Here is a 54,287-nt window from a genome sequence, read left to right as displayed (position 1 = left end):
GCCGCCGCAGCCGATGTACACGATCGACTTTGTTGCTGACACCGCGCGCTCAATGCTTTGGATACCCTCGGCAGATTTTTGCCGTGTGTAGTCAGCTTCAGAGAGCACCACCGAGTCGGGTTCGGTATAGACCCCGTGAATATGTCCAATCTCGCCAGATGCGTTGAGAACTCGCTGGAATCCATGTGGAGATCGCCAGTCAACTGCTCCTGCGGCGAAGCGTTCTAACACCGTGTCGTAATTAGTAGTGAAGATTGGCGCGCCTAATTCCGCGATCGACTGAGGCCACGAAGGATCGGCAACTTCGATGTCAGCAAATACAGAATTGAGCCAGTTTGCGAACGCTTGTTCGCCCATACCGCGCAACTTTGAGGACAACTGCCCCGCGACCTGTAGGAGCTGGTCACCGTCGTTATCCTCGATGGCAAGTTCAAGCTGGGTGTCGACGTTTGTCCGCCACCTGGCCACTTTCGAATCGTGATCTACAACGAAATCCAGGCCGTTCCGGATTAGCCCAACCCACGTCGAGGATGGCGCAGCCATGGTCGCGGCGACGGTAGACCCGGCTCCTACGATTGCCACCACGCGACCACTCGCGAGAGCCTCGGAAAGTTGTTCTGCAGACATGTAATTACCCCCAGGCGAGAGCATATTGCGTCTCGTGTGTACTGAGGAGCTTGTTCTTTGCTTCGCGCTAGCCTCGTCCACCCTCCGTAGAGGTGAGCAGCCCCAGAGGTGAGTGCGTCATCGTGACCGACAAGCTCAGGTTGCGCACGTGAGAGGACGACGGCAAGCCCCGACTCGCTCGATTCACTGATCTACGTCTACGGGCTCTTCGCCCTGACGTTCGTGGTTCGCCCGCTCGGCTCCTGGCTCTTCGGCCGACTTGCCGACACGCGAGGCAGGCAACGGGCACTCGTTGCGGCGGTGACGATGATGTCGGCCGGATCCGTCGCTCTCGCGCTTGCCCCGACCGAGCGCGCGGTCGGGGCGTGGGCGGCCGTGATCCTCGTGGTCGTGAGCCTGCTGCAGGGCATCGCCACCGGGGGTGAAAACGCGGCCGCCACGGTGTTGTTGTCGGAGTCGGGCACGCGGGGCCACCGCGGATTCTTCGCCTCGTTCCAGGCCACCACGATAGTCGCTGGTCTCGTGCTCGCTCAGGCCTGCCTCCTGGCGCTCCTGCTGATAAGCGATCGTGCGGGCATTTCGGAGTGGGGGTGGAGGGTTGCGTTCGTGGCCGGCGGGGTGGCCGGACTTGTGTCACTGTTGTGGGCGCGCACATTGGAGCGTGGCGCATCCGGCTCCGCCGCCCCCCCATGCGCAGCAGCGCCTCGGAGGCGGCTTGCGCGTGCCGGCTACCGCGGTGCCGGGCTCAGCGGCGGAAGTAGGCGTTCGACTTCGCGGTGTAGAGCAGCACGAGGCCGACCAAGGCGACGATCGCGGCGAGGATCGGCGCGACGAAGTTCGTGGGGTGCGCGATCACCTGCACGATGGCGGTGATGAGGGACAGCGTGAAGGAGATCGTGACGAGGATTCGGGCGATGTTGCTGCCGCCGAACAAGGCGAACGCGACGAGGAACGAGATGACTCCTACGACGATCGCGATCCATGCAGTCTCGGTCGAGATGCCTTCAGGATTCAGCACACCGGTGAGTACCAAGACTCCGGAGATGATCTGCAAGGCCGCGCCGATCCAGGCGAGCACTGCGATGAGAACGACGCCGCCAGGACGCTGACCAGCCATGATTTCTTCCCCTACGTTTCGTTGGTGTATTCAGGTGAGGTTGCACCAATCGTGCCCCAAACGGGGGTGGTGCGTGGCTTCACCATAACCTGATTCGGGACAGATCAGAACATCTGGAAATCGCCGTTCTCGATGGAGCGGTTGACAGAGAGCGACTCGTTGGACATCGTCATCACCGCTTTGCGGGTCTGTTCGGATTTGTCCCGAATCGGGGTAGCGTGATCTCACGATCACGAGATCTGTCGCTCGGCAGGGGCGACGGGAGAACGAAGGGGATTGAAGGATGTCGAGAGAAGAGCACGCACGCGAGGGCGCACAGGCCGTCATCCCCGACGACGAGATCCTCGACGTCGCTGTCGTCATGCCGCGCGGATCGACCATCTCCGGAGTGCTCGGCGCCGCAGCCGGCGTCGGCCTGGGCGGCAACAACCAGACCGCCTGGGGTGTTGCCGGGGGGATGCTGGCGCAGCGTGCCATGAGCGCCTCGAAGGGCAGCTACCCCTCGATCGTGCTCGCGGTCTCCGCGACGAAGCTGTACGTGCTCGGACGCACCTCCACCGGGCTCGTGGGCGGGTGGAAGCATCTGCATCCGGTGGCGCACATCGACCGCGCCAATCTCGAAGTCGGCCGCCGACACAGCGGAACCGTGCGCGTCATCGAGCTCACCGACATCACGACCGGCACGAAGCTCGAGTTCGAGGCGCAGAACATCGGCGGACTCGGCCTCAAAGATCTCCTCGCCGAACTGGGCGACTGAGACCCACCAGGATGACCGAAACAACACCGAGCGCGATCGACCGTGACGCTCGCGGCTGGCGCGGGTTCTGGAACCGCGGCGGATGGTGGAAGGCCGTACTGATCGCGGTCGTCTACATCGCCCTCTACAACGGAGCCGGACTCCTCCTCCGCCCGATCGTCGGCGGCATGGTCGCCGAGGACTTCCTGGGCGACCCTCTGTCGGCGTTCCTCTCGGTCGGCCTGCAGCCCCTCGTCGGGTCGGTGGTGCTGATCGTCCTTGCCGTGAGCTTCGGATGGCTGCCCCGCCCGCTGTTCGGCCGACAGCCCGTTCCCCGCAAGTGGTGGTTCTGGATCGCGCCGATCCTCATCCTGGTGCCGATCGTGTTCCACTTCGTCGGCATCGACTACGCCCGATACGGGCTCCCGGTGGTTCTGTCGATCCTGTTCGCCAGCGTCTTCGTCGGCTTCTCCGAAGACTTCCTCACCCGAGGACTCGTCGTGGTGATGCTCCGCCGGCACGGCTACCGCGAGTGGGCGGTGATGGCGCTCTCGTCGCTCATCTTCGCCTCACTGCACCTCTCGAACTTGTTCGCCGGACAGTCCTTCTCAATCGTCGGCCCCACACTCGTCTACACGTTCGCATTCGGGATCTGCATGTATGCGACCTTGCGTGCCGGCGGGAATTTGATCTGGCCGATCCTCCTGCACGCTCTCACCGACCCCACGACGATCCTGGCGTCCGGCGGCATCGACGACGGCACCCACTCCACCGTGAACACGGCAAACCTCATCGCGACCGGCGGAACCTTCGCCTACGTCGCCTGGGCGATCGTGCTCCTGATCATCACCCGTGGCGACGCGCAGGGACGAGCGGATGCCGCGGAGGCACCGCACCTGCGCGTGAAGGCCGGAGCCTGACGACGATCGAGGTCTCCACGATGCCGAACCGCCGATTCATCCCACCTGGTCTACGGCCGGTCGAGAGCGACCGGTCTTGACCGGCGGCTGGTGCCAGGCCGCGACCTCGGCGAACAGGTGTCCGAGGAGCTCTTGCTGGTGCTCGATCCCGTCCATCACCGCCCGCACGGCTTGAATGCCCTCAGCCGTCGCCTCCAGGACGACGGCGCGCCGATCCTCGTCGACTGCCCCGTGCCGGCGAGAAATGAACCCTTTCGCGCAGAGCTGGTCGACGATATACGCCGCGCCGGCACGTGAAACCCCTAGTGAGGGTGAGAGATCGGCCGGGCGAACCCCATGCTGCGTCGTGATCTGCACCAGCGCTGCCCGCTGTCGAGCAGCCAACTGCCCTTGGGTCGCGGCATCAGGCATGAAGGCGACGAGCGAAGCGCCTGCTTCACACACCCGCCGAAGCAGATCGATCGGGTCTAGGAGCGTCTGTGTCATCCGGGTGTCGACAGGCCCCGTACCCGAGCTGAGTTCGAGTGCGAGATCTCTGCTCCGACGGAAGAAGTCAGCGATCGCCGTGCGGAATTGGGCTGCCTGTCTCTCACCGTGATCGGTGAGGACGACTTCGATGACCCGCCCGTCAGCGTCTGAATGCCGCGTGCTGACCAGGCCCTCCGACCGCAAGCGGGCGACCAGCCGGGATATGGCCCGCCGGTTCAGCCCACTGAGCTCCGCGAGTCTCCGGGTCGTGACGACGTGATCGGCAACGAGCGCGATGAGCGCGAGGATCTCCTCGATCTCGGCCCACTCGGAGCCGAAGGCGTCATCGACGATGCTCGTCAACTGGTCATTGAAACGCCCCAGCAGCTCCATGGCTCGGTCTTGCGCCACTGTATCCATCTGTCCGCTCGCTCCTTCGCCCCCATCTAAGCAGTGAGCTGATGTGTGGAAGACCACCCTGCCGCTCGGCGGAGCGCGGAGCGGCCGGATCGGAACGCGTGGGTCACTCCACCTCGGCGACCGCGGTGCGGGGCAGCAGCGGCACGACCAGCAGGCACGCGACGAGGAGCGCGAGCAGCACCACGAGTGTCACGGAGACCGCGCCCACGTCGCCGGCGGGGAGCAGCGTGAGGAAGATGCTCGTGACCAGTGCCGAGCCGATGCCGTTGGCGACCTGCTGAACGGCGCTCAGTGATCCGCTTGCCGAACCCGCCTCGTGGGCGTCGACGTCGCCGAGCGCGGTGTTGAAGATGGAACTGAAGCAGATGCCCGCACCGAGCCCCATGAAGAGGGTGGCGATGGCGAGCTGCCACCAGGTGAGGTCGGATCCCGCGACCGTGACGAACACGAGCATCAGCCCGACACCGGCGAGCATCGCGACGAGGCCGAGCACGACCAGGCGGCGCGCGAGCTTCACGATCAGGGCAGCGGCTATGCCCGAGCCGCCCATGATGCCGAGGGTGAGCGGGATGAGGCTCAGCGACGTCTGGGTGGGGGAGTAGTCGAGTCCGAGCTGCAGGAACAGGGAGATGACATACATCAGGCCGCTGAAGCCGGCGAACACCAGGAGTCCGACGATGAGGCCCGCCGTGAAGCCGCGGTTCGCGAGCAGGGTGCGTGGCAGCAGCGGGTCCGGCGTGCGGGCCTGTCGCCAGACGAACCCGGCGAACACGATCGCGCCGACGGCGAGGGACACGATCGCGAGGGCCCCCCATCCGTCGCTCGAACCCTCGATGAGCCCGAACAGCACCCCGAAGAGCGCCACGACGAGCAGCACACTCCCGAATACGTCGATGCGCGTCGCCGGCCGCGGCGGGACGTGCGGCAGGAACTTCACCGCCATCACCAGGGCGAACCCGCCGAGCACGAGGTTGATGAGGAACACCGGGCGCCACTCGAGGCCGAACAGGTTCGCGTCGATCAGGAGGCCACCGAGCAGGGGGCCGGCGACCGCGAACACGCCGAGCATCGGGGCGAACACGCCGAACGCCTTCTGCAGGGCGGGCTTCGGGAAGGTGGCGGTCATGATCGCCATGCCCTGAGGGATGAGGAAGGCCCCGAAGACGCCCTGCGCGACCCGTGCTCCGATCAGCATCTCGGGCGACAGGGCGGCGCCGGCCGCCGCCGAGGCGGCGACGAAGCCCGCCATCCCGATGAGGAACGTGCCGCGCTGCCCGAACTTGTCGCCGATGCGGCCGCCCAGCACGAGGAGCGAGCCGAGCGCGAGAGCGTACGCGGCACCGAGCCACTTGATGACGCTCTCATCCGCTCCGAGGTCGGCGACGATCGAGGGCGCCGCGACGTTGGTGATCGTCGAATCGATCAGGTCCATCGCATCGGCGAGGAGCACCACGATCAGCGTCAGCCACACGCCCTTGGTGGACAGCGACGAGGTGGCGGCTGTCGTTTCTGTGCTGGTCATGGAGGTCCTTTCCCACGGAGATGATTACGAACAGCATCGTAACGAACATGTTCGTTACGATGCAAGCCGAGTACGCTGTGGACATGGCACGACGTGAACCGATTAGTCGCCGGGATCGGCCCGCGAAGCCCCCGCTGTCGAGAGCGGCGATCCTCGACGCGGCCGTCGAAGTCGTGCATCGCGACGGCGCCGCCGCCTTGACCATGCGTCGACTCGCCTCCGAGCTCGACACCGGGCCGGCATCGCTCTACGTGTACGTGCGCAACACGACGGAGCTGAACGCGCTGCTCATCGACCGGTACCTGTCGGAGCTCGATCTCTCCTGGGACGGGCGAGAGGCGTGGCGGGAACGGCTGCAGCGGGTGGTCGACGACTACGCCGGCCTGCTCGCGAGCCAGCCCGGACTCGCCTCAGCGGCGCTCACAACCTGGCCCGACGGCCCCCACTACCTCGACCTCCTCGAGCTGCTGATGCGGCTGCTCGACGCGGCCGGGGTCGACATCGAGACCGCGGCGCGGGGGGTCGACCTCCTGCTCCAGCACGCAACCGCTTCCGCAGCCGAATGGGCCGCCCACGCGACCCCGACGGGGCAAGACCTCGCCGACCTCACCGAGACGCTGGATGCGGCGACCGCCGAGCGGCATCCGTCGCTCCACCGGGCGGGGTCGGCGGTCTTCACGTCAGGCACGCCGGACGAGCGGAGCCGATGGGCGACCACCGCGATCGTCAACGGGATCCTCGCAAGCGGGGGCGAGCATCCACGCCGCTGAGTCGATGACGAGCAGGTGGATGCCAGCGGCTCTCCATCTGGTCGGACTGCGGTAGCATCGGGGTATGACCACGAAGTTGAGCGTCAGTCTCTCCGAGAGCGATCTCGAGTACATCGACGAGCTCGCCCGCGCCAGGTCCGGCAACCGTTCGGCTGCCATCCACGATCTCGTCCGGATTGCGCGGGAGCGGGCATCCGTCAGTGACTACGCGATGGCGAACGACGAATGGATCGAATCCGGTGAGTCTCGTGTGTGGGAGGCGGCCGAGACTGACGGCCTCGGAGCATGAGGCGAGGCGACGTGGTGGCCGTGCGCCCCGATCCGGCTGAACCCGGCGAGGCATCGAAGACCCGGCCGTGCCTCGTGGTGAGCAACGACGGTGCCAATGAGGCAGCGACCACGATGGGCCGGGGAACGATCACCATCGTGCCCGTGACCACGAACGTGGCGAACGCGCGTGGAGAGTTCCAGGTGCTCGTGTCGGACGGTGAAGCGCTGGAGGCCATGGGGCTGACCAGCACGTCGAAAGTGCAGGCGGAGCAGGTGCGCACGGTGTCGGTGGAGCGGCTTGCCGGCATCCGGGGTGCCGCGCCTGGCTGGGTGATGCAGCAGGTCGACCATGCGCTGCGCTTTCACCTGTCGCTCTAGGCGGTCAGTCGCCCGTGGTGCCGTCGGCCAGTTCGCGGAGGATGTCGAGGTGGCCGTTGTGGCGGGCATTCTCCTCGATGAGGTGGAGGATCACCCAGCGGAGCGTCGGATGGTCGCCCGAGCGGAACGCGGTCTGTGAGCGGTCGTCGAGCTGGAGGCCGGCGATGATCGCATCGGTCGTGGTTGCCTGCTCGCGGTAGCCGTCGATCACGGTCTGCAGGGGGAGGGTTGAGCCGTCGATGAACTCCTGGTCGGGGGATTCATCGGTCCACGGCCCTAGGTCGGGGCCGCCGACGAAGCGGTTTTCGATCCAGGAGTGCTCGACCCAGCGCAGGTGGTTGAGTACGCCGCCGACGCTCATCAGCGGCGAGGTGACGATCGGGGCGGCTGCGGCCTGCGCATCCGTCAGGCCCGTCGACTTCTCGATGGCCGTGTCGCGGGTGTACTGCAGCATCGTGAGCAGGGTCGATCGTTCGTCCCAGGCGTGAGGGTGATCAGTGCGTTCCATGCATCGAGTATCCCGGGGCAGGCCCGCGAGCGCACCCGTCCGGGGCTCGATCCGGAGGCAGTGGTACGCTCACCGGTCTTTGGTGTCGGCCTCGTGCACGATGTCGCGAGCCCATCTGATCAGATCGGCCGCATCGCTCGCGCTGATCGCATCTGCGCCGTACTGCACCGGCGTTTTCTGCGTGAGGAGTCGTTTCGGGCTTGTCGCGGCCTTGGTCGACGGGTGGATGGCCTTCTTCAGGAGGTTGATTGCCTGCGTATGGTCGTCGCCGGCGCTGCGCTCACCGAGGACGAGTCCGCAGATCGCTTCAGCCTGCCTTGTCCAGGCTCACTGTGCTGCTTTTAGGCATGGGCAACCTTCTCTGAGTGGAGCTCACGGAGGAGTTGCTCGAACTCAGGGCCGATCAGCGTCGCTGCATCGTGGCGGATGGACACCATGACGGGGTCGGCAACCACAGTTGCGGGAAGGAAACTCGGGTTGCAGGTTCGCCATCACGGCGCGTGACCCCTACGCTCCGGGGCTAGGCGCCCAGCGCTACGCGGCGCTCTAGGTGGAGTCAGGGTGCGTTGAGGGAGTGGTCTTTGCGGCCCGGGGTTCGACTCGTGTCGATCGGGCCGGCCCGCTGGCGCCACTAGGCTCATGCACAACCGCGCAAGCGTGACGGAGGGGTCCGTCTCGTGCGGCGGGCCGGGGGAGGTACAGGCGTGTCGAAATCGTCGAGGCGGCGTGGCAGGTTCAGTGCGGTTGCGTTCATCGCGATCCTCGGGATCGTGGTGAGCGGGTCGGTCGTAGGGGCTTCGGCCATGGCGTCCGCTGCCGATACCGCCGGATGCGCGCCCTTCCGTCAGCCCTACGCCGGCGATGCGGCCTACGCGAAGGGCGACAAGATCACGTTCAACGGCAAAGGGTACGTGTCGACGTACGCGCCGAACTGGTGGTCACCGACGGCGGCACCGCGGTACTGGAGCGAGACGACCTGCGGCACGGGAACATCCGTGCCGACTGAAACGCCTACGGTGACTCCGACTCCGACGGTGACTCCGACTCCGACGGTGACTCCGACGGTGACTCCGACTCCGACGGCGACTCCGACACCCACGGCGACTGCAACGCCCACCCCGGTTGCCTGCAAGCCGTTCGTTCAGCCGTACTCCGGCGATCCGGCCTACGCGAAGGGCGACAAGGTCACGTTCAACGGCAAAGCCTACGTGTCGACCTACGCGCCGAACTGGTGGTCCCCCACGGCGGCACCGCAGTACTGGAGCGCGACGAGCTGCGACACGGGGACTCCCACGGCCACTCCGACGCCCACGCCGACGGCGACCGCGACTCCGATTGCCACCCCAACTCCGACGCCGACCGCGACTCCGACGCCCACCGCCACCCCCGGTCCCACTCCGACGCCGACCGCCACCCCCGGCGACGGCACGCCTCCCACGACAGGTACCCCGAGCGGTCTGGTCTTCAGCCCCTACAAAGACATCGCGCAAGCCATGTTCTGGGGCACCGGCTTCACGATGGGAACCACCGCGGTCAACGGCACCCAGACACCCCTCGTCGGCACCGGCACCACGCTGCAGTCGACGCTTCCCCAGCTCACTGCCATCACGCTCGCGTTCGCGACGGGGGAGTGCGGTGAGGAGAACTGGGCCGGAGTTTCAGGCCCGGACTTCGCCAGCTCCAACATCCCAGGGCTCGACGCGGCCGGCTACGACTACATCCTCGGTACCGGGGGAGCGGCAGGCAGCTTCACCTGCGCATCCGCGGCCGGCATGGAGACCTTCATCGATCGCTACGCCAGTGACAACCTCATCGGCATCGACTTCGACATCGAGCGCGGCCAGTCGGCAGCCGACATCCGCAACCAGGTCGATGCCGCCGTCGCCGTTCAAGACCGCTATCCGAACCTCCGCTTCTCCTTCACGGTCGCGACCCTCGGCGCGTCCGACGGCAGCTTCGGGGGAGTGAACCAGACCGGCGACACCGTGATCGCCACCGTGCTCGCGTCGGGGCTTCGCAACTACACGATCAACCTCATGGTGATGGACTACGGGTCCGCGTCGTCATCCGTCTGCGTGATGGATGGCGCCATCTGCGACATGGGCGCCTCCGCCATCCAGGCGGTCTCGAATCTGCGCCACAGCTACCCCGCCGTGCCGCTGGCGAAGATCGAGCTCACCCCGATGATCGCCGTGAACGACGTCGCCGACGAGGTCTTCACGCTGCAGGACATCGACGAGATAACGGCGTACGCCCTGCGCAACGACTTGGCGGGCCTGCACTACTGGTCGCTCGACCGCGATGTGCCCTGCGGATCGACAGCCCTCTCCAACATCTGCAACTCGACACCCTCGATCCCGGCCCTCGGCTACACGAAGCGCTTCCTCACGGCCCTCGGCCGCCTCTGACGCCGCTCGCCGCCTGGCCCGGAACGATCGCGGCACGCGACGCTGGAGCGCTGACCAGCGCCCGGCGCATCGAGCCGTCCGGATCACCGATCACGACGGCGGCGACGAGCTGTGCACCGTCTGCGGTGAGGCGCACCGTCACGGCGCCCACGCGCACATCGTCGATCAATTCCGCGACTCGGCGAACCAGGGCATCGCGCGCCGGCTCCACCCCTTCGGAGTGCTTCAGGCCCGAATCGTCCAGCAACGAGACGTCGACGCCGCGCAGCCTGGCTTCGCGAACGCTTGTCGTGAGAGGGGCGACCGAGAGCATCCGGCCCCGGATCGAGTCGCGAAGCGCTCCCTCGAGACTGCGGTATGACGCGCGTGCCGCCTCCGACGGAGACTCACCCGAAGCGATCTCGTTGATGGCGTCGCGCACGGGGCCTTCTAGCCGCTGCCGTTGCACCGTGCGTTCGTCGATCGATTCCTGCGCCGCTGCGGTGGCCGCAGCATGCTCGGCGTCGAGCCGGTGCAACTCCGCGAGGGGGCGCACGATGCGGCCCAGGCCTACGGCGAACAGGGTGCCGGCCAGCAGCGCGACGGCCTCGTGGGCCACCATCAGGAGACCCGTCAGCACTCCAGCGCCGTCTGTCACGGTCCAGACCACCGTCGCCGCCGCCATCAGGGAGAAGCCGGCCCACGCCGCCCCGATTCGCCCACGCACGGCCATCGCGAGCAGCACGAGGGTGCCGGCCAGTATGTGCCAGGTCGCATATCCGTTGCCCGACCGGGCGTCGAGCTCGAGGGGCAGCACGATGCTCGACAGAGTCGTGGCAGCCACGACGACGATCGTCCTCACCTGGGGAAGAGGGTGCATACGCCCCGAGACGACGATCACCGCCGTGGCAACCGAGAGAACGAGCGCAAGCCAGCCCGACCACGATCTCATCGGCTCGCCACCCGCAGTCAGCGCGAGAGTGACGATGGTGACCACGTAGATCGCGAGCAGAGCCCGGGAGCCGGCTCCCGGGATGCCCACCAGAGCGGCGACATCGACGGAAGCCGCCCGCTCAGCCGGCCGCATCGGCCCGCCACCGGATCACGACGCTCGTGCCCGCGCCCGGACGCGAGGAGACGACGGCCGAGCCGCCCAGGACCGCAGCCATGCGCTGCTCGAGGCTGAGCCGGATGCCGAGGCGGTCGGGTCGCACGCTCGCGGGATCGAATCCTTCACCGTCGTCGAGCACGGCCACGTGCAGCTCGGCGTCGCGGATGTCGACCACCACTGCTCGCGACACCTCGTGGCGTCCCGCGTGCTGAAGAGAATTGCGCAGGGCCTCACTCGCGGCGTCGACGATCGTGTCGGCGACGACCGACGGGACGGAGAGATCACCCGAAGCCGCCCACGTGAAGCGGGCATAGGGGTCGAGGTCGGTGGCCATCGCCTGCACACGCCAGATCAGCTCGTCAGCGTCGAGCGGCGGTGCCATGTCCACGGCCTGTGGTGCGCCGAGCCGGTCGATCTGCTCGAGCCCGCGTTGCGCCAGCGCAACGGCCTGGTCGTTGTGCGCGCTCGAGCCCCGTGCCGCGAGCAGCAAGGTCGCCAGCACGGTGTCATGGATGAGGGCATCTGCGTGTCTCTGTTCACGCAAGCGTGCGTCGGCGCGGGCATCAGCGATGGCCTCCATCCGGATGGCTCTCGCCACCGCGTCCAGCGAGCGCGATGCGCGGAGGGTCGCGAGTGTGAGGCCTGCGAAAACCGACTGCAGCAGCAACGCCACCAGCGCGTCTTGCAGAGCGACGTCGACGATCGAGCCCGGAAAGGCGAGGATCCGATCGACGGCGACAAGGGAGGCGATCACCAGGGAGTATGCCCACGCGCCAAGCGGCGGGAGCGCGAGGGCGGCGCTGGCCGCGGCGAGCGGGGTAATGCCCAAGATCCACGGGGCGCCGACCGACGCGGGCAGAGCGCCCCCGTGCAACCCCTGCTCAAGTGTCAGCATCACCACGAGAAATCCTGCAGTCGTAAAGATGAGGGCCGCGCGCGCGAGGTGATCGAGGCCGGCCAGCTCGGCGACCGCCGAGATGATGGGCGACCCGAACACGATCACGATCGAAGCGACCGCCCACCAAGGAGTCTCGTGCTGCGACTGCACCACGAGAGCGCCCGAGCTGACTCCCGCGAACGCGAGCGAGGCCGCGCCCAAACAGAGCACCATGATGCGCCTGAACCGCTGTTCGGTCATCCCCGCCGCAGTGCCATCGCGCCCCATCAGGCCTGCGGCACCGGTAGCAGGCCGTCTTCGACTGCTCGCTTGTAGAGGTCGACCTTGGTGTGGGCGGGTCTTCCTGCTGCGGTGTACTTCACACGGATGCGCCTGACGTAGTCGTCCACGGTGCCGGCCGCTATGCCGAGCTCGCTGGCGACGACCTGCGACTTCACCCCGTCGGCGAACAGCTGAAGCACGTTCACCTCCTGCGCACTCAAGCCAGCGCTCCGGATATGAGGATCCGAGTGAATGGCCGCCGCCAACTCGGGCGACAGCAGGTGGGCCCCTCGCCGCACCCCGTCCACGGTCTCGATGAGAACCTCGATCGGCGACGACTTGCGCACGAGAGCGACCACGTCGCTGGTCGCCGCGAGTCTGATGAGCTGCGGATGCTCGCCCGACGTGTAGGCGATCACTTTCGCGCCGCGTTCCGCGAGCCGCTCGGCATTGACGACCGGGGACGAGCCGTCAGCGAGCCGCAGATCGAGGATGACGATGTCGAGATCGCCCGTGATGGCGAGCAACTCGACGACCGTCGAGGCCGATGCCACCACGTCTACCTCACGCAGACCGCGGAATGCCTCCCGCAGCCCCAGGGCGACGGATTCGTGATCGTCCACGATCCCGATCCGCACGACCTCCGCATGCGCCATCTCGCCCCCTCAGACTCGACAAGTGTAGAGGGCTGTGCTGGTGAGCGGTGCCCCCCGTTCGCGTGCCGGTGAACCTGGGGGCTACCTCGTCGGCACGCCGTTCCCTAGCGTCGAGACGTCCGCGGTGCGTCGGGCGCAAGGGGGGAAACATGAAGAGAGCTGTTGTCGGTGTCGTGCTGGTTGCGGGGTGTCTCGGGCTCGCAGGATGCTCGGGCGCATCCGGATCGCCCGTCGGAGTCTGGGTGGCACCCGACGGCACGTCGGCGACCATCGACGAGAACGGCGCCTGCACGAACATGTACTGGACTCAGGGCCAGTCTCTCGACATCGGCGGGGGGATGACCTGCTCCTTTAGCGGCGACACCCTGGTCGTGAATCAGCCGCCGAACACCGCCACCTACAGCTATTCCATCGACGGAGACACCATGACACTCAATGGTTCGCTCGTCTTCACACGCCAGTAGACCATCAGAGGAATCGAACTCATGACCACTGAACCCAAGTCCACCGCGCCTGGTGCCGCGCTCGTCGCCGTCGGCGTCATCCTCCTCCTCATCGGCATCATCTGGATGGCGATCATCGGCTTCTACCCGAGCCAGTTGCCGATCATCCTCGTGCTGCTCGTTGCGGGCGGAGTGCTCTCGTGGGCGGGACAGCGGATGTATCAGTCGGCCAAACGGGCGAACGCCGAACATCGCATCGCCCAGCGCGACGACGAGGCGATCTGACGTGGCCGGCATCGACGACAAGATGCGTGAGCTCGAGTTCACGGCCCGCAGCACGCGGCCGGTGTCCGAGCTGCGCCGCCTGGTGAACGACGCCGCCGAAGTCGCGCAGGGCGAGAAGGTGATTCTGACCGATACCGCCAACGGAGGCATCAAGGGCGTGGTGCGCAACTTCGTGCGGGTGCAGCACGCCGTCTTCACGGTGGCCCTCACCACCGACGACTCGGGCGCAACGACCGTCACGTTCCGCATTCCCGACTACATGCGCACGAGGGACACGGTGATGTTCATCCCGATCTCGCCCTGGAGCGCCCCGGCCTACCGCACCTTGCGCGAGTTCAGCGGATACGTGCGAGGACGACTCTGAGGTGTCGACGCCACGACTCTCGCTGGCGCTGACCGTCGCGCTCACGGCGCTGGCCATCGGGCTCTCGGGGTGTCAGGCTCAGAATGCCTCGGTCGAGTCCGCGACGGCTGCAGCAACGCCGTCACCGGTCGAAAGCAGCGCCCGGCCGACTCCGACCGCGTCGCCCACGCCCACCCCTGTGGCCTTCGCCACGCGCCGCGAAGGCGATCTGGATGTCGGCGAGCCACCACCGAAGGCGGGGCCGAGAGCCCTGGTCGTCGATGAGCAGCTGTACACACTCGATCAGGTGCAGCCTGCGTCGCTGATCCCCGAAGAGGGCGTGGACGAGGAGCGCCTCGACACGAGGTGGGCCGTGCAGCAGGATCCGGACGCTCCCGTCGGAGCCGTCTCCGTGGCGCTCATCAGAACTGCGCCCTCCGGCTTGAACACCGTTCCCGATCAGATCCGTCTGCAATCCTTCGACGGTCGGGGCGTGGCGACGCCTCCGGTGCAGCTCGATCCCTCGATCACCGGGGTCGTCGAGCAGATCGGGTGGACACAAGCCGGGCTCGGGGGCGATGCCACCCTCATCGGCGACATCCTGGTGTTCGCGACCCGGGTCGGCTACGACACCTCGGTGCTCGTCGGCATCGATGTGCACTCGGGCACCGTTCTGTGGCGGCATGACTCGCCGAAGGATCTCCGCTCCGACGCTTTGATCGTGCTTGGCCCGGGTCTGCTCATCGCGAGCTGGGACGGCGCGGTCTCCGCGGTCGCGCCGGCGACCGGCGCCCTCATCTGGACCAACCCGCAGCTCAACTCGATCGCGGCGACCTCCTCGCCGTCGTACCTGCGGGGATCATTGTCGACCCCGACCGGAGGCCTGACCCGCAGCATCGTCGATCCGGCCACGGGCACCATCATCGACGACGGATTCGACGAGGCGGTGTTCGACCCGGTCACCGGAGAGGCCGTGCTGTCCTTCCTCGGCAGCCGAGGCTTCATTCCCGAGGGCAAACCGGCGATGCGCGTCTACTCGAGTGCCGGGGCCGTCGAGTACGAACTCCCGGCCTCGGCGAAGGACTCTCTCGGCTCGCTCCGCCTGCTCGGAGCATTCGACGGCAGAACCTGGATCAGCACCTCGGCGGGCATCGACATCGTCTCGTCGACGACCGGAGACCGTGACCCCTCTGCACCGTCGCACGACCAGTCGACCGGCGCGGGCTTCGACGTGCCCGTGTTCGGCACCGAAGGATGGACCGTGATGCACGAGTTCGGGTTCTCCAGCGGGTACGGCGTGATCGACGGCGACGGCACCCCGTACACCCTCATCCGACACCCCCAAGGCCAGCTCACGTTCGCCCAGCTGGGGAAGATCGCGTGAACAACGACTGCGGCCGCTGCCTGCGCCGCGGGGAACGGCCACGTTCTCTGCGACCGACGGAAGGACCAGAATGACGCGTCATCGAGCGCTTTCCACCGCGGCGGCTCTCATGTTCGGAGCGCTGACCGCGGCTGCGCTGCTCTCCGGATGCTCCACCACATCCTCTGAGTCGTCGGAAGACATCGTGGCAGAGCCGAGCGGCCCGCAGGACTGCGACAGCTTCCTCGCACTCGGTGAGACTGAACGCCAGCAGGCCTTCGGCGATCGGACTCTGCCGGTGTACGGCGCCAACGGAGTTCAGCAGGTGCCCGTCTCGGGAATCTACGAAGAACAGTGCCCTGCTCACGTCGGTGAAGCCTATGTGCTGTCCAACATCGATTCGGACGCGTCATCGCCGAGCTGCGCGGTGTTCCTCGGCCTGACCCCCGACCAGCAATCGACCTGGGTGAGCCAACTCCTCGGGGAGGAGTACTGGGGTCTTGCCGCCTCGGAGACGACGCCGGAGAGTCTCTCGGCGGGCTGCACGCAATTCGGTGTGGACAACATGGTGCGGCTGTCGAACTACCTGGTCGACATGACGTCTGATCGCATGTCCTGGAGCGTCCAGACACGGCTCGGGTACTCCTGGAACGCCGTGCTCGCGGTCGGGGTGCCGCTCACCGGCGATGCCGTCGTGCCGTTGGACAAGAGCTACTTCGACGGGACCACCACCGTCGAGGTCGCTCCCTACATGCCCGGTTCTGCCTGCGGATTCGACCCCGCCACGGATGCTGTCATCCCACTTGCGCTGTTGATGCGCAGCATGACGGAGGGGAGTGACTCCCCGATGTCGGCGGCATGGTCATTATCGGTCGAGAGGGGCGCCGAGCCGATCGTCACCGCCTATCTCGAAGCCGACTACACCAGTGGGCCCACGTGCTCCGAAGCGGCCGACTCGTCGTCGACCGCGAAGACCTCTGTCAGATACGAGCAGCCCGGTGACGGGGAGGTCTTCTCGCCGTCGTCGTATTCGGTGATCCTGAAGAACTGGATCTCACCGCGATATCCCGACGGCGCCACGAGCGACCTGTCATCGTTCGTGCTCTCCAGCGTCGACAGCTCACCGAGTTCCGACGATCCCGTCGTCACCAGCACCGTGGCCTCGATGACACTTGCCGGAGCCACCGTGGGAGGGTGATCGGCACCGGCCCCAGGTCATGACGATGTGGGCGCGTGGCGCTCCAGGAACTCGAAGACCTCCGTGGTGTCCACGCCTGTGAATCCTGAGGTCGGCATCGCCGCGTGCAGCGAGGAGTTGAGGCGGGCCGACGGGTGGGCCTGGCCCTGCCAGCGGGTGGCGAGGCTCGCCGGCGGGCGGCGGCAGCACGACTCGTCGGGGCAGCCCGAGTGGAAGCGGGTGGGGGTGTCTCGGCCGCGGAACCATTTCGCGTTCGCGAAGTTGGTGCCCACCGAGACCGAGAACTGGCCGCGGCCCGAGGTCTGGATGCGCGAGGTGCACCAATAGGTGCCCACCGGCTTGTCGGTGTACTGGTGGTAGGGGCTGAAGCGGTCTTCGACGTCGAAGACCCGGCGGGCGCTCCAGAAGCGGCAGACGGTCTGGCCCTCGATCGCGCCGAGCGCATCGGTCGGGAAGGCCACGTTGTCGTTCTCGTACGCCTTCGAGATGATGCCGCTCGAGTCGACCTTCAAGAAGTGCACCGGGATGCCCAGGTGCTCCGTCGCCAGGTTCGTGAAGCGGTGGGCCGCCGTCTCGTAGTTCACGCCGAACGCATCGCGGAGGTCCTCCACCGAGAGCTCGCGCGCATCCTTCGCCTGCGTCAGGATGTCGACCGCACCCCTCTGAGGCACCAGCAGCGCCGCCGCCAGGTAGTTCGTCTCCACCCGCTGGCGCAGGAACTCGGCGTAGTCGGCCGGCTCGGAGTGGCCGAGCACGTGGCCGGCCAGAGCCTGCAGCACCACCGAGCGCGGGTCGGCATCCGGTGACTGCCCCAGCGGCACGTAGATGCGGCCGTTGCGCAGGTCGGTGACCGACCGCGTCGAACCCGGCAAGTCGCCCACGTAGTGCAGCGAGAAGCCCAGGTGCGATGCCAGATCGGATGCGACGCGCTGCGACAACGGGCCACCCGTGTGTCCCACCGCCGCGTGCAACTCCGCCGCCGTCTGCTCGAGGTCGGCGAAGTAGTTGTTGCGCTGGCGCATCGTGCGGCGCAGCTCGGTGTTCGCCCGCCGCGCCTCCTCGGGGGTCGCAGCGCGCTCGCCGTGCACCCGCTCCAGCTCGCGGTGCAAGCCGAGGATCGTCTCGATCGCCTCGTCGCTCAGTGTCTTGCGCACCGGCAGGGGAGGGAGGCCGAGCGAGGCGAACAACGGTCCGCGCTGCGCTCGCTCCAGGGCGATCTCGAGTGCGGCCCGGTGCGTCGGCGGCTCCGAGGAGAGCAACTGGTCGATCGAGACATCCAGCACCCGCGCGAAGCGCTGCAGCTCACCGAGCTTCAGTTCGCGCTTGCCGTTCTCGATCACCGAGACCTGCGAGGGCGCGCGGCCGATGGCGGTACCGAGGTCGTCGAGCGTCAGGCCGCGCTCCGAACGGAGCTGCCGGATGCGGCGGCCGATGGTGAGGGAATCGAGCATGTAGTCATCATCGACGTGTGCAGGACGCTGTGGGGGCATATCGACAGCCTCTCACCGTCGGTTCTTCAGAAAAACAGAAGAATACTGAAACTTTCAGCCATGTTCGCTTCGAATGCGGATCTCATCCACTGAATTGCCGAATACGGGCGGCAATTCGGGCGGGGTAAGTGCCGGCGCAGAGGGCGGGCGCCGGGTCACCACACCCAGCAGCGCGAGCACGAGGGTCAGCTGGGCCACCCCGGTCGCGAAATAGAGAATCTGCAGCCACGAGGATCCTCCGATGATTCCCGTCTCGACGAAGATCCAGATGATCAGGCCGAAGCCCGCCACGGCCGACCAGAGCAGAGACGACTTCCACCGCCAGAGCAGAAGAAGCGCCGAGACGGTCTGGCTGCCGCCGATGACGAACAGCAAGATGACGCCCGGCCAGAAGAAGGAGTCGAAGGGGCTGCCCTCGAGCATCGAGGGAGGCAACGGCAGCAAGCCCGCGAGAATCGCGATCCCTCCGGCGAGGGCCGAAAGGGCGTTGAAGACAGTGATCACCACGAGGGCTCCGTGACTCAGCCGCGGTGCGATCGGGCGAGGCGTGTCCACGGTGGCGCATCCCGATCTGTTCGTCATGAACTGAGTCTGCGCGTGGAGTGGCGCGTCGGCGGTGACGAAGGTCACACGCTCCGGCGAAGGACTAAGGGCCCGCCGGCGCGAACGGGGTGCTGGCAGCGTTCCGTCTGACGGCGAATCGCGCTGGCCCGTCCTGATCATCCCCACTACCGCGCCGAGTGTAAGGAAACCGCCCATGAGAGCCGCCGTCGTCACCTCGTTCACCGCACCGCTCGAGATCGAACAGCGGGAGGTGCCGACCCCCGGCCACGGGCAGGTGCTGGTGCGCTTGGAGGCGTGTGGGCTGTGCCACACCGACATCCACGCCGCACACGGCGACTGGCCGGTGAAGCCCACTGTTCCGTTCGTGCCCGGCCATGAGGGCGTCGGCATCGTCGAGCAGCTCGGCGACGGCGTCACCGACCGCACCCTCGGCGAACGCGTCGCGATCCCGTGGCTCGGCTACGCCTGCGGCGAGTGCCGCTTCTGCATCGACGGCCGCGAGACGCTCTGCGAGCAGCAGCAGAACAGCGGCTACTCCGTCGACGGCGCCTTCGCCGAATACGCCGTCGCGAGTGCCCGGTTCGTGGTGCCCGTTCCGGAGGGCATCACCTCGCTGGATGCGGCGCCCCTGACGTGCGCGGGAGTGACGACCTACAAGGCGCTCAAGGTCGCCCGCATCGTGCCGAGCGAACGCGTCGCCGTGTTCGGCATCGGTGGTCTCGGACACCTCGCCGTGCAGTACGCGCGCATCCTGGGTGGCACGGTGGTGGCCGTCGACGTCGAGAACCCGAAACTCGAACTCGCCCGCGAGCTGGGAGCCGACCATCTCGTCAATGCGGCCGAGGTCGATCCGGTCGCCGCGATCAAGGCCATCGGTGGAGCGGATGTCGCGGTCGTGCTCGCAGCCTCCCCGCGGGTGTTCGAGCAGGCGTTCGCGTCGCTGAACCGGGGTGGGCGGCTGATCTGCGTCGCTCTGCCCGCGGAGCAGCAGATGAGCATCTCCATCTTCGAAACCGTCCTCAAGGGGATCTCGATCATCGGCTCCATCGTCGGCACCCGCCAGGACCTCGCCGAGGTCTTCGCGCTCCACGCTGCAGGACGCACCAAGATCATCGCGGAAGGCCGAAAGCTCGAGCAGGTCAACGACGCCATCGCCGAGGTGCTCTCCGGCAAGGTGCTCGCCCGCCTCGTCTTCGAGTACTGACGCCTCGGCGTGAGCAGGTGCCGGGTGCTGTTCGGAAAGGTCACCCCGCGACCCACCGATCGAGCCACGAGTGCACGCGGCCCCAGTGTGGGGCGTCGGGAGCGATCGCATCCAGGTGCGCGAGCTGAGGCGGTTCGATGAGTTCCGCCCGCGCGCCCGCCGCCCGGGCAGCCTCGAGGTAGTCGCGGGAGTGGGCGATGGGAACGCGAGCGTCGTCGCTCCCATGAACGATCACGACCTCGCCTCGGGGCGGCACCTGGGCCAGCGGCGAAGCCGACGCATACCTCTCAGGAATCGCGTCGGGATGGGCGCCGAAGAATTCGGCGACGGCTCCGTCTCCGATGCCCTCGTGATACCCGCGCACGATGTCGGTGACGGGCGCCAAGGCGACGACCGCATCAGCCGCCTCCGCGCAGAGCAAGGCCAACTGGCCGCCGACGGAATGGCCGACGATCGCCAGCCGCGAATGCGGGCTCTCTGATCTCACCGCAGCCAACGCCGAGAGGAGATCGTCGTGGGTCGCGGCCCATCCGGCTCGACCTCGTCGGTACTCCACGTTCGCCACCGACCACCCGCGCGCGGTGAACTCGGGGATGAGAGGGTGCATGAGCTCCGACGTGAAAGGCGCCCGCCAGTACCCGCCGTGAATCAACACCACCGTGCCCCGCGCCTGCCCGCTCGGATGGGTGAGCTCGACGCGCTGATCGTCGTCGGACCCGTAGCGGAGGGTGCGGTCGGGCCCTGCCTGGTCTCCCGCCGTCGCCGTCACGCCCCTTCGACGCTGCCCGGCGCCAGGAAGTCGACGCCGTTCAGCGCGGACAGCCGCACCACCTCGTCGGGGTCGGTGACGTTGTGGAGGAGGCTGAACAGGTTGGCCAGCTTGCCGCCGGGGCTGACCCAGAACAGTGACTTCGCATCCGATTCCTGCTTGTTGTAGTAGGCGTGGGGCAGGTTGCGCGGCATCTGCACCAGGTCACCCGGGCCGGCGGTCGTCCACTGCCCATCGAGGTAGAGCGTGTAGATGCCCTCGAAGACGTAGATGAACTCATCTTGGGTGGGATGCACGTGCGGTGGAACGCCCGTGCCGGCGGGGTCGAACGAGAGCCACGAGTAGGTGTTGGCGCTCTCCACCTTGGTCGTGTAGGTGTGACCCAGGACATTCCAGACGCGGCCTCCGAAGGCCTCGTCGGCCCGAACGATACCGGCCGGCAGGTCGCCCAGAATGATCTCTTCGGTGCTCATCGTCGTTCTCCTCGCTGAAACGGATGCGGTGGTGCCAGTGTGGCCGACGCATCCTGCGGTGCGCCACTATTCCTCGGGCGCCACGGGGTTCTCCCACCGGATGCCCTGAGCCGGGTGCGGGTCAGGAAGCATCCGCTTCTTCGAGAAAGCAGAAGAACGCCCGTAATTCTGGCGACGAAACCGGGAAAGACCGGTTGGAGAGGCCTCAGAGTCGAACCCAAGCAGCTTTTCCAGCTGACATGGCACACCGCATTGGAGCGAGACATGACCACCCGACCAGGAGACCAGACCCAGACCGCCGCCGACCTCGAGCGGAGCTGGAAGACCGACGCCCGCTGGAACGGCATTCAGCGCGACTACAGCGCCGAAGACGTCGTGGCGCTCCGCGGACGGGTGGCCGAGGACAACACCCTGGCCGCCCGCGGTGCCGAGAACCTGTGGAACCTCATCCACCGCGAAGACGAGTGGGTCGCCGCCCTCGGCGCCCTCACCGGCAACCAGGCCGTGCAGCAGGTTCGCGCCGGACTCAAGGCCATCTACCTCTCCGGGTGGCAGGTGGCCGCCGACGCCAACCTCAGCGGCCAGACGTACCCCGACCAAAGCCTCTACCCGGCCAACTCGGTGCCGGCCGTCGTGCGCCGTATCAACAACGCGCTGCTGCGTGCCGACCAGATCGAGTTCGCCGAGGGGCTGCCCGAGCGCGAGTGGGTTGTTCCGATCGTGGCGGATGCCGAGGCCGGCTTCGGCGGACCGCTCAACGCGTATGAGCTCATGAAGTCGATGATCCAGGCGGGAGCCGCCGGCGTGCACTGGGAAGACCAGCTCGCCAGCGAGAAGAAGTGCGGGCACATGGGCGGCAAGGTGCTCATCCCCACCAGCCAGCACATCCGCACCCTCAACGCGGCCCGGCTCGCGGCGGATGTGGCCGGCGTGCCGACCATCATCATCGCGCGCACCGACTCGCTCGCGGCCAACCTCATCACGAGCGACGTCGATTCGCGCGACGTTCCGTTCCTCGATGGCTCCCGCACCCCGGAGGGGTTCTACGGAACCACCCCGGGCATCGACACCGTCATCTCACGAGGGCTGGCGTACGCGCCCTATGCCGACCTGATCTGGGTCGAGTCATCCGAGCCCGACATCGAGCTGGCTCGCGAGTTCGCGAAGGCGATCCACGCCGAGTTCCCCGGCAAGCTGCTGGCCTACAACTGCTCGCCGTCGTTCAACTGGAAGTCGAAGCTGACGGATGCGCAGATCGCCACGTTCCAGAGCGACCTGTCGGAGATGGGCTACAAGTTCCAGTTCATCACCCTCGCGGGCTTCCACGCCCTGAACCACTCCATGTACACCCTCGCCCGCGGGTACGGCGAGCGTCACATGAGCGCCTACGTCGAGCTGCAGGAGGCCGAATTCGCCTCCGAGGCCGACGGCTACACCGCCACGAAACACCAGCGTGAGGTGGGCACCGGCTACTTCGACCGGATCGCCACGGCCCTGAACCCCGAGAGCGCCACCCTTGCGCTCGTGGGGTCGACCGAGTCCGAACAATTCCATTGATCCCTCGCCGTAAACGACGGAGATTCGCGGAGATTGGACTTTCTGGGTCCGTCGTTACCCCGAATCATCCGGAATCTCCGTCGTTTCGGCACCAGCGAAAGGCTGATTGACATGACCTCCCACACCAAGATCACCGTTCACGCCGAACTGCAGGAGCGGTTCGACGAGATCCTCACCCCCGAGGCGCTCTCCTTCCTCGCCCGGTTGCACGACCAGTTCGCCGGGCGACGCCAGGAACGCCTCAACGACCGGATGGTTCAGCGCAAAGCCATTGAGAACGGCCGCGACCTGCGCTTCCTGCCCGAGACCGCATCCGTTCGCGCCGACACCACCTGGCGCGTGGCCGGTGCCGGGCCGGGGCTCGAAGACCGCCGCGTCGAGATCACCGGGCCCACCGATCGCAAGATGACGATCAACGCGCTGAACTCCGGCGCCAAGGCGTGGCTCGCCGACCTCGAGGACGCCACGAGCCCCACCTGGTCGAACGTCATCGGCGGCCAGATCTCGCTTCGCGATGCGATCCGCGGCGAGATCGACTTCACGAGCGAGGAGGGCAAGGAGTACCGGGTCACCGCGGCCGAGACGCCCACCATCGTGATGCGGCCGCGTGGCTGGCACCTCGTGGAGAAGCACATCGGGTACAGCGACCGGGCCGGGTACACCCGGGCCGCATCCGCTTCGCTGGTCGACTTCGGGCTCTACTTCTTCCACAACGCCAAGGCGCTCATCGAGGGCGGCCGAGGGCCGTACTTCTACCTGCCGAAGCTCGAGAACCACCTCGAGGCGCGGCTGTGGGACGACATCTTCACCTTCTCGGAGAATGCGCTGCAGATCCCGCACGGCACCATCCGGGCGACGATCCTGATCGAGACGATCTCGGCGGCGTTCGAGATGGACGAGATCCTCTACGAGCTGCGCGACCACGCGGCCGGGCTCAACGCGGGGCGGTGGGACTACATCTTCAGCCTCATCAAGAACTACCGTGACCGGGGCCGCAGCTACGTGCTGCCCGACCGTTCCGAGATCACCATGACGGTGCCGTTCATGCGTGCCTACACCGAGCTGCTCGTGCAGACCTGCCACAAGCGGGGAGCGCATGCCATCGGAGGCATGAGTGCGTTCATCCCGAACCGGCGCGACCCGCTCGTGACGTCGGAGGCGTTGGAGAAGGTGGCGGCCGACAAGCGGCGCGAGGCCGGCGACGGGTTCGATGGAACGTGGGTGGCGCATCCGGGGCTCATCTCAGCTGCCCGCGCCGAGTTCGACGCCGTGCTCGGCGACCGGCCCAACCAGGTCGACCGGCAGCGGCCCGAGGTGCACGTGACCGCGTCGCAGCTCATCGACCTCTCGGGCATCACCCACACGGTGACGGATGCGGGGGTGCGGTCGAACGTGTCGGTGGCGCTCCGGTACATCGAGAGCTGGCTGCGCGGGGTCGGGGCTGCGGCCATCGACAACCTGATGGAGGATGCGGCCACCGCCGAGATCTCGCGGTCGCAGCTGTGGCAGTGGATCCATCAGAGCATCGTGACCGCCGAGGGCACGCCGATCACCCGCTCGTACGTCGAGAGCGTGCTGCACGACGTGATGCGGTCGATGGACCGCTCGCTGGCCGATCGGTTCGACGACGCGGAGAACATCGTGCGGATGGTGGCGTTGGAGGACGACTTCCCGACGTTCCTGACGATCCCGGCGTACGCGCACTACCTGGTCGACACCGCTCCTGCGCGGGAGGCGGTTGCGGCGTAGGTCTCGGGGCGGGGGCTGCACTGCGAGGCGGTGCAGCCCCCGCGCATCGTGTGCGGAGATGGTTCTCAGCTCACTGCGGCCCGTGCGCTACATCAGGTCGCGAATGTTAAGAACCGCACGAAGATTCAGAGCTCTCCGCAAGTGAGAGCGTTCCAGGCCATCTACGACGACAGCCGCGCCGACCCAGGTAGCGCCGCTCCTCTCCACGATTTCCTGCGTGGCCTGGGCTTGAGCCCCTGTCGCAATCCAGTCATCGACGAAGAGAGCTCGGTCGCCAGATTTGAGCAATGACTTGCGCGCTCCAAGTCGCAGTTGAGAGTCGCGATAGTCGGGGGCTGTTGTTGCTTCCCACCAGGCATCGCTGTCGGCTGCTCGATTCGCGCCTTTCCGTACCTCTGTCATGCCGATTCCGAGACACACCGCCACGAGCGTGCCGAGGAGCGTGCCCCTTGACTGGGTCGCGACGACGACGGTCGGATTCTCGTCCCAGAACAGGCTTGCCAACGCGGGCCCAAGCTCGGCGAGAATTTCAGGATCGCGCCACCAGCCTGTCGGATCGGCTCGGTAGTCAGGGTCGGTTCGATCACCGATCCACCTGAACGTGGCTTGCAGCTGCTGGTGGAGCGTCCCCATGGTGACCCATCTTCTCAGCCTTTGGACCCGCGGCGGCCGACAAACGAGCGGGCCGATCGGCCAGCGCCTGGTGCCCGTCGAGGGATGTCTCGTCAGCTCGGATGGGAACACTCGCATGAAGGTCGCCGGTACGGCCGCAGTACTCGGTCTGATGATGCTTCTCTTCCTTGTCGCGGCCTCCTCGGGCCACCAGCGCTGTATGTGATCGGTTCCGGACTTTTTCTCGCGGGGATGCTCGGCATCGAGCTCAAAGTGCCGCGAGAACGGAAGGAAGAGTAAGTCGCAGCGCGCAGCAACGTGCTTCGAGTCCGTGTCGATAGGATTCGGTCGTGGCTGGGCGGAACGAACCGATTTCGGCGCGCGTCTGCGCCATCCTCAGCATCGCCATCGCGGTGTTCTCCATCTACCTCGTGGCGTCGACGGCCAAGGCTGGAGGCACGTGGACGTTCTCCGTGCTCGCCTGCTTCGTGCCGCTGCTCTTCGCCGCGCAGGGGTTCAGGATGAGCCGCCAGCCCGATGCCGTCTGGCCCACGTTCAGCCTCATCGGATCGATCGTCGGCGCGGTGCTCGGGCTCGTCTCATTCAGCGCCTTCGTGTGGCTGCTCGTGCATTCGTCGAGCATCTGACGCCATCGGCTGCACCTGATCACGACGCGTACCAATGCCTCGTCGCCCGCTGGGGGTGGAAGCGTAGGCTCCTCGGCGGGGGTGGGAGATGAGTGATGGCAGGAGCTTGATCCAGCAGCGGATCGCGCTCGGGAGGCGCCGCACGATCGGTCTCGTCATAGTCGTGGCGTCGGCGGTGCTGCTTGGGGTGGAGGTGGCGCTCATCGTCATCGATTCGAGCGACAGCGCCTTCCGCTGGTTCACGGCGGTGATGATGCTGGTGTGGCTCGCCGTCGGTATCTCTCAGGTGGTGGTGGCGGAGCGCCGACGCAGGCGCTTCGAGGCAGAGCGCGGGCGTGATGCCGGGAAGCAGGAGCCGGTGCGGTGATGCCGGCGGGCGTCAGGTGGGGCGCGGTTCGGGTGGATCTCGGTGCCGTCGCACGTGCGTTCTGGGCGGGGTTCAGCATCGCGTCGTCGCGCGCGAAGGACGCTCGGTGACTCTGCGACGACTATCTTGAGTGGCTTAGGTATCCAAAGGCGCGGAAGGGGATGGGCTTCGATGCAGACACGGGTACCGCTGTTGCGCCGACGGGTGGTCGCGCTCGTGGCGGTTGCGAGTGCTGCAGCCCTGACGTGCGGTTGCGTCGAATCGTGGGATCTCGATCCGGCGAACTCGGTCGTCTACGAAGGCCCATACGCAGCGGTCGTCGACAGATGTGCCGCTGTCACGTATTCGTTTGATGACCTCAGCGAAACCATCGGAGTCAACGTGGTGGCGGACGACGTCGTGGTCTCTGCGCCAGAGCGGCAGCACGACCTCGAGCTGGTCACTGTGACGGGAACGTCCACCCTGCGGAACTCCGGCGCGCCAGACCTCGCTCGAGACTGGACGTGTGTCATCGATGTGGCAACGGTCGGGAAGAGCTACATCACCGTGGAGTACGGCGCTCTGCGAGAGGTCGAGAACTAGGCTTCGGGAGTGGCTCCCACTGACGGCTCGGGGCGACGGTGGTAATCGTCGGCTGTCGAAGTTAGCCTGAACACAACTCGCCGGAAGGAATGTGCTCATGGGGATCGTCATCGCAGCCGTGGCCGCAGGATCGGTGGGGCTTGCTGCCGCCTTCGTCGGAGTGATTGCACTCCTTCGTCAGAAGAACCGGGTGGGTCGACGTGCCGACCACGTCTCTGCCGCAGACCCCGCTCTGGCCGAGGAGCTTCGCCAGGTGCAAGCACAGATCGCCGCCGGCAGCATGGGGTACCGCCTCTAGTCCGGGGCATCCACCGAGCGGATGCCCGTCGTCACGATGCTTGCATTGCAGGTCTCATGACGTGGGGCGAGCGGCTCCACGAAGGGATCATTCATTCATGCCCCCGAAACTGACCTCGAAGCACATGTTCTGGATCGGCCTGGCTCTCAGTGTCATCGGCGTCTCGGCGCGACTGTTCGGCTTGCAGATCGCCAACAGCCTCATCGGCCCCGAACTGCTGGCGGGTACCGCATTCACGATCGCTGAGATTCTTGCCGAGGTGCTCCTCACCCTCGGTCTGGTGCTCGTCGCCGTCTCGCCGCTGGCGAGGCTCGTGGAGCACCCACCGAAGCGTCCCGACGACACAACGCTGCTCATCCGGGACACTCTCGACCGACGTGCCACGAGGAAGAGCTGACGATGATGTCGTCGTGGCTACAGCTCATCGGGCTGCACAGAGGGCGACGCGCCTGGTTCCAGTGGAGCGACGTCGTGAGATACGGTCGCAGCATGGAGTCGCAGGAACGCCGCTACAGGATGAAGTGGGCGATCATCACGGTCGGGAGTGCGCTGATCACCGTGGTCGGTCTGTATGCGTCCTTGATCTTCAGCTGGTCTGGAGCTGGGTTGTCCGGAGACTGAGCGTCACACGCGGCTACCCGTCGACGATGTCAGGAGCTCTGGCTTCCGCCCGCGAAGGTCAGCCACTCCTCGTCGAGTTCGTAGCCGACGGCTCGGTTGGCCGCGATGCTCGCCGGATTGTCCATCGACCCGCCCGTGCGGAAGGTTCTGCGCCCCTCCTCGGCCAGCGCGAGCACACACGCGGCCTTGACCGCGGTGCCGAGGCCTCGGCCCCGCCATTCTCGGCGCACGACGGTGAAGTCGGTCTCTGTGACATCCGGGCCGCTGTCGGCGAACGTCATCGCCACGAGCCGGCCGTCCAGAGTGAAGGCGCCCCAGCCGCGATGGTCGGCCGTGGGTGTCGCTCGGTCGGCGGTGAGCGCCTCATGCGCTGTGGCGACGTCGCCCGGATAGTCGTCGGCGGTCTCGCGATCCAGGGTCAGCGCTTCGTCGGCGTCGGTGGCGGTGAGCTCCCGAATGTCGACGAGCGTCCGCACGCGATCCACAAGGGGTCGCAACCGATCGCGCCGCCGGTCGTCGACGATCAGGCCGGCGCCCCACGATCGAGCGATGACGAGCCACCCCTGCGCCTCCAGCTCGGCGCGGTCAGGCGAGTCGCTCCTGACCACTCTGCGTTCCTGCATCCGGAAATTAGATCATGATGCCTCGGACACCGAGGACACCGAGGACACCGTCCGCGCCTCTGAGCCGGCACCGCCATTCGGTAGCGGAGAGCTAGGTCGTGATCGCGAGACCGGTGATCTGCCCGGCGGCGTTCAGCGTGAATCGGTAGTGCAGGATGACCGGGCTTCCGGGGAAGTCGCCCGCGATCTCGATCGCCGCAGTGGAGATCTCGGCCCTGTGGTCGGCCGCGAGCCGGGTCGACGTCGTGGTGAACTCCGAAGCCGGCCCGGTCAGCCAGGCCCGGATCTCCTCGAGCCCGCTGGAGGTGTGGCCGTTGTCGAGAACCACGGCATCCGGAGCGAACACCTCGATGACCAGGCTCTTGTCCGGTTGCTCCATCAGGTCGAAGTACCGCTGCGCGGCGGGGGAGAGGTCGGTCTGGTTCATCGAGGTTCCTTCCGGTCGGTTCCCTCGACTCTCAGCCTTCCCGTCAGGGGAAGGTCAAGCGGCCACGACCGGCCATCCGATCTCCGTCACGGTCGACGAGATGTAGGTCTCCCGGATGGCATCCTCGGCACTGACCTCGTGCTCCGCGACGTGGCGCCCGAGAGCGGCGTAGACCTCGGCGACGGTGTCGTCGGTTCCCTCGTGCCGGGCCACGACGAGCTCGACTGCGGGAAGCCACTCGGTCCGAAGGCGCCCTGAGAGTTCGACCTCGAGCGATCGGATCGGCACGAAGAGTGCCGCGAGACCGCGCTCGTCGAGAAACAATTCGGTGCCCCACAGTCCGCCGCGGTGCCCTTGAGGCTCCAGGCCGGCTTCGACGGCCCGATCGAGATCGCCCATCGCCGCGGCGTACCAGGCGCCGAGATCGGCGAGCTCGATCGTCTCGCGGATGATCGCCACCGGAGTGGGTGGAAGACTGCGGCGCTCGAGGGGGATCGTGTCGCCGGAAGGCCGGAGGAGGCTCTGCAGCGCCGCGATCGCCGACCGGGTCGCGTCGAGCTGCTGCTCCAGGCGCGCGAGATGGCGCTCCAGGAGCCGGTCCCGGATGAGCGGCGAGGGCGCCGCCAGTACCTGCCGGATCAGGTCCAGGGGCATGTCGAGAGCTCGGTAGGTGCGGATGGCCTCGGCCTCCGCGATCTGGCCCGCGGCATACATCCGGTAGCCGTTGCCCGCATCGACCTGTGCCGGCGAGAGCACCCCCGCCTGATGGTAGAAGCGGAGGGCCTTGGCGCTCAATCGCGTGGCCCGGGAGAAATCGCCGATGGTCATCAGAGAGCTCACCCCTCCATCATCGGCCCTCTTCGCGTCGGAGGTGGCGGGCCAGCGATAATGATCACCATGGACCCGGTCGGAACCATCATCTGGATCGTGCTCTTCATCGCCGTCACCGTGGCGGTCACCGGCCTGGCCGGGCGGGCCGGCGTCTCGGCGCCGATCGTGCTGGTCGTGGTGGGGGCCGTCGCCTCGTTCATTCCCGGTGTGCCGACCATCACGGTCGAACCGGATCTGATTCTCTACGGGCTGCTGCCGCCTCTGCTCTACGCGGCGGCCATCCGCACGTCGTTCGCGGATGTGCGGGCGAGGCGCGACGGCATCCTGCTGCTCTCGGTGGGGCTCGTCGCGTTCACCGTGGTGACCGTCGGGCTGACCGCGTGGTTGATCGTTCCGGCGATCTCGCTGGCCGCCGCGTTCGCATTCGGGGCCGTCGTGGCGCCGACGGATGCGGTTGCCGTGACCGCGATCGCGGGCCGGCTGAAGCTGCCCCGGCGGCTCGTGACCGTGCTCGAGGGCGAAAGCCTCCTCAACGACGCCACCGCCCTCGTCGCGTTGAACGCCGCCATCGCGGCCATCGTGAGCGCCTCGAATCCGTCGGTCGAGCCGCTGAACGCCTGGGGGGTCGTTCTGGAGTTCGCGGTCGCCGTCGTGGTGGGGGTCGGGATCGGGTTCGTCGTGGGGTTCGTGCTGGGATTCATCCGCAAGCACCTGCGCGCGCCCGTGCTCGACACGAGCCTCTCGTTGATCACGCCGTACCTCGCGTTCATCCCCGCGCAGCTGCTGCACGGGTCGGGGGTGCTGGCCGTGGTCGTGGCCGGGCTCTTCCTCGGGTTCCGGGCGCCGGTCATCCAGACCGCCGAGGCGCGCATCGCCGAGTCGCTCAACTGGCGCACGATCCAGTTCCTGCTCGAGAACGCCGTGTTCCTGTTCATCGGGCTGAGTCTGTTCGGCATCTTCCAGGAAGCCGTGATGGACGGGCCGGGCGTGTGGCAGACCGTGGTGATCTCGGTGGTGCTGCTCCTCGCGATCTTCCTCTCGCGGTTCGTGTGGATGATGTTCACCACCTCCGTGTACCGCTTCGGGCCGCAGTGGCTGCGGGCGCGGGGATGGAGCTGGCGCAACGGGATCGCGGTGTCGTTCGCGGGCATCCGGGGCGTGGTGACGCTCGCCGCCGTGTTCCTGCTGCCGGAGTCGACGCCGGGGCGCGCGTTCCTGCAGTTCCTGGCCTTCGTCGTGGTGGTGGGCACACTGCTCGGCGGGGCTCTGCTGCCCTTCGTGATCCGGCGGCTCAAACTGCCGCCGCCCGACTTCTCGCAGGAGATGACCGAGGTGCACATGCTGATGGCCGAGGCGCAGAGCGTGGGGCTCGCGCGACTCGACGAACAGGTGACGGATGCCGACGAGCAGCGCGTCGTCGACCGCCTTCGGCTCAACGCGACCTTCCTGTCCGACGCGCTGGAGAACCCCGCGCCCGACGGCGTCGAGCCGCCGGCCAAGGCCTACAACCGGCTGCGGCGCGTGATGATCGAGGCGGAGCGCGAGGCGGTTCTCAAGGCGCGCGCCGAGGGCCGCTACCAGGAACGCGCGGTGAAGTCGGTGCTCGCCAAGATCGACGTGGAGGAGACCGAGCTCAACATCGGCAGGCCGCGCCGCGGTGAGTGAGCGCGCCTTCCGCGTAGCCAGGTCGCAGGATTTGTCGCCGAACCGCCGAAAGCGCGACGAATTCTGCGACCTCGCAACCCGAGTTCGGCGGGGCTGGGGCTCTAGAGGCCTCGCGCCGTGATGAAGCCGGTGACGAACTGGGCGGTGTCGTGCCAGCCCTCGACGGCCTGGGTGCGCACGCCCATCGCCTTGACGGGGTAGTCGTTGCCGCCCTCGTCGAGGCGGTCGCCCACGAAGAACATCTCGGCGAGCGGGATGCCCGTGATCTCGGCGAGCTTGTTCATGCCGTAGGCCTTGTCGATGCCCTTGCGGGTGATGTCGACCGAGGTCGAGCCGCCGGAGCGCACCTCGAGCTCGGGCAGCACGGCCTGCACGGCGGCGCGGAGGGTCTCCTTCTTGGTGCCCGACGGGTCCCACGCGGCCTTGTTCGGCACGGGTGCCGCCTGGCCGAGGGCCGAGAACGTAATCTGCGAGCCGCGGTCTTCGAGGATGGGCCCCCAGGTCTCGGTCTCCCAGAAGCCGAGCTCCTTGGCGGCGGACTCGACGGCGGTCAGGGCTTCCTGCTTCTGGGCGTCGGTGAGGTTCTCGGCGTACACCTGGTTCCAGCCGGAGCCCTCGTGGCGGTAGTACTGGGTGCCGCAGGTGGGCATGAGGTGCAGGCGCGTGAGCAGAGCATCCGCCCCCTCGGGGAGGTTCGCCACGAGCTGCGATTCGAACTGCCCGAACTGCCCGCCGGAGATGACGCACACCTCCACCGTCTCGAGCAGGCGCACGATCAGACCGGCCATCGCGGGGTCGAGCGGGGCCTTGGATGCGGCAAGCGTGTCGTCGAGGTCGAAGGCGACTAGGCGGACGTTCGTCGTCACAGGGGTACTCCTTGAATCGGGGGAAGATCAGCAATGATTCTGACAGACCGAGGATGGATATTCGCACGGCGCCGGGGATCGCGGTAAAGTGATATCACTTTTTCACTGTCGAGCGAGAGGCGATCATGACCACCGAGATGAGTCCCACCACGGTCGAACCCGTGCCGGTCGGGCACGACGGCGTCCGCGTCGACATCACCGAGCGCGCCGCGGGGTTGCTTCCCGGCGGAGTCGGGCTGGCGGTCGCCGCCGCGCTCTTCACGGTCGGAGCATTCGCTCTCCTCGTGCTGCCGGAAGCCGCCAAGGCGCTCTCCCTGCCGTTCTTCGCGGCGTTCATCCTGGCGCTCACCTCGCTCGTGATCGTGCAGCCCGGCCAGACCAAGGTCGTGCAGTTCTTCGGCCGCTACGTCGGCACCGTGCGCCGCACGGGCATGTCCATGGTCATGCCACTCTCGACGCGACGGAACGTGAGCGTTCGGGTGCGCAACTTCGAGACGAACCGGCTGAAGGTCAACGACGCCGACGGGAGCCCGGTGGAGATCGCGGCGATCGTGGTGTGGCAGGTGGCCGACACATCGAAGGCGACCTACGCGGTCGACAACTACGTCGACTTCGTGTCGGTGCAGGCGGAATCGGCCCTCCGTCACATCGCCACGACGCATCCTTACGACGACTCCGGATCGGGAGACACCTCGCTGCGCGGATCGACCGATCAGGTCGCCGATGAGCTGGCTCACGAGGTGGCCGAGCGGATCTCGCTCGCCGGGGTGGAGATCGTCGAGGTGCGCATCAGCCACCTCGCCTATGCGGCCGAGGTCGCCCAGGCGATGCTGCGCCGGCAGCAGGCCAACGCCGTGGTCGCGGCGCGCACGCGCATCGTCGAGGGCGCGGTGGGGATGGTCGACCTCGCGCTCACGAAGCTCAGCGAGGACGACATCGTCGAACTCGACGACGAGCGCAAGGCCGCCATGGTGAGCAACCTCATGGTCGTGCTCTGCAGTGATCAGCCCGCGTCGCCCATCGTGAACACCGGGACTCTCTACTCGTCGTGAGTGCGGAGCGTAAGCAACTCCTGCTGCGCATCGATCCCGCCCTGCACGACGCTCTCGCTCGCTGGGCCGCGGATGACCTCCGGAGCGTGAACGCGCAGATCGAGATGGTTCTGCGCCAGGCGCTGGCCAAAGCGGGCAGAGCACCGGCGGGGCTCAAGCCCCCGAACCCCCGCGGGCGACCGCGGAAGAACTCCGAGCAGTGACCCGCCGGGCGTGCCCTCGTCGACGACATCGCGCGTGCACCTGACGGCGGCCGGGCCGCTCAGGAGAAGGCGATGGGCACGTCGCCCCAGGCCTCGCGCACGGCCGCATCCGGGTCATCGGCGACCTGCTCGCCGTGGTCGATCAGAAGGGTCGAGCGGGTGACGGCGTCATAGAGGGGCCAGGCCACGGCACCCTCGGCGTCGGGCCGGCCGTCGCGCGCGAAGCCGAGCCAGCGACGCTGAAGCACGGCGGAGATCCGGTGCGCTTCGGCCAGGCCGCCGAGGTTGAAGGTGAAGTCCTTCTTGGAGATCTTCAGGTTGCCGAACACGTAGGCGAGTTCGGCGCCGTGGGTGGCGCCGATGCCGAGCAGGCGAAGGATCGGCGTGGCGTGGTCGAAGCGGTACATGCGCGTGGGCGCCACGCGGCTGTGCGCGGCGGCGAGCCAGATGGAGGGCATCCGGAATCCGGCATCGCGCGAGACCTCGGCCGGCGTGCGGTGGTGGGGGAAGTGCGGGTAGGCGCCCTCGATCCGGGTCGTGGACGCGGCCTCCGCCAGCTCAGGCCGCTCGGCCACGATCTGCGCGAACATGGCGTGCACCGAGTCCTGGGTGATGGGCATGAGCGGTGACTTCATGAGGCGGAAGAGCGACGCCTCGTCGCGGTTCGTGCCGATGATGAGGGGCACGGGCAGCTGGCGTCCGGCGGCGTAGGCGTCGATCGGATGCTCGGGCACCATGTCGCCGTCGACCACCGGCGCGATGGCCAGGGTGCCGGGCTCCTCCGCCGAGGTGGCGGCCATGAGGTCGAACGCCACCTGGGCGAGGCGCTGCGCGTCGATCGTGCGCAGCTCGGCGGGGGTGGCCACGCCGGCGAGTTCGAGGAACCGGGCCGCGATGCGCCGGGCGCGCTCGGGCCCGTAGACGGATGTCACCGGCGAGCTCTCGGCTATGGCGCGGTGGAAGAGCCCGGCTGCGGCGGGCGAGGTGAGCAGCGTCGTGACGCAGCCGCCGCCGGCCGACTCGCCGAACAGGGTGACGGTGCCGGGGTCGCCGCCGAACGCGGCGATGTTCTGCTGCACCCAGGTGAGGGCCGCGAGGATGTCGCGCAGGCCGAGGTTGGCGTCGAAGCGCTCGTCGTCGGCGGCCAGACCTGAGAAGTCGAGGAAGCCGAGGGCTCCGAGGCGGTAGTTGAGCGAGACGAAGACCACGTCGCCGTTCTGCACGAGGTGGGTGCCGTCGTACAGGGGCTGGGCGGCGGTGCCGGCCACGTAGGCGCCGCCGTGGATCCAGACCATCACGGGTTTGAGGGGGGACGCCGCATCCGGGGTCTCGGCGGCAGCGGCAGCGGGAGCGAGCACGTTCAGGGTGAGGCAGTCCTCGGAGAGCGTCACGTCGTCGGGCAGGGTCACCGCCTTGTTCTCGTGCTGCGGGGCGGCATGGCCGTAGTCGGTGGCGTCGCGCACATCCGTCCACGGCTCGGGCGGCTGCGGACGAACGAAGCGCAGCGGGCCGACGGGCGGAGCGGCGTAGGGGATGCCCCGCCAGCTGCGGAGGCCCTCGCGATCGACACCGCGAACGGCCCCGGTGGTGGTCTCGACGACGAGCGGATCGTGGTGCGCGGCGGGCATGCGGCCACTGTAGCGATTGAATGGGTGCGTGAACCAGGAATCGATCGACCTCCTCCGCGCCGACCTCGACGCCGCGCGCTTTCGCGTCGACGTGCTCGACTCCCTCTGGGGGGCGGATGCGGCGGCGGCGCTGTTCCGCGGGCGCACGCTGCCGGCGCGGCGGTCGCTCGATCGGGCGCGGGCCGACGGGGCCGCTCCGACGGCGGTGGAGGTGCTGGCGCGGCTCTTCGTGCTGGGCGACCGCGTGTCGGCCGGCGACCTCGCCCTGGCCCTGCCGCGGCTCGGTGCCGTGGGGGCGGTCTCGCTCGGCCTCGTGCGGGAGGCGGTCGACACCGCATCCGCGGCGGCCCGAGGCGCCGAGGACGGTGGTGTCGGCGGCACGGGAGCACGCGATGACGAGGGCGCCGGCGGGAAGCGCGGCGGCGATGCATCCGGGGTCTTCACGGCCGCGCTCGATCTGCGGCCCTACAGCTTCATCGACTCGGCCGGGGCCGGCAGCTGGTGGATCGTGTCCGACCTGGGCGAGGGGGCGCTCGGGCGGGCGCTCGACGAGGACCACGTTCTCGGGGTCGGCGGGGCATCCCTGACGCTGAGCGGGCTGATGATCCCGACGCCCGTCGACTCGGTGCTCGATCTCGGCACCGGGTGCGGCATCCAGGCCCTTCACGCCAGCCGGCACGCTCGTCGCGTGGTGGCCACCGACATCTCGCACAGGGCCCTCGAGCTCGCGGCGTTCAACGCGCGGCTCAATGGAGTGACATCGATCGAGTTCCGGCACGGCAGTCTGTTCGAACCGGTGGCGGGGGAGCGGTTCGACCGCATCGTGTCGAATCCTCCGTTCGTGATCACGCCCCGGGTGGAGGGCGTTCCGCAGTACGAGTACCGCGATGGCGGTCTCGTGGGCGACGCCCTGGTGGAGCAGGTGGTGCGCGGGCTCGGTGAGCACCTAGTGCCCGGCGGCATCGCGCAGCTGCTCGGCAACTGGGAGTACCGCGCGCGTACCGATGGCTCGGTGGCCGACGGCCTCGACCGCGTGCGCGGGTGGGTGCAGGGCGCAGCGGTGCCGGTCGACGCGTGGGTGATCGAGCGGGAGCGGCAGGATGCGCCCACCTACGCCGAGACCTGGATCCGCGACGGCGGCACCCGGCCCGGAACCGCGGCCTTCGACGCCCTCTACGCGGCCTGGCTCGACGACTTCGAGGCGCGCGGTGTGCGCGAGGTGGGGTTCGGCTACCTGTTCGTGAGGCGGCCCGCCGCCGGAGCGACACCCACGCTCGCCCGGTACGAGCGGGTCGAGGCGGGCCTCGGCAGCAACCCCGTCGGGCTCGGCGGCCACCTGGCGCGGTGTCTCGACGGGCACGACTGGCAGGTGGCGCGCACCGACGACGAGCTGCTCCGCGGCACTCTCGTGCACGCCGGCGACATCACCGAGGAGCGCCACTACTGGCCGGGCGCCGACGACCCCGTGGTGATGACCCTCCGCCAGGGCGGCGGCTTCGCCCGATCGGTGTCGCTCGGCACGGCGCTCGCCGCCTTCGTGGGCGCATGCGACGGCGAGCTCTCGGGCGCCGCGATCTGCGCGGCCATCGCCCAGGTGCTGGAGGTCGACGAAGGGGCCCTCCGCGTCGAGTTGCTCCCGAGCATCCGTTCCCTCCTCGACGACGCGATCCTCCTCCCCGCCTGAGGTCCCCACCCCGCGGCGGGCACCGAACGGGCTCGCGCGACGACGGAGTCTCAGGGCGATTGCGCCGAACGGAGGAGCCCCGATCCGGTTTCGGGCTGGACTTCCTCCGTTTCGCGGAGAGGCGGTAGCCGCACGGGGGCCGGGTGAGCCTGGTCGTGGGTGGGCGGCACGGCATACAGTGGCGGCATGGAGAGCGGGCGGATCGTCGAGACGGAGGTGTGCATCGTCGGGGGCGGGCCCGCCGGGATCATGCTCGGCTATCTGCTCGCGCGTGCCGGGATCGATGTGGTGGTGCTGGAGAAGCACGCCGACTTCTTCCGCGACTTCCGCGGCGACACCATCCATCCCTCCACGCTGGCGCTGCTCGGACAGCTGGGCCTCCGCGAGGAGTTCCTGCGGCTGCCGCACAGCGAGGTGCGCACGCTCGACGCGGTGCTGAACGGCACCCGCATCCACGCCATCGACTTCTCGGTGCTGCCGGCGCCCGACGATTTCCTCGCCTTCATGCCCCAGTGGGACTTCCTGAACTTCCTCGCCGGCGAGGCCGCCCAGTTCCCCTCGTTCAGCCTGCTCATGAACACCGCCGCCACCGGAGTGCGCCGCGCGGGCGCCGCCGTGACCGGCGTCACCGCCACCGATGCCGACGGCGGCTTCGAGGTGCGCGCCCGCCTGACCGTTGCGGCGGATGGCCGGGGCTCGACCGTGCGCGCCGCCACCGGCCTCGAGCCGCGGGAGTTCGGTATCGGCATCGACGTGCTGTGGTTCGCGCTTCCGAAGCCCGAGCGTGTGCCGGCATCCACCCTCGCCTACGTCGACCGCGACTCCTTCGTGCTCACCATCGATCGGCGAGACCACTACCAGGTGGGCCAGGTCATCGCCAAAGGGCATTTCGAGGAGATCCAGGCGAACGGGATCGAGGCGTTCCGGTCGCGCATCGCCTCGACGGCGAAGCCGTTCGCCGGAGTCGTGGGCACTCTCAGCTCCTTCGACGACGTGAAGCTGCTCTCGGTGCAGGTTGCCCGGCTCAACACCTGGTACCGACCCGGCCTGCTCTGCATCGGCGATGCCGCCCACGCCATGTCTCCGGCGTTCGGCGTGGGCGTGAACTACGCGATCCAGGATGCGGTCGCCGCGGCCAACCGGCTCGCCGCGGCACTGCTCACCGGCACGCTCACCGAGGCAGATCTCGCCGCCGTGCAGCGCCGCCGGCTCCCGCCGGTTCGCGCCATGCAGGCGTTGCAGCTGCGGCTGCACGAGGTGATCGGCCGCCCCGACCGCGAGCCCGTGCTCGCGAATCCGCCCACGCGGCGGCAGCGCGCGGCGCTCCGGATGATCGTGCCGGTCGTGCGGGCGCTGGCCCCGCGTCTGCTCGGGAGGGGCTTTCGCCCGGAGACGATCGACGACGTCGTGCTGGGGCCGCACCCCCGCTAGCCCGTCGACGGGATCCGAATTGCGCCCTGAGCGATTGCTCAGTCATTCCACATGAGGTCTCGAAAGACTGGTGGTCAGCGAGGGCGCATCCGCGCCCGAAGAATCGGAGCGATCACCATGGGTTTCCTCGACCGCCTTCTCGGCCGTGAAGAGCCGCAGCAGCAGAACTACTACCCGCCGCAGAACGTGCCCGCACAGGCATCCGCTGCGCCCCGCACCGACGACGAGATCGCCGTCGAGCGCTACCGCTACCTCCTGCGCACGGCGCCGCCCGAGACCATCGAGCAGGTGCACGAGGAGGCCTTCACGAAGCTCACCCCCGAGCAGCGCCACATCCTCTTCACGCAGCTCAGCGAGAACGCTCCGGCCGGCGATGCGCCACGCGGTGAAGACCCCCGGTCGCTCGCGCAGTCGGCCACCCGCTCCGAGATCCGCCAGCCGGGCACCATGGAGCGCTCCTTCAACGGCGCCGGCCAGGGCAACGGAGCCCAGGGTGGCGGCGGCATGGGCTTCGGCGGAATGCTCGCCTCGTCGATGCTCGGCACCGTGGCCGGCTACGTCATCGGCTCGGCCATCGTCAGCTCCTTCATGCCCTCACCCGGCGCCGATCAGGCGGCCGACGGCGGCAGCGGCGACGGCTCGGGCGCAGACGGCGGCGGCACGGATGCCTCAGGCGATGCATCCGGCGACGTCACGGCCGACGGCGGCGGCTGGGGCGACTCGGGCGGCGGCGACTGGTCGGGCGGCAGCGGCGACTTCGGTGGAGGCGACTTCGGCGGCGACTTCGGCTTCTGATCGTCGGCCCGGCCGTGGCCCGGAATCACAGGCCCGCAGTGGCGGTGAGGGCCACGACGCGCGCCGAGTCGGTAGAGTCGGCGGTATGACTGACCTGCGCATCGTCGAGCACGAAGAAGACGACATCGTGACCTACTTCGTGGCCACCGACCTGAACCCCGAGGAGTTCCCGGGCGCCCCGACCCTCGGGCCGTTCGATACCCGCGAGGAGGCCGAGCAGGCCATCAAGGACTGGGACCAGGAACTCGTCGACGACGCCACCCCCGACGAGGCCTGAGCCCCCACCGGGGGCCGAGCCTCCGCGCGTCGGTGCGGCGAGGCGTTCTCGTGGCTAGGAGTTCTGCAGGATGACGACCACCGAGATGGCCCCGACGCTGAGCGCCACGAGCCCGATGATCACGATCCAGGCGAGAAGTCGTGCGCGGCCGAGCCGGCCGATGAATCCGCTCGGGGGCCCCTGGTCGTCGTCGTCATTGCTCATGCCTCGACGATAGCGGGTACGGTATGAGTCAGCCCAGGCCGCGCCGCTGCGCACACGGGTGAGCACTCCCCGTCGACACCGAAGAAGGCGATGAACGCATACGAGAGCCGGCCCTGGCTGACCAGTTATTCACCTCGGCTCGCTCCGACGATCGACGAGGTCGAGTCCACCTCCGTCGGTGCGCTGGTGAAGGCCACCTGCACGCGCTTCGCCGACAGGCCGGCCTATTCGAACATGGGCGCGGTGCTGACGTTCCGCGAGATCGACGAGCTCTCCGACCGGTTCGCCGGCTTCCTGCTCGGCGAACTCGGGCTCTCCAAGGGCGATCGCGTCGTGCTGCAGATGCCGAACCTGCTGCAGTACCCGGTGGCGGTCTACGGCGTGCTGAAGGCCGGTCTCGTGGTGGTGGGCGCGAACCCGCTCTACACCGCGAAGGAGATGAAGAAGGTCTTCATCGACTCCGGCGCCGTGGCCATCGTCGCGCTGCAGAACTTCGCCGACAAGCTCGAAGCAGTGGTGGCCGACACGAGCATCCAGCACGTGGTGCTGACGGATGTGGGAGACCTCCTGCCCGCGCCCCAGCGCATCGTCACGAACTTCGTGGTGAAGCGGGTGCGCAAGATGGTGCCGAAGCACGATCTGAAAGGCACGACCTCGTTCCGCGAGGCGCTCGAGAAGGGGCGGAAGCACGCATCCCTCGCGCGCCCCGAGGTGGGTCTCGATGACACGGCGCTGCTGCAGTACACGGGAGGCACCACGGGTGGCACGAAGGCCGCCGTCATCACCCACCACAACCTGCTCGCCAACCAGGCCCAGATGCTCGCGCCCATGCGGCTGCGGCTCGACGAGGGCGAAGAGACCATCATCGCGGCCCTGCCGCTCTACCACATCTTCAGCCTCACGGTGAATGCGCTGGCCTTCTTCGCGTTCGGGTCGCACAACGTTCTGGTCACCAATCCGCGCGACACCGCCGACCTCGTGAAGACGCTCGACAAGACGAAGCCGAGCGTTCTCATCCTGGTGAGCACCCTGGCGGCGTCGTTGCTCGACAACGCCCCCTTCCGGGCCCTCGACTTCGAACGCGTGAAGCTCGCGGTGGCCGGCGGCATGGCCGTTCGAGGTGCCACCGCGAAGGCCTGGCGCGAGGCGACGGGCAGCGACATGCTCGAGGGCTACGGCCTCACCGAGGCCTCGCCGGTGGTGGCGGTCAACCCCACCTGGGACACCCCGCGCGTCGGCACCATCGGCCTCCCGCTGCCCTCCACCGACATCGAGATGCGTGACGAGGAGGGCAACGTCGTTCCGCTCGGCGAAGCCGGCGAGATGTGCGTGCGCGGCCCGCAGGTGATGAAGGGCTACTGGAACCAGCCCGAGAACACCGCCGAGGTGCTCGACGAGGGCGGCTGGCTGCGCACCGGCGACGTGGCCTCGATGAGCGACGACGGCTACATCACCATCGTCGACCGCAAGAAGGACATGATCGTGGTCTCGGGGTTCAACGTCTACCCGAGCGAGATCGAAGAGGTCGCGATGTCGCATCCGAAGGTCAAGGATGCCGGCGTGGTCGGCGTGCCCGACGACCGCTCCGGCGAGACCCCGGTGCTCTTCATCGTGAAGGCCGACGACTCGCTCACCGACGACGAGCTCACCGCCTTCCTCAAGAGCGAGCTGGCGGGCTACAAGCGCCCGCACCGCATCATCTTCCGCGACGACCTGCCCAAGTCGAACGTGGGCAAGGTGCTGCGCCGCGAGTTGAAAGACCTGCTCTAGGCCGAGGCCTTCGGCCGGCGCCAGAAGATCGTGCCCGCGATGACCGCGGCGACCACGAGGGTGACGAGGAGCAGCACCACGCCGAGCGAGACGGCCTCGACGGCGAGCGGAAGCAGCAGAACCACCGCGGCGCCGCCGAGTGAGAGAGCCGGCGGGATCACGGTGGGACCGATCATCGGACGGTAGAGAACCCACATCATCACGAGGTACACCGCCACCGGGATGGCCACGGCGTAGGCCACCACCACGAGTGGTGCCTCCACATGGTGCCCCACCGCCTCGACGCCCACCTCGAGCCCGGCGCCCACTGCGGCGAGCGCCGCGAAGATGAAGTAGTGCCCGTAGCCCCAGAGGAACGAGCGGCGGCGGTTCTTCTCCAGTCCCTCGTGCGCGGGCTCCAAGAAGTAGACCCACCACAGCCCGAACAGCAGCGCGAGACCGGATGCCGCGAGCAGCACGAACTCGCCGGTCGACGCTCCGGCGCTCACGATGCTCTGCACCCCCGTGGTGGCAGCGAGCACCGACTCGCCCAGCACGATGATGGTGAACAGCGCGTAGCGTTCGGCCACGTGGTGCGGGTGCCAGCGGGTCATCCCGGGCCGCTCGGCCCAGACCGGCACCGCCATCTCGGCCGCCGCGAGCACGGCGAAGATGGCCACCTGCGCGCCGAGTGGCAGCCCGGCCGTAGTGAAGAGCCGGATGATCCACAGCGCCTGCACCACGGAGATGCCGAGCGCGTAGCGGAGGGCGGTGGACCGCCCCGACGGATCCTGTGCCGCCGCCCGCAGCCACTGCACCACGAGCGCGACGCGCATGATGAAGTAGCCGAGCGTGACCAGCAGGTAGTCGCCGGCCTCGAAGGCACTCGGCACCCCGGCCGCGAGCACCAGCACACCGCCCATCTGCACCATGGTGAGCAGGCGGTACGGCACGTCGTCGGTGTCGTAGGCCGAGGCGAACCAGGTGAAGTTGAGCCAGGCCCACCAGATGGCGAAGAACACCATGAGGTAGTTGGGCAGCGCGTCGCCGACGTGGCCTCCGGCGATGGCATGGGCCAGCTGCGACACGATCGACGCGATGGCCACCACGAAGGTGAGGTCGAAGAGCAGTTCGAGAGGACTCGACACGCGGCCGGGCTCGTCGATGTCGCGGGCGCGCATCCGGATGACCGGCACGATGCCGCTGAGAGCGCGGGGAGTGTGCTCGTTCGCCATGGCAGAAGCCTAGGGCCAGCGGCGAGCGCGCCTCAGACGAACAACAGCACGAATTGCACGACGACGGCCACGATCCCGAGCCCGAGCAGGATCCACCCCGTGGTGCGCAGCGCACGCCCCTCGTGCGTCGGATCATCGGTGCGCCCCACCGACGGATCGCGCGGGTTCACGTACACGGTGACGTCGTCGCCGGGCTCGAGCACCTGCGTCTCGTCTTCGATGGCGGGCGCCTCGTAGAGGACGCCGTCGTCGCCCAGCCAGCGGTACACCCGGTTGCCGGCCGCATCCACCACCACGACGCCGAGGGTCTCGGTCCAGCCCCGGAAGAACGCTCCCCGGACCAGCCCGACCACGAGGAGCACCGCACCGGCGGCGAGGCCGATCCAGGTGAACAGCTCGGTGATCAACGAGACGGCGCCGATCGGATCCTGCATGCTGCAACCCTATTGCTCCCGCGCCGCCGGCCGGCCGCTGACTAGAGTGGCAGCGTGAGCGGCGTGCAACTCCTCCTGGTGATCGTGGGCGCGATCGCGGTCACGGGCATCGCGCAGCGCCGCGGTCTCCAGCCGGCCCTCGTGATCACCCTGGTGGGCTTCGCGGCCTCGTTCATCCCCGGTTTCGAACGCCTCGAGCTCGACACCGAGATCATCCTCGGCCTCGTGCTGCCACCGCTCTTGTATTCGGCGGCGCTCAACTTCTCGTTCGTGTCGTTCGCCCGTAATTTCCGGCCCATCCTCGGCCTCGGTGTGGGGCTCGTGGTCGTCACCACGCTCGCGGTGGGCGTGTTCGCCGCCTGGATCGTTCCCGCGCTCACGTTCGGCACCGCCCTCATCCTGGGGGCCATCGTGGCGCCTCCGGATGCGGTCACCGCGGTGGCGATCGGGCGCAAGCTGGGGCTGCCGAAACGCGTCATGTCGATCCTCACCGGCGAGAGCCTCGTGAACGACGCCGCCGCGCTCACGCTCTTCTCGATCACCGTGGCCGCGGTCGTGGGCACCCACACCTTCGTCGAGAACCCGATCCTGCTCTTCGGCTACAGCGCGGGCGTCGGGATCGTGGTGGGCATCGTGCTCGCCACGGTGGCCACCCTCATCCGGAGGCTGCTGAAGGACTCGGCGCTCGAGACCGTCCTGGGGCTCATCGTGCCGTTCGCAGCGTACCTGCTTGCCGAGCAGCTGGAGGCGTCCGGCGTGATCGCTGTGGTGACCGCGGGCTTCGCCATCGGCTCGTCGTCGGCGCGCTCGGGCTATGCGACCCGGCTGCAGGAGCGCCAGGTGTGGTCGTCGCTCGATGTGCTGCTCGAGGCGTTCGTGTTCGCCTACATGGGTCTGCAGCTGCGATTCGTGATCGACGATCTGCAGGGCGCCGGGCAGTCGGTGTGGGCCGTGTTCGGCGCGGGAGCCCTCATCCTGCTCGTGGTGCTGCTCGTTCGGCCCGCGTGGGTGTTCCTGTCGTACGGCCGCAACTTCCTGGGCGACAAGCTGATGCGGCGCAAGATCGCGAGCGATGTGCGGGTGCGGGAGCGCATCGAGCGGGAGAACGCGGAGCGCGTGGCTCGCGGTCGCAAGCCGCGACAGTTCCCCGTGTTCTTGAACTGGCGCGAGAGCGTCGTGGTGTCGTGGACGGGCATGCGCGGCGTGGTCACCCTGGCGGCGGCCGCCGGTGTGCCGCTGGCGCTCGCCAACGGGGATCCGTTCCCCGGCCGCGCCGAGATCCAGGCCATCGCCTTCATCGTGGCCGTGGGCACCCTGCTCGTGCAGGGGCTCACGCTGCCCGCGCTCATCCGGCGGCTGAAGCTGAGCGACCCGAAACAAGACGAGTACGACCGGGAGCAGGCGAAACTCGCGCACAAGGTGGCACGGGAAGCCACCGGGGAGGTCTACCGCGAGTTCATGGCGAATCCTCCCGAAGGCGTGCCCGTCGAGATCATGGAGCGCATCGCCCAGGCCGTGGCGCGGCAGTCGGAAGACGCCGAACGCGAGACCGAGGTGGAGAACGCAGCGGGGAGGGGCGGTGAGGAGTTCGGCACCCTGTACCGAAAGATCCTGCAGGCCCAGCGTGCGGCCATCGTTCACGAACGCGACCGCAACCAGCTCGACGACGACGCCGCCCGCGAGTTCCTCGAGAACCTCGACTACCAGGAGGCCGCGATCGTCGCGCGCCTCGGCAACAGACTCTGAGCCGCATCCGCATCCGCATCCACCGCACGACTCGACGAGGAGAACCATGATCATCACCTTCGAGGGAACCACCCCTCAGCTCGACCCGACGGCCTGGGTCGCCCCCACGGCCGACGTGATCGGCGACGTGCGGCTCGGCCCGCAGGCGAGCGTGTTCTACGGCGCGGTGCTGCGCGGCGACGCCGACCCCATCACGATCGGGCCGCGGTCGAACCTGCAGGACAACGTCGTGGCCCACACGGATGAGGGTTCCCCCGTCACCATCGGCGACGGCGTCACCGTGGGGCACCGCGCGGTGCTGCACGGCTGCACGGTGGAGGACGGCTGTCTCATCGGCATGAGCGCCACGCTGATGAACGGCTCGGTGATCGGCGCACAGTCGCTCGTGGCGGCCGGCGCGCTGGTGCTCGAGGGCACGATCGTGCCGCCCGGGTCGCTCGTGGCCGGTGCCCCCGCGAAGGTGCGGCGCGCCCTCACCGACGAGGAGAAGGCAGGGCTCGTGCGCAGCGCCGAAACCTATCTGCGGCTCTCCGCCGCGCATGCGGCGGCCACCGCCGAAGCCTGACCAGGCCCATCCGCCGGGGGAGTCGAGGCGGCGCGCGAGCCGTCACGGAGACACCGTTACGCGGCGTTTCCGCCCGGGCACACCGGGTGAGGGGCGCTCGTAGACTCGAACCATGGCCAGTGAAGCGCGCGTGCACGTCATCCACGAGAATCCCGAGTGGATCCCTCCTCTCGCGCAGGCGTTGATCGCCGAGGGGGTGCCGTTCGACGAGATCCTGCTGACGGAGGAGAACGGATACAGCGGGCTCGATCTCGACGCCGATCCGGCTCCCGGGGTGTACTGGTCGCGCATGAGTGCGTCCGCACACACCCGGGGCAACCCCCACGCCAAGGACTACACCCGGGCCCTTCTGAGCCGGCTCGAGGCATCCGGCGCCCGCGTGGTCAACGGCCGGCCCGTGATCGAGATCGAGGTGAGCAAGGTGCAGCAGCACGCGCTGCTCTCCCGCGCGGGGTTCGATGTGCCGCGCACCGTCGCGGTCTTCGGTCGCGAGCGGCTCGTCGAGGCCGCGCACGACTTCGCGCCGCCCTTCATCTCGAAGCACAACCAGGGCGGCAAGGGTCTCGGCGTGCGCAAGTTCGACAGCCTGGAGGAGTTCGAGGCCTACGTCGCGAGCCCCGACTTCGAGGAGCCCATCGACGGCATCACACTCCTCCAGGAGTTCCTCGTCGCCGCGGAACCCTTCGTCACCCGTGCCGAGTTCGTGGGCGGCCGGTTCGTCTACGCCGTGCGTGTCGACACCTCGGCCGGCAGCTTCGAGCTCTGCCCGGCCGACGCCTGCGCGGTGCCCGGAGCGGATGGTGCGGAGCCCGCCCCCCTGTTCGCGCTTCGCGAGGGCCTGGATGACGACCCGCTGATCGCGCGGTATGAGGAGTTCCTCGCTGCCCAGGGCATCGAGATCGCCGGCATCGAGTTCATCGAGACCGCCGACGGCCGCCGGGTCACCTACGACATCAACACGAACACGAACTACAACCCCGACGTCGAGGCGGCGAGCGCCGTCTCGGCGCCCCGCGAGATCGCGCGGTTCCTCGGCCGCCTGCTGGAGGAGACCCGATGAGCGCCATGCGGTTCGGCTACTGGACGCCCATCTTCGGGGGCTGGCTGCGCAACGTCGACGACGAGGAGACGCCGGCGACGTTCGAGCACGTGAAGACGGTGGCGCAGACGGCCGAGCGGATCGGTTTCGACCTCACGCTCATCGCCGAGCTGAACCTCAACGACATCAAGGGCCAGGAGGCGCCGAGCCTCGACGCCTGGGAGCTGACCGCGGCCGTGGCGGCCGTCACCGAGCGACTCGAGATCATGACGGCCATCCGGCCCGGCTACCACCTGCCGGCTGTCGCGGCCAAGCGCGCCGCCACGATCGACGACATCTCGGGCGGCCGGTTCTCGCTCAACGTGGTGTCGGCGTGGTGGGCGGAGGAGGCGCGGCAGTACGGTGGCATCTTCTCCGAGCACGACGACCGCTATCGGCGCAGCCTCGAGTTCGTCGAGATCCTGAAGGGGCTGTGGTCGCAGACGCCGTACAGCTTCGCGGGCGAGTACTACACGCTCTCGAACACGTACCTCGCGCCGAAGCCGCAGGTCACCCCGGTGATCTACGCCGGTGGCGAGAGCGAGGGCGGCAAGCAGGCCATCGCCCGGTTCGCCGACGCCTACGTGACGCACGGCGGTACCCCGGACGAGCTGCGCGCCAAGGTCGCCGACCTCACCGAGCGTCGGGCCGCTGTCTCAGCGACCCCGTTCAGCGCCTTCGGCATGGCGGCCTATGCCATCGTGCGGGACACGGAGGAGGAGGCTCAGGCCGAGCTCGAGCGCATCACGGATGTGCGCGGCGGTGCCGCCTACGAGTCGTACCAGGACTTCGTGTCGAAGTCGCAGCTCGACACCCCGGTCGACCTGCGCGACTACTCCGTGTCGAACCGCGGCCTCCGGCCCGACCTCGTGGGCACGCCCGACACGGTGGCCCGCCGCATCCGGGAGTTCTCCGACGCGGGCGTCGACCTGCTGCTGCTCCAGTTCTCGCCGCACCTGCGCGAGATGCAGCGGTTCGCCGAGCAGGTCATCCCGCGGGTGCGGGACCTCGAAGACTGAACGCACCGTTCAGGGCCGGTGGGTATCCTGACGGCATGGCAGAGCTCACCCCTGCCGACTCGCTGATCGACGACGAGCTGCTGGCTCTCATCCGGTCTCGGGCGGCCATCCACGATCGCGAGAACACCTTCCCCGACGACGATCTGCGCGATCTCACGGCCGTGGGATATCTCCGGATGCTCGTGCCGACCGCCCAGGGCGGCCTCGGCTTCGGCCTCGCCCGTGTTGCGCGGGAGCAGACCCGGCTCGCCACGGCGGCGCCCGCCACCGCTCTCGCCATCAACATGCACCTCGTGTGGACCGGTGTGGCGAAGGTGCTGCTCGACCGCGGTGACGAGTCGCTGGTGTGGCTTCTGGAGGAGGCCGCCCAGGGGGAGGTCTTCGCGTTCGGCAACAGCGAGGCGGGCAACGACCTCGTGCTCTTCGACTCACGCACGGCGGCCGATCCGCTGGCCGACGGCGGCTACCGCTTCACGGGCCGCAAGATCTTCACCTCGCTCTCGCCCGTGTGGACCCGGCTCGGCGTGTTCGGTCGCGACGACTCCGATCCGGATGCACCCCTGCTCGTGCACGCCTTCCTCGACCGATCGACGCCGGGGATCACGAGTCTCGACGACTGGGACACGCTCGCCATGCGCGCGAGCCAGAGCCGCACCACGGTGCTCGACGGCGCCGTCGCCCCCGCGTCTCGCGTCTTCCGTAAGCTGCCGCCCGGTCCGAGCCCCGACCCGCTCATCTTCGGCATCTTCGCGAACTTCGAGATCCTGCTGGCCGCCGTCTACACCGGCATCAGCCAGCGGGCCGTCGAGCTCGCCGTCGAGGCCGCGCATCGGCGCACCTCGCTCAAGGCGGGTGGCCGGCCGTATGCGCACGACCCCGACATCCGCTGGAAGGTGGCGGAAGCCGGCATCCTGCACGATGCGCTGCCCCCGCAGATCGAGGCGCTCGCGCGCGATGTCGACGAACTCGCCCCACACGGTGCCGCCTGGTTCCCGAAGCTCGTGGGCGTGAAGGTCCGCGCCACCGAGAGTGCCCGACTCGTGGTCGACCAGGCGCTGCGCGTCTCGGGCGGTTCGGCCATCGCCTCGTCGAGCGAGCTCGGCCGGCTGTACCGCGACGTGATCGCAGGGCTCTTCCACCCCTCCGACGGCGAGTCGGCGCACGCGACCGTGGCGAACGCGCTGCTCGGGCCCGTACCGGAGTGATGTCCGCCCGATCGACGGCATTCGGCCGCGGCCGGATACTCGTGCTGGCGGCCCTGGTCGCCGGCGTCGTGGCGGTTTCCGGGTGCACCGCGGGTGGTCCTTCGGCGGGGCCGAGTGCCACATCATCTGCAGCGACTCCGTCGGCGGCTCGGGACCGCGGGGCGTTCCCGGTGCTGTCGCCTGAGGCGCGCATCCGGCTGTACGCCGCTTCACGGCTGCAGTCGATGACCCTCGAGCAGAAGATCGCCTCGATGTTCGTGGTGCACATTCCGGGGTCCGACCCCGCGCCGGTGCAGGGCTACCTCGCCGCGAACGGAGCCGCGGGCGTGCTGCTGCTCGGCGACAACGTGCCGGGCTCGACGCAGCAGACCGCCGCCTTCACGGCGGCGCTGCAGACCGGCGACGGGCTCGGAACCGTGATCGCCATCGACGAGGAGGGCGGCATCGTGGCGCGGCTCTCGGCCGACACGTTCCCGGCCGCCGAGACCTTGAAGAACGAGCCGGCCGCGGCCACAGCGGATGCGTTCCGCCAGCGGGCCGCGCTGGTGCGGCAGGCGGGCGCGAACGTGAACTTCGGAGTGATCGCCGACACCACCGCCGATCCGGGCTCCTTCATCTACGATCGCGTGCTCGGCACGGATCCGGCCACAGCGAGCGAGCGCGTCGCCGCGGCGGTCACTGCCGAGAACGGCCAGGTGCTGAGCACCCTCAAACACTTCCCGGGCCACGGCCAGGTGCCGGGCGACTCGCACGACTCGCTGCCCTCGACCGACATCTCGATGGAGCAGTGGTCGACCAGCGACGAGCCGCCGTTCCAGGCGGGAATCGATGCGGGCGCCCCCCTCGTGATGTTCGGGCACCTCGTCTACACGGCCGTCGACAGCGCTCCGGCGTCGTTGTCGCCCGCCTGGCACGCGCTGCTGCGCGAGCGGCTCGGCTTCGAGGGAGTGGCGGTGACCGACGATCTGCTCATGCTCGAGGCATCCGGGGTGCCGGCCTACGCCGACCGCACCACGAACGCCGTCGCCGCGGTCGCGGCGGGAAACGATCTCCTGCTCTACAACTCGACCGTCGACCTGCCGCCGCTCGTGGCCTCGATCGCGAACGCGGTGCGATCCGGGGAGATCGCCGAGTCGGCCGTCGATGAGGCGGTGCTGCGTGACCTCGTTCTGCGTCGGGGGATCTGGTTGCAGCAGCATCCCGACGCGGCGCTCTGAGCACGGGCCGCCCGACGACCTGACCGGGCCCGACGACCTGACTAGTGGGTCGGCGGTGCGGGAGGCGCAGACGGTGTGGTCGCGTCGGTCGGGGCCGAGTGCTGCGGCTGTGTCGCATCCGTGGCCTGAGGGTGCTGCGGGGCGTTGGGACTCCGTGGTTCGCGGGGCCCGTGGGGGCCGTGGGGCTTCTTGGCCCGCCGGCTCAGCACCACGACGAGCACCACGATCGCGGCGATCACCGCGAGCGGCAGGAGCCACGGGATGAGCACGCCGACCACCACGACGAAGCCCGAGAGGGCCGCCGTGAGCGAGGCCCAGCCGGTGGCGAGCCCGCTCCAGAAGTCGCCGGGCACGTTCGTGGGCAGCACGCCCTTCTGCTGGAGGTCGAGGGTGATGGTGGAGTAGGAGATCTGGTCGGCGAGGTACTGCTTCTGCGAGGTGAGGCTGTCGAGCTGCGACTGCCGGTCGGAGATGGCGGTCTCGAGCTGCACGAGGTCGGCCGTGGTGGCGGCCTGGCCGACGAGGGCGAGCAGCCGGTCGACGGAGGCCTGCAGGGCTTTGATCTGCGCATCGAGATCGCGCACCTGCAGTGTGACGTCGTTCGCCGAGAGCGACACCTGCTCCACGGTGCCGAGGGAGCCGAGTTCGTCGACGGCCTTGTCGACCGAGTCCGACGGGATGCGCACGGTGAGCTGGGCACTCGGGCGTTGGTTGTCGGTTCCGGCTTGCAGCGTTCGGGAGTCGATGCGACCGTTCAACTGGTCGACGATGGTCACCGCCTGGTCGGTGGCCGCGGTGGGGTCGTCGACGGTGACGGTCATCCAGCCGGTGGTGATGACGCTCTGATCGACCTTCGTCGTGGCATCCGAGCCGGCCGCGCCGCCGCTCTCGGAGGTGAACGAACCATCGCTCTGCGACCCGCTGCCGGGCTCCACGAGTTCGACGGGACCGCCGGATGCCGTGGTGGACGAGGCGGAGCACCCGGCGAGGAGGAGGGCCGTGGCGACGGCGGCGGAAGCGAGGATCGTTCGTCTCATGGCGCTCACACTAGGGATGATCGACTGAGTCGTGGCTGGGACCGCGCAGATGGTTATCCGGTCGTTATCCGAGGGCGGGCCGAACGCCCGGAGAGTCGGCCGGGAGGCGTCCGCGGTCACGAGCGGCTTCGCGAGGATCGTTCTACGGTGGAGACCACATCGGCAGACGAAGGAGACGATCATGGGATTCATCGACAACGCGAAGGACGCCGCGGAGGCCACCGGCAAGAAGATCGGCGAGGTGCTCGACGACACCAAGGAGCGCATCAGCGACCGTGTCGATGAGGCCAAGGCGGATGCCGAGGTGAAGCGCGCCGAGAGCGACGTGAAGAAGGCCGAGGCCGAGCGCGACGCCACCAAGGCCAAGAACGAGTACAAGGAAGACCTGCGCGACTGATGTCGCTCGGGCTGTTCGGGAGCGGCGGGTAAGGTCGAAGGATGCAGCAGCGAATCCTCGGCCGGACCGGCCGCTCCGTCTCATCCATCGGCCTCGGCACCTGGCAGCTCGGCGCCGACTGGGGCGACGTCGACGAGAGCGCGGCACTCGACGTGCTGGGCGCATCCGTTGCAGCGGGGGTCACGTTCTTCGACACCGCCGACGTCTACGGCGACGGGCGCAGCGAGACTCTGATCGGCACGTTCCGGCGCGCGAACCCTTCGCTCGACCTGACGGTCGCCACGAAGATGGGGCGTCGGGGTGCGCAGGACGAGGCCGAGTTCACACCGGCCAACTTCGCCGCCTGGACGGATCGGTCGCGCCGCAACCTCGGCATGGAGACCCTCGATCTCGTGCAGCTCCATTGCCCGCCCACCGCGGTGTTCTCGAGCGATGCCGTGTACGACGCGCTGGACGCCCTCGTGGAATCGGGGGCGATCGCGGCCTACGGCGTGAGCGTCGAGACCTGCGACGAGGCGCTCGCGGCCATCGCCCGGCCTCACGTGGCCTCCGTGCAGATCATTCTGAACGCGTTCCGGTTGAAGCCGCTCGATGAGGTGCTGCCCGCCGCGGCGGATGCGGGCGTGGGCATCATCGCTCGCGTGCCGCTCGCCTCGGGCCTGCTGAGCGGGCGCTACACCGCCGACACCGCGTTCGCTGCAGACGACCACCGCTCGTACAACCGCGACGGCAGCGCGTTCGACGTGGGCGAGACCTTCTCGGGCGTCGACTACGCGCAGGGAGTGGCGGCGGCGCAGGAGTTCTCGGCGCTCGTCGAGCGCACCATGCCGGGTGTCGCTCCGGCGGCGGCCGCGCTCGCCTGGGTGGCGGCAAGGCCGGGTGTCTCGTCGGTCATCCCGGGGGCGCGCAATCGGGCGCAGGCGGAGTCGAACGCGGCCGCGGGGTCGCTCGAGGTTCCGGCCGAGCTCGAGGCCGGGGTCGTCGAGCTCTACGACCGGTACTTCCGGGCGAGCATCCACGCGCGGTGGTGACCGTGTAAGTATGCGAAAAAAGACGACCGAGGCCATATACGGCGTCGGTCGTCTTTTTTCGCATACTTACACGATCAATTGCGGTCGTTCGGATCGACGCCGGTGCGCTCGCCCGTCTCGAGGGTGGCGATGACGGCGAGGTCGTCGGCATCCAGTTCGAAGTCGAACACGTCGATGTTCTCGCGGATGCGCGACGGGGTGACCGACTTCGGGATGACCGAGACGCCGAGCTGGACGTGCCAGCGGATCACGATCTGAGCCGGCGACTTGCCGTGCTTGGCGGCGAGCGCCTCGAGCGGCTCGTTGCCGAGGACCTTGCCGCGCGCGAGGGGCGACCATGCCTGCGTCACGACGGCGTGCGAGGAGTCGAAGGCGCGCAGGGACTGCTGCGGCAGCCACGGGTGCAGCTCGACCTGGTTCACCGCGGGGGCCACCCCGGTGTCGGCGATGAGGCGCTCGATGTGCTCGGGGTGGAAGTTCGCGACACCGATCGAGCGCGCCCGGCCCTCGGAACGGATGCGCTCGAAGGCACGCCAGGTGTCGACGTAGCGGTCGACCTTGGGGGCGGGCCAGTGGATCATGTAGAGGTCGACGTAGTCGAAGCCGAGGCGCTCGAGCGACTCGTCGAAGGAACGCAGGGCCGAGTCGTAGCCGTTCTCGGTGTGCCAGACCTTGGTGGTGACGAACACATCCTCGCGAGGGATCGCGCTGCGGCGCACGCCCTCGCCGACCCCCTCCTCGTTGAGGTACATCGACGCCGTGTCGATGAGCCGGTAGCCGTTCTGGAGGGCGAACGAGACGGCCTCGGCCGTCTCGGCATCCGTGGCCTTGTAGACACCCAGTCCGAGTTGCGGGATGCTGCGGCCGTCGTTGAGGGAAAGCGAGGGGGAGAGGGCGTCGGGCATGCCCTCATTATCCCGTGATGGCCTGAACGGGTTCCGTGTCGGGGATGGGGCTGGCGTCTCGGCCACGGAGGTCGGGGTGGAACCGTTTGCCGAGGAGCGGGACGAGGAAGCCCACGAAGGCGAGGGAGGCCGCCACCACGAAGGCACCGACCGAGCCGATGCCGTCGATGAGGAAGCCGGCCAGCGCGGAGCCCACCGCTGCGCCGATGAGCTGGCCGGTGCCGACCCAGCCGTAGGCCTCTGCGGTGTCGCTGAAGCGCACGCTCGACGAGACGATGGCGAACATCACCGCGAGGGCGGGGGCGATGCCGATGCCCGCGATGAAGAGGGTGATGGCGAGCCACCACACGTTGAGCCAGGCGGCGGCAATCGCCGTGCCGAAGAACACGATGGCCATTCGACGGGCGAGGGCCCACGGGCCGATCGGCTTGTGGCCGAGCGAGAGACCGCCCACCAGGGAGCCCACCGCGAACACGGCGAGAACGATGCCGGCCTCGGCGCCACCCTCACCGAAGGTCGACACGACCCCGGCCTCGATGGCGGCGCACGCAGCCACGAGCAGGAAGCCCACGATGGTGGCCAGCAGCACCGGCGGCTTCTTGAGCACCACGCCGAGTTTGCGCTTCGAACGGGGGATGCGCACCCGGCCGAGCTCGGGGCTCGTGAGGAACCAGATGCCGCCGCCGACCAGGAAGACGACGGCCAGCATGATGCCCCAGACGGTGCCGATCTGGATCGACACGAACGTGGTGATGACGGGGCCGAGCACCCAGATGATCTCCTGGGCGGACGCGTCGAGGGAGAAGAGCGGGGTGAGCTGCTTGGAGTTGACCATCTTCGGGTAGATGGTGCGCACGGCGGGCTGGATGGGCGGCATCGTGAGGCCGGCCACGAAGGCCACCGCCATGTCGGCGGCGATGCCGAGCGGGAACAGCGCAATGGTGCTGATGGCCAGCGAACAGATGATCATGGTGCCGAGGATGACGGGCCGCATGCCGAGCACACCCATGAGGCGGCTCGTGAGCGGGCCGGCGATGGCCTGCCCGATGCTGAGCGCGGCGAGCACGAGCCCGGCGACGCCGTAGGAGCCCGAGGTGTGCTCGATGTGCAGCAGGAACGCGAGCGAGAGCATCCCGAACGGGAACCGGGCGGTCAGCTGAGCCGCGATGATGCGGGCGACGCCGCGCGTCTTGAGGAGACTCGTGTAACTGCTCACTAAGCAAGCTTAGATTGTGCTGGCTGCTGTGCTGGGTGCTGGTGGTTCGATGCCGCTTCGCGGCGTCGAACCGCCAGGCGACGCCGGTCCCTGCCCGGCGGCGCGCGACATGCTGCGCGGGCGCCAGAACGTGCCGTGCCGCTGGCGCGGCGC

General features: G+C 68.3%; 59 protein-coding genes and 1 pseudogene (1 of these 60 running past the window's edge). 36 read left to right on the top strand and 24 right to left on the bottom strand.

Features of this window, described 5'->3' with window-relative positions:
• A protein-coding gene (locus tag EPO52_RS12560; RefSeq protein WP_290806985.1) for an SIR2 family protein crosses the window boundary here: on the bottom strand, positions 1 to 543 show its 5' end (the start). Its footprint begins 2,361 nt before the window's first position; the window shows 543 of its 2,904 coding nt (coding positions 1-543); it begins with the start codon at positions 541 to 543; the stop codon falls past the left edge of the window.
• Positions 544 to 813: 270 nt separating this feature from the next.
• On the opposite strand from EPO52_RS12560, the pseudogene EPO52_RS17810 reads away from it, so the two are divergent.
• Positions 814 to 1,293, top strand: a pseudogene (locus EPO52_RS17810) (MFS transporter); the annotation flags it as partial.
• A 79-nt stretch (positions 1,294 to 1,372) separates the two neighbouring features.
• On the opposite strand, the gene EPO52_RS12555 reads toward EPO52_RS17810, so the two are convergent.
• A complete protein-coding gene (locus tag EPO52_RS12555) occupies positions 1,373 to 1,744 on the bottom strand; it encodes a hypothetical protein (protein ID WP_290806984.1) in 372 nt (123 codons plus the stop codon).
• Positions 1,745 to 2,027: 283 nt separating this feature from the next.
• On the opposite strand from EPO52_RS12555, the gene EPO52_RS12550 reads away from it, so the two are divergent.
• The gene (locus EPO52_RS12550; protein WP_290806982.1) at positions 2,028 to 2,501 is read left to right on the top strand and encodes a hypothetical protein; all 474 of its coding nucleotides are present in this window, start codon (positions 2,028 to 2,030) and stop codon (positions 2,499 to 2,501) included.
• 11 nt (positions 2,502 to 2,512) lie between these two features.
• Entirely contained in the window at positions 2,513 to 3,400 is an 888-nt protein-coding gene (locus tag EPO52_RS12545; RefSeq protein ID WP_290806980.1) for a CPBP family glutamic-type intramembrane protease, read from the top strand.
• Positions 3,401 to 3,436: 36 nt separating this feature from the next.
• Here EPO52_RS12545 and EPO52_RS12540 read toward each other — a convergent pair whose 3' ends face one another.
• Both EPO52_RS12540 and EPO52_RS12535 read right to left on the bottom strand, forming a co-directional pair.
• Entirely contained in the window at positions 3,437 to 4,288 is an 852-nt protein-coding gene (locus tag EPO52_RS12540) for a MarR family transcriptional regulator (protein ID WP_290806979.1), read from the bottom strand.
• 103 nt (positions 4,289 to 4,391) lie between these two features.
• Positions 4,392 to 5,810, bottom strand: a complete 1,419-nt coding sequence (locus EPO52_RS12535; RefSeq protein ID WP_290806977.1) for an MFS transporter — start codon at positions 5,808 to 5,810, stop codon at positions 4,392 to 4,394.
• Positions 5,811 to 5,893: 83 nt separating this feature from the next.
• Here EPO52_RS12535 and EPO52_RS12530 point away from each other — a divergent pair, with 83 nt between their 5' ends.
• From EPO52_RS12530 to EPO52_RS12520, 3 genes are all read left to right on the top strand, one after another.
• Positions 5,894 to 6,580: a TetR/AcrR family transcriptional regulator gene (locus EPO52_RS12530; RefSeq protein WP_290806975.1), complete on the top strand. Its 687-nt coding sequence runs from the start codon at positions 5,894 to 5,896 to the stop codon at positions 6,578 to 6,580.
• A gap of 64 nt (positions 6,581 to 6,644) precedes the next feature.
• A complete protein-coding gene (locus EPO52_RS12525) occupies positions 6,645 to 6,869 on the top strand; it encodes a ribbon-helix-helix protein, CopG family (RefSeq protein ID WP_290806973.1) in 225 nt (74 codons plus the stop codon).
• Positions 6,866 to 7,228, top strand: coding sequence for a type II toxin-antitoxin system PemK/MazF family toxin (locus EPO52_RS12520; protein ID WP_290806971.1), 363 nt, complete (start codon positions 6,866 to 6,868; stop codon positions 7,226 to 7,228). The genes EPO52_RS12525 and EPO52_RS12520 overlap by 4 nt, the downstream gene beginning before the upstream one ends.
• Before the next feature lie 4 nt (positions 7,229 to 7,232).
• Here EPO52_RS12520 and EPO52_RS12515 read toward each other — a convergent pair whose 3' ends face one another.
• Positions 7,233 to 7,736, bottom strand: a complete 504-nt coding sequence (locus EPO52_RS12515) for a DinB family protein (RefSeq protein ID WP_290806969.1) — start codon at positions 7,734 to 7,736, stop codon at positions 7,233 to 7,235.
• 803 nt (positions 7,737 to 8,539) lie between these two features.
• On the opposite strand from EPO52_RS12515, the gene EPO52_RS12510 reads away from it, so the two are divergent.
• Positions 8,540 to 10,144 carry a hypothetical protein gene (locus EPO52_RS12510; RefSeq protein ID WP_290806967.1) on the top strand — a complete coding sequence of 535 codons (1,605 nt, stop codon included), beginning with the start codon at positions 8,540 to 8,542 and terminating at the stop codon, positions 10,142 to 10,144.
• Here the strand turns inward: EPO52_RS12510 and EPO52_RS12505 are convergent.
• The 3 genes from EPO52_RS12505 to EPO52_RS12495 are packed head-to-tail and all read right to left on the bottom strand — an operon-like array spanning position 10,122 to position 13,016.
• The gene (locus tag EPO52_RS12505) at positions 10,122 to 11,210 is read right to left on the bottom strand and encodes a hypothetical protein (RefSeq protein WP_290806965.1); all 1,089 of its coding nucleotides are present in this window, start codon (positions 11,208 to 11,210) and stop codon (positions 10,122 to 10,124) included. The genes EPO52_RS12510 and EPO52_RS12505 overlap by 23 nt on opposite strands.
• A complete protein-coding gene (locus EPO52_RS12500) occupies positions 11,197 to 12,372 on the bottom strand; it encodes an ATP-binding protein (RefSeq protein WP_290806963.1) in 1,176 nt (391 codons plus the stop codon). The genes EPO52_RS12505 and EPO52_RS12500 overlap by 14 nt, the downstream gene beginning before the upstream one ends.
• Before the next feature lie 26 nt (positions 12,373 to 12,398).
• Positions 12,399 to 13,016, bottom strand: a complete 618-nt coding sequence (locus tag EPO52_RS12495) for a response regulator transcription factor (protein ID WP_290806961.1) — start codon at positions 13,014 to 13,016, stop codon at positions 12,399 to 12,401.
• Positions 13,017 to 13,198: 182 nt separating this feature from the next.
• Between EPO52_RS12495 and EPO52_RS12490 the strand changes: the two genes are divergently transcribed.
• The 5 genes from EPO52_RS12490 to EPO52_RS12470 all read left to right on the top strand — a co-directional run bounded on the left by EPO52_RS12490 (position 13,199) and on the right by EPO52_RS12470 (position 16,681).
• Positions 13,199 to 13,513, top strand: a complete 315-nt coding sequence (locus EPO52_RS12490; protein ID WP_290806959.1) for a hypothetical protein — start codon at positions 13,199 to 13,201, stop codon at positions 13,511 to 13,513.
• Positions 13,514 to 13,534: 21 nt separating this feature from the next.
• Positions 13,535 to 13,777, top strand: coding sequence for a hypothetical protein (locus EPO52_RS12485; protein ID WP_290806957.1), 243 nt, complete (start codon positions 13,535 to 13,537; stop codon positions 13,775 to 13,777).
• Position 13,778: 1 nt separating this feature from the next.
• On the top strand, positions 13,779 to 14,141 hold the full coding sequence (locus EPO52_RS12480; protein ID WP_290806955.1) for a hypothetical protein: 363 nt from the start codon (positions 13,779 to 13,781) through the stop codon (positions 14,139 to 14,141).
• A gap of 1 nt (position 14,142) precedes the next feature.
• Positions 14,143 to 15,504: a PQQ-binding-like beta-propeller repeat protein gene (locus EPO52_RS12475; RefSeq protein ID WP_290806953.1), complete on the top strand. Its 1,362-nt coding sequence runs from the start codon at positions 14,143 to 14,145 to the stop codon at positions 15,502 to 15,504.
• Between the two features lie 70 nt (positions 15,505 to 15,574).
• On the top strand, positions 15,575 to 16,681 hold the full coding sequence (locus EPO52_RS12470) for a hypothetical protein (protein WP_290806951.1): 1,107 nt from the start codon (positions 15,575 to 15,577) through the stop codon (positions 16,679 to 16,681).
• A 17-nt stretch (positions 16,682 to 16,698) separates the two neighbouring features.
• Here the strand turns inward: EPO52_RS12470 and EPO52_RS12465 are convergent, their stop codons facing one another.
• Positions 16,699 to 18,132 (bottom strand): helix-turn-helix domain-containing protein, encoded by a 1,434-nt coding sequence (locus tag EPO52_RS12465; RefSeq protein ID WP_290806949.1) that lies wholly within the window; start codon positions 18,130 to 18,132, stop codon positions 16,699 to 16,701.
• A gap of 93 nt (positions 18,133 to 18,225) precedes the next feature.
• Positions 18,226 to 18,753, bottom strand: a complete 528-nt coding sequence (locus EPO52_RS12460; RefSeq protein WP_290806947.1) for a hypothetical protein — start codon at positions 18,751 to 18,753, stop codon at positions 18,226 to 18,228.
• A gap of 175 nt (positions 18,754 to 18,928) precedes the next feature.
• On the opposite strand from EPO52_RS12460, the gene adhP reads away from it, so the two are divergent.
• Positions 18,929 to 19,939: an alcohol dehydrogenase AdhP gene (gene adhP / locus EPO52_RS12455; protein ID WP_290806945.1), complete on the top strand. Its 1,011-nt coding sequence runs from the start codon at positions 18,929 to 18,931 to the stop codon at positions 19,937 to 19,939.
• Positions 19,940 to 19,979: 40 nt separating this feature from the next.
• Here adhP and EPO52_RS12450 read toward each other — a convergent pair whose 3' ends face one another.
• Together EPO52_RS12450 and EPO52_RS12445 are read right to left on the bottom strand one after the other, a co-directional pair.
• The gene (locus EPO52_RS12450; RefSeq protein WP_290806943.1) at positions 19,980 to 20,708 is read right to left on the bottom strand and encodes a prolyl oligopeptidase family serine peptidase; all 729 of its coding nucleotides are present in this window, start codon (positions 20,706 to 20,708) and stop codon (positions 19,980 to 19,982) included.
• Positions 20,705 to 21,181, bottom strand: coding sequence for a cupin domain-containing protein (locus tag EPO52_RS12445; protein ID WP_290806941.1), 477 nt, complete (start codon positions 21,179 to 21,181; stop codon positions 20,705 to 20,707). The genes EPO52_RS12450 and EPO52_RS12445 overlap by 4 nt, the downstream gene beginning before the upstream one ends.
• Before the next feature lie 264 nt (positions 21,182 to 21,445).
• Between EPO52_RS12445 and aceA the strand changes: the two genes are divergently transcribed.
• Both aceA and aceB read left to right on the top strand, forming a co-directional pair.
• Positions 21,446 to 22,738, top strand: a complete 1,293-nt coding sequence (gene aceA / locus EPO52_RS12440) for an isocitrate lyase (RefSeq protein WP_290806939.1) — start codon at positions 21,446 to 21,448, stop codon at positions 22,736 to 22,738.
• A 111-nt stretch (positions 22,739 to 22,849) separates the two neighbouring features.
• Positions 22,850 to 24,487, top strand: a complete 1,638-nt coding sequence (aceB, locus tag EPO52_RS12435) for a malate synthase A (RefSeq protein ID WP_290806937.1) — start codon at positions 22,850 to 22,852, stop codon at positions 24,485 to 24,487.
• Positions 24,488 to 24,574: 87 nt separating this feature from the next.
• Here aceB and EPO52_RS12430 read toward each other — a convergent pair whose 3' ends face one another.
• Entirely contained in the window at positions 24,575 to 25,120 is a 546-nt protein-coding gene (locus EPO52_RS12430) for a phosphoribosyltransferase family protein (protein WP_290806935.1), read from the bottom strand.
• A 329-nt stretch (positions 25,121 to 25,449) separates the two neighbouring features.
• On the opposite strand from EPO52_RS12430, the gene EPO52_RS12425 reads away from it, so the two are divergent.
• The 5 genes from EPO52_RS12425 (at position 25,450) to EPO52_RS12405 (ending at position 27,390) form a co-directional block, all read left to right on the top strand.
• Positions 25,450 to 25,746: a hypothetical protein gene (locus EPO52_RS12425; protein WP_290806933.1), complete on the top strand. Its 297-nt coding sequence runs from the start codon at positions 25,450 to 25,452 to the stop codon at positions 25,744 to 25,746.
• An 88-nt stretch (positions 25,747 to 25,834) separates the two neighbouring features.
• Positions 25,835 to 26,113 carry a hypothetical protein gene (locus EPO52_RS12420; RefSeq protein WP_290806930.1) on the top strand — a complete coding sequence of 93 codons (279 nt, stop codon included), beginning with the start codon at positions 25,835 to 25,837 and terminating at the stop codon, positions 26,111 to 26,113.
• 171 nt (positions 26,114 to 26,284) lie between these two features.
• Entirely contained in the window at positions 26,285 to 26,695 is a 411-nt protein-coding gene (locus tag EPO52_RS12415; protein WP_290806928.1) for a hypothetical protein, read from the top strand.
• 97 nt (positions 26,696 to 26,792) lie between these two features.
• A complete protein-coding gene (locus EPO52_RS12410) occupies positions 26,793 to 26,993 on the top strand; it encodes a hypothetical protein (protein WP_290806926.1) in 201 nt (66 codons plus the stop codon).
• 97 nt (positions 26,994 to 27,090) lie between these two features.
• Positions 27,091 to 27,390 (top strand): hypothetical protein, encoded by a 300-nt coding sequence (locus EPO52_RS12405; protein ID WP_290806924.1) that lies wholly within the window; start codon positions 27,091 to 27,093, stop codon positions 27,388 to 27,390.
• Between the two features lie 253 nt (positions 27,391 to 27,643).
• Here EPO52_RS12405 and EPO52_RS12400 read toward each other — a convergent pair whose 3' ends face one another.
• The 3 genes from EPO52_RS12400 to EPO52_RS12390 all read right to left on the bottom strand — a co-directional run bounded on the left by EPO52_RS12400 (position 27,644) and on the right by EPO52_RS12390 (position 29,492).
• A complete protein-coding gene (locus EPO52_RS12400) occupies positions 27,644 to 28,237 on the bottom strand; it encodes a GNAT family N-acetyltransferase (RefSeq protein WP_290806923.1) in 594 nt (197 codons plus the stop codon).
• A 91-nt stretch (positions 28,238 to 28,328) separates the two neighbouring features.
• A complete protein-coding gene (locus EPO52_RS12395; RefSeq protein WP_290806921.1) occupies positions 28,329 to 28,664 on the bottom strand; it encodes a nuclear transport factor 2 family protein in 336 nt (111 codons plus the stop codon).
• A 54-nt stretch (positions 28,665 to 28,718) separates the two neighbouring features.
• Positions 28,719 to 29,492 carry a MerR family transcriptional regulator gene (locus tag EPO52_RS12390; RefSeq protein ID WP_290806919.1) on the bottom strand — a complete coding sequence of 258 codons (774 nt, stop codon included), beginning with the start codon at positions 29,490 to 29,492 and terminating at the stop codon, positions 28,719 to 28,721.
• A gap of 69 nt (positions 29,493 to 29,561) precedes the next feature.
• On the opposite strand from EPO52_RS12390, the gene EPO52_RS12385 reads away from it, so the two are divergent.
• On the top strand, positions 29,562 to 31,160 hold the full coding sequence (locus tag EPO52_RS12385; RefSeq protein ID WP_290806917.1) for a cation:proton antiporter: 1,599 nt from the start codon (positions 29,562 to 29,564) through the stop codon (positions 31,158 to 31,160).
• 101 nt (positions 31,161 to 31,261) lie between these two features.
• On the opposite strand, the gene EPO52_RS12380 is transcribed toward EPO52_RS12385, so the two are convergent.
• The gene (locus EPO52_RS12380; RefSeq protein WP_290806915.1) at positions 31,262 to 32,026 is read right to left on the bottom strand and encodes an HAD-IIB family hydrolase; all 765 of its coding nucleotides are present in this window, start codon (positions 32,024 to 32,026) and stop codon (positions 31,262 to 31,264) included.
• A 125-nt stretch (positions 32,027 to 32,151) separates the two neighbouring features.
• Here EPO52_RS12380 and EPO52_RS12375 point away from each other — a divergent pair, with 125 nt between their 5' ends.
• Complete coding sequence (locus EPO52_RS12375; RefSeq protein ID WP_290806913.1) at positions 32,152 to 33,078, top strand: SPFH domain-containing protein; 927 nt, start codon at positions 32,152 to 32,154, stop codon at positions 33,076 to 33,078.
• Positions 33,075 to 33,281 (top strand): hypothetical protein, encoded by a 207-nt coding sequence (locus EPO52_RS12370; protein ID WP_290806911.1) that lies wholly within the window; start codon positions 33,075 to 33,077, stop codon positions 33,279 to 33,281. The genes EPO52_RS12375 and EPO52_RS12370 overlap by 4 nt, the downstream gene beginning before the upstream one ends.
• A 59-nt stretch (positions 33,282 to 33,340) precedes the next feature.
• Here the strand turns inward: EPO52_RS12370 and EPO52_RS12365 are convergent, their stop codons facing one another.
• Positions 33,341 to 34,909, bottom strand: a complete 1,569-nt coding sequence (locus EPO52_RS12365) for a carboxylesterase/lipase family protein (RefSeq protein ID WP_290806909.1) — start codon at positions 34,907 to 34,909, stop codon at positions 33,341 to 33,343.
• Between the two features lie 28 nt (positions 34,910 to 34,937).
• Here EPO52_RS12365 and EPO52_RS12360 point away from each other — a divergent pair, with 28 nt between their 5' ends.
• The 4 genes from EPO52_RS12360 to EPO52_RS12345 all read left to right on the top strand — a co-directional run bounded on the left by EPO52_RS12360 (position 34,938) and on the right by EPO52_RS12345 (position 39,096).
• Positions 34,938 to 36,593 (top strand): methyltransferase, encoded by a 1,656-nt coding sequence (locus EPO52_RS12360; protein ID WP_290806907.1) that lies wholly within the window; start codon positions 34,938 to 34,940, stop codon positions 36,591 to 36,593.
• 186 nt (positions 36,594 to 36,779) lie between these two features.
• Entirely contained in the window at positions 36,780 to 38,024 is a 1,245-nt protein-coding gene (locus tag EPO52_RS12355) for an FAD-dependent oxidoreductase (protein WP_290806905.1), read from the top strand.
• Positions 38,025 to 38,141: 117 nt separating this feature from the next.
• The gene (locus tag EPO52_RS12350) at positions 38,142 to 38,819 is read left to right on the top strand and encodes a hypothetical protein (RefSeq protein WP_290806903.1); all 678 of its coding nucleotides are present in this window, start codon (positions 38,142 to 38,144) and stop codon (positions 38,817 to 38,819) included.
• Positions 38,820 to 38,904: 85 nt separating this feature from the next.
• Positions 38,905 to 39,096, top strand: coding sequence for a hypothetical protein (locus EPO52_RS12345; protein WP_290806901.1), 192 nt, complete (start codon positions 38,905 to 38,907; stop codon positions 39,094 to 39,096).
• Positions 39,097 to 39,150: 54 nt separating this feature from the next.
• On the opposite strand, the gene EPO52_RS12340 is transcribed toward EPO52_RS12345, so the two are convergent.
• Positions 39,151 to 39,300, bottom strand: coding sequence for a hypothetical protein (locus EPO52_RS12340; RefSeq protein ID WP_290806898.1), 150 nt, complete (start codon positions 39,298 to 39,300; stop codon positions 39,151 to 39,153).
• Positions 39,301 to 39,390: 90 nt separating this feature from the next.
• On the opposite strand from EPO52_RS12340, the gene EPO52_RS12335 reads away from it, so the two are divergent.
• Positions 39,391 to 41,070, top strand: a complete 1,680-nt coding sequence (locus EPO52_RS12335; protein WP_290806897.1) for an AMP-binding protein — start codon at positions 39,391 to 39,393, stop codon at positions 41,068 to 41,070.
• On the opposite strand, the gene EPO52_RS12330 is transcribed toward EPO52_RS12335, so the two are convergent.
• Both EPO52_RS12330 and EPO52_RS12325 read right to left on the bottom strand, forming a co-directional pair.
• A complete protein-coding gene (locus EPO52_RS12330; protein ID WP_290806895.1) occupies positions 41,067 to 42,284 on the bottom strand; it encodes a low temperature requirement protein A in 1,218 nt (405 codons plus the stop codon). The genes EPO52_RS12335 and EPO52_RS12330 overlap by 4 nt on opposite strands.
• Before the next feature lie 32 nt (positions 42,285 to 42,316).
• Entirely contained in the window at positions 42,317 to 42,718 is a 402-nt protein-coding gene (locus tag EPO52_RS12325; protein ID WP_290806894.1) for a sortase, read from the bottom strand.
• Between the two features lie 54 nt (positions 42,719 to 42,772).
• Here EPO52_RS12325 and EPO52_RS12320 point away from each other — a divergent pair, with 54 nt between their 5' ends.
• From EPO52_RS12320 to EPO52_RS12295, 6 genes are all read left to right on the top strand, one after another.
• Positions 42,773 to 44,464: a sodium:proton antiporter gene (locus EPO52_RS12320; protein WP_290806892.1), complete on the top strand. Its 1,692-nt coding sequence runs from the start codon at positions 42,773 to 42,775 to the stop codon at positions 44,462 to 44,464.
• A gap of 46 nt (positions 44,465 to 44,510) precedes the next feature.
• Positions 44,511 to 45,029, top strand: coding sequence for a gamma carbonic anhydrase family protein (locus EPO52_RS12315; protein WP_290806890.1), 519 nt, complete (start codon positions 44,511 to 44,513; stop codon positions 45,027 to 45,029).
• 112 nt (positions 45,030 to 45,141) lie between these two features.
• Positions 45,142 to 46,089, top strand: a complete 948-nt coding sequence (locus tag EPO52_RS12310; RefSeq protein WP_290806887.1) for an alpha-L-glutamate ligase — start codon at positions 45,142 to 45,144, stop codon at positions 46,087 to 46,089.
• Positions 46,086 to 47,126, top strand: a complete 1,041-nt coding sequence (locus EPO52_RS12305) for an LLM class flavin-dependent oxidoreductase (RefSeq protein WP_290806885.1) — start codon at positions 46,086 to 46,088, stop codon at positions 47,124 to 47,126. The genes EPO52_RS12310 and EPO52_RS12305 overlap by 4 nt, the downstream gene beginning before the upstream one ends.
• A gap of 35 nt (positions 47,127 to 47,161) precedes the next feature.
• Complete coding sequence (locus EPO52_RS12300; RefSeq protein WP_290806882.1) at positions 47,162 to 48,331, top strand: acyl-CoA dehydrogenase family protein; 1,170 nt, start codon at positions 47,162 to 47,164, stop codon at positions 48,329 to 48,331.
• A 170-nt stretch (positions 48,332 to 48,501) separates the two neighbouring features.
• Positions 48,502 to 49,548 (top strand): glycoside hydrolase family 3 N-terminal domain-containing protein, encoded by a 1,047-nt coding sequence (locus EPO52_RS12295; RefSeq protein WP_290806879.1) that lies wholly within the window; start codon positions 48,502 to 48,504, stop codon positions 49,546 to 49,548.
• A 41-nt stretch (positions 49,549 to 49,589) separates the two neighbouring features.
• On the opposite strand, the gene EPO52_RS12290 is transcribed toward EPO52_RS12295, so the two are convergent.
• Positions 49,590 to 50,585 (bottom strand): DUF4349 domain-containing protein, encoded by a 996-nt coding sequence (locus tag EPO52_RS12290; protein WP_290806877.1) that lies wholly within the window; start codon positions 50,583 to 50,585, stop codon positions 49,590 to 49,592.
• 181 nt (positions 50,586 to 50,766) lie between these two features.
• Between EPO52_RS12290 and EPO52_RS12285 the strand changes: the two genes are divergently transcribed.
• Together EPO52_RS12285 and EPO52_RS12280 are read left to right on the top strand one after the other, a co-directional pair.
• Entirely contained in the window at positions 50,767 to 50,982 is a 216-nt protein-coding gene (locus tag EPO52_RS12285) for a hypothetical protein (protein ID WP_290806874.1), read from the top strand.
• Positions 50,983 to 51,023: 41 nt separating this feature from the next.
• Positions 51,024 to 52,013 (top strand): aldo/keto reductase, encoded by a 990-nt coding sequence (locus tag EPO52_RS12280; RefSeq protein ID WP_290806871.1) that lies wholly within the window; start codon positions 51,024 to 51,026, stop codon positions 52,011 to 52,013.
• Positions 52,014 to 52,087: 74 nt separating this feature from the next.
• Here EPO52_RS12280 and EPO52_RS12275 read toward each other — a convergent pair whose 3' ends face one another.
• Positions 52,088 to 52,918, bottom strand: a complete 831-nt coding sequence (locus EPO52_RS12275) for an aldo/keto reductase (protein WP_290806868.1) — start codon at positions 52,916 to 52,918, stop codon at positions 52,088 to 52,090.
• Between the two features lie 7 nt (positions 52,919 to 52,925).
• Positions 52,926 to 54,134: an MFS transporter gene (locus EPO52_RS12270; protein WP_290806865.1), complete on the bottom strand. Its 1,209-nt coding sequence runs from the start codon at positions 54,132 to 54,134 to the stop codon at positions 52,926 to 52,928.
• Between the last annotated feature and the right edge of the window lie 153 nt (positions 54,135 to 54,287).

Source organism: Herbiconiux sp., from assembly GCF_004297105.1.
Classification (GTDB): domain Bacteria; phylum Actinomycetota; class Actinomycetes; order Actinomycetales; family Microbacteriaceae; genus Herbiconiux.
This window is presented reverse-complemented; position numbering and strand designations above follow the sequence as displayed.

Excerpts from the sequence above, each read along its gene's own strand:
- EPO52_RS12555 (WP_290806984.1), bottom strand. The coding sequence starts at position 1,744 with ATGGCTGGTCAGCGTCCTGGCGGCGTCGTTCTCATCGCAGTGCTCGCC.
- EPO52_RS12550 (WP_290806982.1), top strand. The coding sequence starts at position 2,028 with ATGTCGAGAGAAGAGCACGCACGCGAGGGCGCACAGGCCGTCATCCCC.
- EPO52_RS12545 (WP_290806980.1), top strand. The coding sequence starts at position 2,513 with ATGACCGAAACAACACCGAGCGCGATCGACCGTGACGCTCGCGGCTGG.
- EPO52_RS12540 (WP_290806979.1), bottom strand. The coding sequence starts at position 4,288 with ATGGATACAGTGGCGCAAGACCGAGCCATGGAGCTGCTGGGGCGTTTC.
- EPO52_RS12535 (WP_290806977.1), bottom strand. The coding sequence starts at position 5,810 with ATGACCAGCACAGAAACGACAGCCGCCACCTCGTCGCTGTCCACCAAG.
- EPO52_RS12530 (WP_290806975.1), top strand. The coding sequence starts at position 5,894 with ATGGCACGACGTGAACCGATTAGTCGCCGGGATCGGCCCGCGAAGCCC.
- EPO52_RS12525 (WP_290806973.1), top strand. The coding sequence starts at position 6,645 with ATGACCACGAAGTTGAGCGTCAGTCTCTCCGAGAGCGATCTCGAGTAC.
- EPO52_RS12520 (WP_290806971.1), top strand. The coding sequence starts at position 6,866 with ATGAGGCGAGGCGACGTGGTGGCCGTGCGCCCCGATCCGGCTGAACCC.
- EPO52_RS12515 (WP_290806969.1), bottom strand. The coding sequence starts at position 7,736 with ATGGAACGCACTGATCACCCTCACGCCTGGGACGAACGATCGACCCTG.
- EPO52_RS12510 (WP_290806967.1), top strand. The coding sequence starts at position 8,540 with ATGGCGTCCGCTGCCGATACCGCCGGATGCGCGCCCTTCCGTCAGCCC.
- EPO52_RS12505 (WP_290806965.1), bottom strand. The coding sequence starts at position 11,210 with ATGCGGCCGGCTGAGCGGGCGGCTTCCGTCGATGTCGCCGCTCTGGTG.
- EPO52_RS12500 (WP_290806963.1), bottom strand. The coding sequence starts at position 12,372 with ATGACCGAACAGCGGTTCAGGCGCATCATGGTGCTCTGTTTGGGCGCG.
- EPO52_RS12490 (WP_290806959.1), top strand. The coding sequence starts at position 13,199 with ATGAAGAGAGCTGTTGTCGGTGTCGTGCTGGTTGCGGGGTGTCTCGGG.
- EPO52_RS12485 (WP_290806957.1), top strand. The coding sequence starts at position 13,535 with ATGACCACTGAACCCAAGTCCACCGCGCCTGGTGCCGCGCTCGTCGCC.
- EPO52_RS12470 (WP_290806951.1), top strand. The coding sequence starts at position 15,575 with ATGACGCGTCATCGAGCGCTTTCCACCGCGGCGGCTCTCATGTTCGGA.
- EPO52_RS12465 (WP_290806949.1), bottom strand. The coding sequence starts at position 18,132 with ATGCTCGATTCCCTCACCATCGGCCGCCGCATCCGGCAGCTCCGTTCG.
- EPO52_RS12460 (WP_290806947.1), bottom strand. The coding sequence starts at position 18,753 with ATGACGAACAGATCGGGATGCGCCACCGTGGACACGCCTCGCCCGATC.
- adhP (WP_290806945.1), top strand. The coding sequence starts at position 18,929 with ATGAGAGCCGCCGTCGTCACCTCGTTCACCGCACCGCTCGAGATCGAA.
- EPO52_RS12445 (WP_290806941.1), bottom strand. The coding sequence starts at position 21,181 with ATGAGCACCGAAGAGATCATTCTGGGCGACCTGCCGGCCGGTATCGTT.
- aceA (WP_290806939.1), top strand. The coding sequence starts at position 21,446 with ATGACCACCCGACCAGGAGACCAGACCCAGACCGCCGCCGACCTCGAG.
- aceB (WP_290806937.1), top strand. The coding sequence starts at position 22,850 with ATGACCTCCCACACCAAGATCACCGTTCACGCCGAACTGCAGGAGCGG.
- EPO52_RS12430 (WP_290806935.1), bottom strand. The coding sequence starts at position 25,120 with ATGGGGACGCTCCACCAGCAGCTGCAAGCCACGTTCAGGTGGATCGGT.
- EPO52_RS12420 (WP_290806930.1), top strand. The coding sequence starts at position 25,835 with ATGAGTGATGGCAGGAGCTTGATCCAGCAGCGGATCGCGCTCGGGAGG.
- EPO52_RS12415 (WP_290806928.1), top strand. The coding sequence starts at position 26,285 with ATGCAGACACGGGTACCGCTGTTGCGCCGACGGGTGGTCGCGCTCGTG.
- EPO52_RS12410 (WP_290806926.1), top strand. The coding sequence starts at position 26,793 with ATGGGGATCGTCATCGCAGCCGTGGCCGCAGGATCGGTGGGGCTTGCT.
- EPO52_RS12405 (WP_290806924.1), top strand. The coding sequence starts at position 27,091 with ATGCCCCCGAAACTGACCTCGAAGCACATGTTCTGGATCGGCCTGGCT.
- EPO52_RS12400 (WP_290806923.1), bottom strand. The coding sequence starts at position 28,237 with ATGCAGGAACGCAGAGTGGTCAGGAGCGACTCGCCTGACCGCGCCGAG.
- EPO52_RS12395 (WP_290806921.1), bottom strand. The coding sequence starts at position 28,664 with ATGAACCAGACCGACCTCTCCCCCGCCGCGCAGCGGTACTTCGACCTG.
- EPO52_RS12390 (WP_290806919.1), bottom strand. The coding sequence starts at position 29,492 with ATGACCATCGGCGATTTCTCCCGGGCCACGCGATTGAGCGCCAAGGCC.
- EPO52_RS12385 (WP_290806917.1), top strand. The coding sequence starts at position 29,562 with ATGGACCCGGTCGGAACCATCATCTGGATCGTGCTCTTCATCGCCGTC.
- EPO52_RS12375 (WP_290806913.1), top strand. The coding sequence starts at position 32,152 with ATGACCACCGAGATGAGTCCCACCACGGTCGAACCCGTGCCGGTCGGG.
- EPO52_RS12365 (WP_290806909.1), bottom strand. The coding sequence starts at position 34,909 with ATGCCCGCCGCGCACCACGATCCGCTCGTCGTCGAGACCACCACCGGG.
- EPO52_RS12355 (WP_290806905.1), top strand. The coding sequence starts at position 36,780 with ATGGAGAGCGGGCGGATCGTCGAGACGGAGGTGTGCATCGTCGGGGGC.
- EPO52_RS12350 (WP_290806903.1), top strand. The coding sequence starts at position 38,142 with ATGGGTTTCCTCGACCGCCTTCTCGGCCGTGAAGAGCCGCAGCAGCAG.
- EPO52_RS12345 (WP_290806901.1), top strand. The coding sequence starts at position 38,905 with ATGACTGACCTGCGCATCGTCGAGCACGAAGAAGACGACATCGTGACC.
- EPO52_RS12340 (WP_290806898.1), bottom strand. The coding sequence starts at position 39,300 with ATGAGCAATGACGACGACGACCAGGGGCCCCCGAGCGGATTCATCGGC.
- EPO52_RS12335 (WP_290806897.1), top strand. The coding sequence starts at position 39,391 with ATGAACGCATACGAGAGCCGGCCCTGGCTGACCAGTTATTCACCTCGG.
- EPO52_RS12330 (WP_290806895.1), bottom strand. The coding sequence starts at position 42,284 with ATGGCGAACGAGCACACTCCCCGCGCTCTCAGCGGCATCGTGCCGGTC.
- EPO52_RS12325 (WP_290806894.1), bottom strand. The coding sequence starts at position 42,718 with ATGCAGGATCCGATCGGCGCCGTCTCGTTGATCACCGAGCTGTTCACC.
- EPO52_RS12315 (WP_290806890.1), top strand. The coding sequence starts at position 44,511 with ATGATCATCACCTTCGAGGGAACCACCCCTCAGCTCGACCCGACGGCC.
- EPO52_RS12310 (WP_290806887.1), top strand. The coding sequence starts at position 45,142 with ATGGCCAGTGAAGCGCGCGTGCACGTCATCCACGAGAATCCCGAGTGG.
- EPO52_RS12305 (WP_290806885.1), top strand. The coding sequence starts at position 46,086 with ATGAGCGCCATGCGGTTCGGCTACTGGACGCCCATCTTCGGGGGCTGG.
- EPO52_RS12300 (WP_290806882.1), top strand. The coding sequence starts at position 47,162 with ATGGCAGAGCTCACCCCTGCCGACTCGCTGATCGACGACGAGCTGCTG.
- EPO52_RS12290 (WP_290806877.1), bottom strand. The coding sequence starts at position 50,585 with ATGAGACGAACGATCCTCGCTTCCGCCGCCGTCGCCACGGCCCTCCTC.
- EPO52_RS12285 (WP_290806874.1), top strand. The coding sequence starts at position 50,767 with ATGGGATTCATCGACAACGCGAAGGACGCCGCGGAGGCCACCGGCAAG.
- EPO52_RS12280 (WP_290806871.1), top strand. The coding sequence starts at position 51,024 with ATGCAGCAGCGAATCCTCGGCCGGACCGGCCGCTCCGTCTCATCCATC.
- EPO52_RS12275 (WP_290806868.1), bottom strand. The coding sequence starts at position 52,918 with ATGCCCGACGCCCTCTCCCCCTCGCTTTCCCTCAACGACGGCCGCAGC.